The organism is Actinoplanes sp. M2I2 (assembly GCF_023544445.1).
Lineage (GTDB): Bacteria > Actinomycetota > Actinomycetes > Mycobacteriales > Micromonosporaceae > Actinoplanes.
The window spans coordinates 55,982-112,799 of sequence record NZ_JALPVJ010000014.1 but is presented as its reverse complement, the minus strand read 5'-3'; the positions used below and the strand labels follow the sequence as shown (position 1 = coordinate 112,799).

Annotated in this window: 48 protein-coding genes (1 of these 48 only partly in view); 24 read left to right on the top strand and 24 right to left on the bottom strand. The window is 73.0% G+C overall.

Annotated elements, in window-relative coordinates; genetic code table 11:
• Window positions 1-562, top strand: the 3' portion of a protein-coding gene (locus HJC40_RS27875) for an SDR family NAD(P)-dependent oxidoreductase (RefSeq protein ID WP_250005386.1). Its footprint begins 221 nt before the window's first position; the window shows 562 of its 783 coding nt (coding positions 222-783); its start codon lies beyond the left edge, outside the window; the stop codon is at window positions 560-562.
• Window positions 563-618: 56 nt separating this feature from the next.
• On the opposite strand, the gene HJC40_RS27870 is transcribed toward HJC40_RS27875, so the two are convergent.
• Entirely contained in the window at window positions 619-1,224 is a 606-nt protein-coding gene (locus HJC40_RS27870; protein ID WP_250005385.1) for a GTP pyrophosphokinase family protein, read from the bottom strand.
• A gap of 237 nt (window positions 1,225-1,461) precedes the next feature.
• On the opposite strand from HJC40_RS27870, the gene HJC40_RS27865 reads away from it, so the two are divergent.
• Complete coding sequence (locus tag HJC40_RS27865) at window positions 1,462-1,839, top strand: hypothetical protein (RefSeq protein ID WP_250005384.1); 378 nt, start codon at window positions 1,462-1,464, stop codon at window positions 1,837-1,839.
• Between the two features lie 38 nt (window positions 1,840-1,877).
• Here HJC40_RS27865 and HJC40_RS27860 read toward each other — a convergent pair whose 3' ends face one another.
• Entirely contained in the window at window positions 1,878-4,742 is a 2,865-nt protein-coding gene (locus HJC40_RS27860) for a M36 family metallopeptidase (protein WP_250005382.1), read from the bottom strand.
• Between the two features lie 194 nt (window positions 4,743-4,936).
• Between HJC40_RS27860 and HJC40_RS27855 the strand changes: the two genes are divergently transcribed.
• Together HJC40_RS27855 and HJC40_RS27850 are read left to right on the top strand one after the other, a co-directional pair.
• Window positions 4,937-5,965, top strand: a complete 1,029-nt coding sequence (locus tag HJC40_RS27855) for an alpha/beta fold hydrolase (protein WP_250005380.1) — start codon at window positions 4,937-4,939, stop codon at window positions 5,963-5,965.
• Between the two features lie 99 nt (window positions 5,966-6,064).
• Window positions 6,065-6,478 carry a hypothetical protein gene (locus HJC40_RS27850; protein WP_250005378.1) on the top strand — a complete coding sequence of 138 codons (414 nt, stop codon included), beginning with the start codon at window positions 6,065-6,067 and terminating at the stop codon, window positions 6,476-6,478.
• 15 nt (window positions 6,479-6,493) lie between these two features.
• On the opposite strand, the gene HJC40_RS27845 is transcribed toward HJC40_RS27850, so the two are convergent.
• Both HJC40_RS27845 and HJC40_RS27840 read right to left on the bottom strand, forming a co-directional pair.
• The gene (locus HJC40_RS27845; protein WP_250005377.1) at window positions 6,494-8,068 is read right to left on the bottom strand and encodes a serine/threonine-protein kinase; all 1,575 of its coding nucleotides are present in this window, start codon (window positions 8,066-8,068) and stop codon (window positions 6,494-6,496) included.
• A gap of 38 nt (window positions 8,069-8,106) precedes the next feature.
• Complete coding sequence (locus HJC40_RS27840) at window positions 8,107-8,577, bottom strand: MarR family winged helix-turn-helix transcriptional regulator (protein WP_250005375.1); 471 nt, start codon at window positions 8,575-8,577, stop codon at window positions 8,107-8,109.
• 80 nt (window positions 8,578-8,657) lie between these two features.
• Here HJC40_RS27840 and HJC40_RS27835 point away from each other — a divergent pair, with 80 nt between their 5' ends.
• Complete coding sequence (locus HJC40_RS27835) at window positions 8,658-10,274, top strand: FAD-binding oxidoreductase (RefSeq protein WP_250005372.1); 1,617 nt, start codon at window positions 8,658-8,660, stop codon at window positions 10,272-10,274.
• Window positions 10,271-11,143, top strand: a complete 873-nt coding sequence (locus tag HJC40_RS27830; protein ID WP_250005369.1) for an LLM class flavin-dependent oxidoreductase — start codon at window positions 10,271-10,273, stop codon at window positions 11,141-11,143. Before HJC40_RS27835 ends, HJC40_RS27830 begins: the two co-directional genes overlap by 4 nt.
• On the opposite strand, the gene HJC40_RS27825 is transcribed toward HJC40_RS27830, so the two are convergent.
• The 5 genes from HJC40_RS27825 to HJC40_RS27805 form a co-directional block, all read right to left on the bottom strand.
• Window positions 11,109-11,933 carry an arginase family protein gene (locus HJC40_RS27825; RefSeq protein ID WP_250005366.1) on the bottom strand — a complete coding sequence of 275 codons (825 nt, stop codon included), beginning with the start codon at window positions 11,931-11,933 and terminating at the stop codon, window positions 11,109-11,111. The genes HJC40_RS27830 and HJC40_RS27825 overlap by 35 nt on opposite strands.
• 46 nt (window positions 11,934-11,979) lie before the next feature.
• Entirely contained in the window at window positions 11,980-12,198 is a 219-nt protein-coding gene (locus HJC40_RS27820) for a hypothetical protein (RefSeq protein WP_250005363.1), read from the bottom strand.
• Between the two features lie 263 nt (window positions 12,199-12,461).
• The gene (locus tag HJC40_RS27815; protein WP_250005360.1) at window positions 12,462-14,171 is read right to left on the bottom strand and encodes a glycerol-3-phosphate dehydrogenase/oxidase; all 1,710 of its coding nucleotides are present in this window, start codon (window positions 14,169-14,171) and stop codon (window positions 12,462-12,464) included.
• A gap of 3 nt (window positions 14,172-14,174) precedes the next feature.
• A complete protein-coding gene (gene glpK / locus HJC40_RS27810; RefSeq protein ID WP_250005357.1) occupies window positions 14,175-15,692 on the bottom strand; it encodes a glycerol kinase GlpK in 1,518 nt (505 codons plus the stop codon).
• A complete protein-coding gene (locus HJC40_RS27805) occupies window positions 15,685-16,530 on the bottom strand; it encodes an MIP/aquaporin family protein (protein ID WP_250005354.1) in 846 nt (281 codons plus the stop codon). Before HJC40_RS27805 ends, glpK (HJC40_RS27810) begins: the two co-directional genes overlap by 8 nt.
• 126 nt (window positions 16,531-16,656) lie before the next feature.
• Between HJC40_RS27805 and HJC40_RS27800 the strand changes: the two genes are divergently transcribed.
• Both HJC40_RS27800 and glpK (HJC40_RS27795) read left to right on the top strand, forming a co-directional pair.
• Entirely contained in the window at window positions 16,657-17,409 is a 753-nt protein-coding gene (locus HJC40_RS27800; protein ID WP_250005351.1) for an IclR family transcriptional regulator, read from the top strand.
• 12 nt (window positions 17,410-17,421) lie between these two features.
• Window positions 17,422-18,912 (top strand): glycerol kinase GlpK, encoded by a 1,491-nt coding sequence (gene glpK, locus HJC40_RS27795; RefSeq protein ID WP_250005348.1) that lies wholly within the window; start codon window positions 17,422-17,424, stop codon window positions 18,910-18,912.
• A gap of 13 nt (window positions 18,913-18,925) precedes the next feature.
• On the opposite strand, the gene HJC40_RS27790 is transcribed toward glpK (HJC40_RS27795), so the two are convergent.
• Together HJC40_RS27790 and HJC40_RS27785 are read right to left on the bottom strand one after the other, a co-directional pair.
• Entirely contained in the window at window positions 18,926-20,122 is a 1,197-nt protein-coding gene (locus tag HJC40_RS27790; protein WP_250005345.1) for an amidohydrolase, read from the bottom strand.
• A gap of 73 nt (window positions 20,123-20,195) precedes the next feature.
• Window positions 20,196-24,011 (bottom strand): AAA family ATPase, encoded by a 3,816-nt coding sequence (locus tag HJC40_RS27785; RefSeq protein ID WP_250005343.1) that lies wholly within the window; start codon window positions 24,009-24,011, stop codon window positions 20,196-20,198.
• A 110-nt stretch (window positions 24,012-24,121) separates the two neighbouring features.
• Here HJC40_RS27785 and HJC40_RS27780 point away from each other — a divergent pair, with 110 nt between their 5' ends.
• A complete protein-coding gene (locus HJC40_RS27780) occupies window positions 24,122-25,183 on the top strand; it encodes a trans-aconitate 2-methyltransferase (RefSeq protein ID WP_250005341.1) in 1,062 nt (353 codons plus the stop codon).
• Here HJC40_RS27780 and HJC40_RS27775 read toward each other — a convergent pair.
• Window positions 25,155-25,856 carry a PRC and DUF2382 domain-containing protein gene (locus HJC40_RS27775; protein ID WP_250005339.1) on the bottom strand — a complete coding sequence of 234 codons (702 nt, stop codon included), beginning with the start codon at window positions 25,854-25,856 and terminating at the stop codon, window positions 25,155-25,157. The genes HJC40_RS27780 and HJC40_RS27775 overlap by 29 nt on opposite strands.
• Window positions 25,857-26,011: 155 nt before the next feature.
• Here HJC40_RS27775 and HJC40_RS27770 point away from each other — a divergent pair, with 155 nt between their 5' ends.
• Genes HJC40_RS27770 through HJC40_RS27755 form a run of 4 tightly spaced genes read left to right on the top strand, consistent with a single transcriptional unit; the run spans window position 26,012 to window position 27,445 of the window.
• Window positions 26,012-26,446 (top strand): SRPBCC domain-containing protein, encoded by a 435-nt coding sequence (locus HJC40_RS27770; RefSeq protein WP_250005337.1) that lies wholly within the window; start codon window positions 26,012-26,014, stop codon window positions 26,444-26,446.
• Window positions 26,433-26,762 carry a helix-turn-helix transcriptional regulator gene (locus HJC40_RS27765; protein ID WP_250005335.1) on the top strand — a complete coding sequence of 110 codons (330 nt, stop codon included), beginning with the start codon at window positions 26,433-26,435 and terminating at the stop codon, window positions 26,760-26,762. Before HJC40_RS27770 ends, HJC40_RS27765 begins: the two co-directional genes overlap by 14 nt.
• 59 nt (window positions 26,763-26,821) lie before the next feature.
• On the top strand, window positions 26,822-27,028 hold the full coding sequence (locus HJC40_RS27760) for a hypothetical protein (protein WP_250005333.1): 207 nt from the start codon (window positions 26,822-26,824) through the stop codon (window positions 27,026-27,028).
• A gap of 9 nt (window positions 27,029-27,037) precedes the next feature.
• Window positions 27,038-27,445, top strand: a complete 408-nt coding sequence (locus HJC40_RS27755) for a hypothetical protein (RefSeq protein ID WP_250005331.1) — start codon at window positions 27,038-27,040, stop codon at window positions 27,443-27,445.
• A gap of 7 nt (window positions 27,446-27,452) precedes the next feature.
• On the opposite strand, the gene HJC40_RS27750 is transcribed toward HJC40_RS27755, so the two are convergent.
• Window positions 27,453-28,472, bottom strand: coding sequence for a LacI family DNA-binding transcriptional regulator (locus tag HJC40_RS27750; protein ID WP_250005329.1), 1,020 nt, complete (start codon window positions 28,470-28,472; stop codon window positions 27,453-27,455).
• Window positions 28,473-28,771: 299 nt separating this feature from the next.
• On the opposite strand from HJC40_RS27750, the gene HJC40_RS27745 reads away from it, so the two are divergent.
• Window positions 28,772-30,184 carry an ATP-binding protein gene (locus tag HJC40_RS27745; RefSeq protein WP_250005326.1) on the top strand — a complete coding sequence of 471 codons (1,413 nt, stop codon included), beginning with the start codon at window positions 28,772-28,774 and terminating at the stop codon, window positions 30,182-30,184.
• Window positions 30,185-30,276: 92 nt separating this feature from the next.
• Here HJC40_RS27745 and HJC40_RS27740 read toward each other — a convergent pair whose 3' ends face one another.
• Window positions 30,277-30,525, bottom strand: coding sequence for a DUF5999 family protein (locus HJC40_RS27740; protein WP_250005324.1), 249 nt, complete (start codon window positions 30,523-30,525; stop codon window positions 30,277-30,279).
• A gap of 90 nt (window positions 30,526-30,615) precedes the next feature.
• Between HJC40_RS27740 and HJC40_RS27735 the strand changes: the two genes are divergently transcribed.
• On the top strand, window positions 30,616-31,269 hold the full coding sequence (locus HJC40_RS27735; protein WP_250005321.1) for a response regulator transcription factor: 654 nt from the start codon (window positions 30,616-30,618) through the stop codon (window positions 31,267-31,269).
• A gap of 46 nt (window positions 31,270-31,315) precedes the next feature.
• On the opposite strand, the gene HJC40_RS27730 is transcribed toward HJC40_RS27735, so the two are convergent.
• Window positions 31,316-31,660 carry a response regulator gene (locus tag HJC40_RS27730; protein WP_250005319.1) on the bottom strand — a complete coding sequence of 115 codons (345 nt, stop codon included), beginning with the start codon at window positions 31,658-31,660 and terminating at the stop codon, window positions 31,316-31,318.
• Between the two features lie 179 nt (window positions 31,661-31,839).
• Between HJC40_RS27730 and HJC40_RS27725 the strand changes: the two genes are divergently transcribed.
• Window positions 31,840-37,236, top strand: a complete 5,397-nt coding sequence (locus tag HJC40_RS27725) for a carboxyl transferase domain-containing protein (RefSeq protein ID WP_374272882.1) — start codon at window positions 31,840-31,842, stop codon at window positions 37,234-37,236.
• Window positions 37,237-37,383: 147 nt separating this feature from the next.
• Here HJC40_RS27725 and HJC40_RS27720 read toward each other — a convergent pair whose 3' ends face one another.
• Window positions 37,384-38,763: a serine hydrolase gene (locus tag HJC40_RS27720; RefSeq protein ID WP_250005315.1), complete on the bottom strand. Its 1,380-nt coding sequence runs from the start codon at window positions 38,761-38,763 to the stop codon at window positions 37,384-37,386.
• A 9-nt stretch (window positions 38,764-38,772) separates the two neighbouring features.
• Window positions 38,773-40,437 carry a D-alanyl-D-alanine carboxypeptidase/D-alanyl-D-alanine-endopeptidase gene (gene dacB / locus HJC40_RS27715; RefSeq protein ID WP_250005313.1) on the bottom strand — a complete coding sequence of 555 codons (1,665 nt, stop codon included), beginning with the start codon at window positions 40,435-40,437 and terminating at the stop codon, window positions 38,773-38,775.
• A 116-nt stretch (window positions 40,438-40,553) separates the two neighbouring features.
• Here dacB and HJC40_RS27710 point away from each other — a divergent pair, with 116 nt between their 5' ends.
• Window positions 40,554-41,699, top strand: coding sequence for a sorbosone dehydrogenase family protein (locus HJC40_RS27710; RefSeq protein ID WP_374272961.1), 1,146 nt, complete (start codon window positions 40,554-40,556; stop codon window positions 41,697-41,699).
• Window positions 41,700-41,750: 51 nt separating this feature from the next.
• On the opposite strand, the gene HJC40_RS27705 is transcribed toward HJC40_RS27710, so the two are convergent.
• On the bottom strand, window positions 41,751-42,410 hold the full coding sequence (locus HJC40_RS27705; RefSeq protein ID WP_250005718.1) for an HAD family phosphatase: 660 nt from the start codon (window positions 42,408-42,410) through the stop codon (window positions 41,751-41,753).
• A gap of 82 nt (window positions 42,411-42,492) precedes the next feature.
• Here HJC40_RS27705 and HJC40_RS27700 point away from each other — a divergent pair, with 82 nt between their 5' ends.
• Window positions 42,493-43,662 carry an RtcB family protein gene (locus HJC40_RS27700; protein ID WP_250005308.1) on the top strand — a complete coding sequence of 390 codons (1,170 nt, stop codon included), beginning with the start codon at window positions 42,493-42,495 and terminating at the stop codon, window positions 43,660-43,662.
• Between the two features lie 11 nt (window positions 43,663-43,673).
• Here HJC40_RS27700 and HJC40_RS27695 read toward each other — a convergent pair whose 3' ends face one another.
• Entirely contained in the window at window positions 43,674-44,255 is a 582-nt protein-coding gene (locus HJC40_RS27695) for a phosphoesterase PA-phosphatase (RefSeq protein ID WP_374272878.1), read from the bottom strand.
• A gap of 66 nt (window positions 44,256-44,321) precedes the next feature.
• Here HJC40_RS27695 and HJC40_RS27690 point away from each other — a divergent pair, with 66 nt between their 5' ends.
• The 3 genes from HJC40_RS27690 to HJC40_RS27680 all read left to right on the top strand — a co-directional run bounded on the left by HJC40_RS27690 (window position 44,322) and on the right by HJC40_RS27680 (window position 47,331).
• Entirely contained in the window at window positions 44,322-45,410 is a 1,089-nt protein-coding gene (locus HJC40_RS27690) for a phosphatidylserine/phosphatidylglycerophosphate/cardiolipin synthase family protein (RefSeq protein WP_250005305.1), read from the top strand.
• Window positions 45,411-45,610: 200 nt separating this feature from the next.
• Window positions 45,611-46,150: a GNAT family N-acetyltransferase gene (locus HJC40_RS27685; RefSeq protein ID WP_250005302.1), complete on the top strand. Its 540-nt coding sequence runs from the start codon at window positions 45,611-45,613 to the stop codon at window positions 46,148-46,150.
• Window positions 46,151-46,236: 86 nt separating this feature from the next.
• Window positions 46,237-47,331 carry an endo-1,4-beta-xylanase gene (locus HJC40_RS27680; protein ID WP_250005299.1) on the top strand — a complete coding sequence of 365 codons (1,095 nt, stop codon included), beginning with the start codon at window positions 46,237-46,239 and terminating at the stop codon, window positions 47,329-47,331.
• A gap of 115 nt (window positions 47,332-47,446) precedes the next feature.
• On the opposite strand, the gene HJC40_RS27675 is transcribed toward HJC40_RS27680, so the two are convergent.
• Window positions 47,447-48,301 (bottom strand): alpha/beta fold hydrolase, encoded by an 855-nt coding sequence (locus HJC40_RS27675; protein ID WP_250005297.1) that lies wholly within the window; start codon window positions 48,299-48,301, stop codon window positions 47,447-47,449.
• A 234-nt stretch (window positions 48,302-48,535) separates the two neighbouring features.
• On the opposite strand from HJC40_RS27675, the gene HJC40_RS27670 reads away from it, so the two are divergent.
• Complete coding sequence (locus HJC40_RS27670) at window positions 48,536-49,588, top strand: M48 family metallopeptidase (RefSeq protein WP_250005296.1); 1,053 nt, start codon at window positions 48,536-48,538, stop codon at window positions 49,586-49,588.
• A gap of 45 nt (window positions 49,589-49,633) precedes the next feature.
• Here HJC40_RS27670 and HJC40_RS27665 read toward each other — a convergent pair whose 3' ends face one another.
• From HJC40_RS27665 to HJC40_RS27650, 4 genes are all read right to left on the bottom strand, one after another.
• Entirely contained in the window at window positions 49,634-51,583 is a 1,950-nt protein-coding gene (locus HJC40_RS27665) for an acyl-CoA dehydrogenase (protein WP_250005295.1), read from the bottom strand.
• Between the two features lie 68 nt (window positions 51,584-51,651).
• Complete coding sequence (locus tag HJC40_RS27660; protein ID WP_250005294.1) at window positions 51,652-53,334, bottom strand: multicopper oxidase family protein; 1,683 nt, start codon at window positions 53,332-53,334, stop codon at window positions 51,652-51,654.
• Window positions 53,331-53,756, bottom strand: a complete 426-nt coding sequence (locus HJC40_RS27655) for a DUF6220 domain-containing protein (RefSeq protein WP_250005293.1) — start codon at window positions 53,754-53,756, stop codon at window positions 53,331-53,333. Before HJC40_RS27655 ends, HJC40_RS27660 begins: the two co-directional genes overlap by 4 nt.
• Window positions 53,757-53,765: 9 nt before the next feature.
• Complete coding sequence (locus tag HJC40_RS27650) at window positions 53,766-54,755, bottom strand: carboxymuconolactone decarboxylase family protein (RefSeq protein ID WP_250005292.1); 990 nt, start codon at window positions 54,753-54,755, stop codon at window positions 53,766-53,768.
• Between the two features lie 145 nt (window positions 54,756-54,900).
• On the opposite strand from HJC40_RS27650, the gene HJC40_RS27645 reads away from it, so the two are divergent.
• Together HJC40_RS27645 and HJC40_RS27640 are read left to right on the top strand one after the other, a co-directional pair.
• Window positions 54,901-56,031: a sensor histidine kinase gene (locus HJC40_RS27645; RefSeq protein ID WP_250005290.1), complete on the top strand. Its 1,131-nt coding sequence runs from the start codon at window positions 54,901-54,903 to the stop codon at window positions 56,029-56,031.
• Between the two features lie 46 nt (window positions 56,032-56,077).
• On the top strand, window positions 56,078-56,740 hold the full coding sequence (locus HJC40_RS27640; protein ID WP_250005288.1) for a response regulator transcription factor: 663 nt from the start codon (window positions 56,078-56,080) through the stop codon (window positions 56,738-56,740).
• The last annotated feature ends 78 nt before the right edge of the window (window positions 56,741-56,818 follow it).

Here is a 56,818-nt window from a genome sequence, read left to right as displayed (position 1 = left end):
GGCCACCGGGCCGGTCGACATCCTGGTCAACAACCTGGGCATCTTCGGCGCGCAGCCGGCCCTGGAGATCACCGACGACGACTGGCGTCGCTACTTCGAGGTCAACGTCCTCACCGCGGTGCGGCTCACCCGCGAGGTGCTGCCGGGCATGCGCGAGCGTGGCTGGGGCCGGGTGCTCTACATCGCCAGCGACTCGGCGGTCGTCATCCCGGCCGAGATGATCCATTACGGCATGTCCAAGACCGCTCTGCTGGCCGTCTCGCGCGGCTTCGCCAAGGAGGCGGCCGGCTCGGGCGTGACCGTGAACAGCGTCATCGCCGGGCCGACCCACACCGGGGGCGTCGAGGACTTCGTCTATTCGCTGGTCGACCGGGACCTGCCGTGGGACGAGGCGCAGCGCGAGTTCATGCGCCGGCACCGGCCCCAGTCGCTGATCCAGCGGCTCATCGAGCCCGAGGAGATCGCCAACCTGGTCGTCTACCTGTCGTCGCCGCTGGCCTCGGCGACCACGGGCGGGGCGGTCCGCGTCGACGGCGGCTACGTCGACGCGATCCTGCCCTGAAGCCCGTTCGCCGGGCGTGCTCGAGCCCTGGGCGGTCCAGCCTGAGCAGCCCGGTTTCAGCGGCGGGGGCCGTGGATCTCGCGGTGCAGGCGTTCCATCCGGCGGTCCAGGCGGGCGGCGTCCTCGGCGGCCGCGGCCAGCTCGTCGCGCAGGGACTCGGGCACGCGGGGGTCGTACTTGTAGTGGATCTTGTGTTCGAGGCTGGCCCAGAAGTCCATGGCCGCGGTGCGCAATTGGATCTCCACCGGCACCTGCACCACCCGCTCGGAGAGGAACACCGGGATCTCCACGATCAGGTGCAGGCTGCGGTAGCCGTTCACCTTGGGCTGCGCGATGTAGTCCTTGGTCTGCAGCAGCGTGATGTCGGGCTGGCGGATCAGCATGTCGGCGACGGTGTAGACGTCGGAGACGAAGCTGCACACGATGCGGATGCCGGCGATGTCGCGGATCCGGGCGCGCAGGTCGTCGAAGGCCAGCGCGCAGCCGATACGCTGCGCCTTGGCGCTGATGCTGGCCGGGGTCTTGAGCCGGGGGAGCACGTGCTCGATCGGGTTGCCCCGGCCACGGTGGGCCAGCTCCTCGGCCAGAATGTTGATCTTCGTGCCGATCTCGGCCAGCCCGAACTTGTAGACGAGCATGAAGTGGGTGAGCTCGTCGGTCATGCTCCGGAAGGGGTCCATCTCCCCGGTCGGAGCCGTCGGAGTGGTCGGAGCCGTCGAGCCCGGCGCTGGACGGCCTGAACCGGCCCAGCGCGCGATCTGCTGATCGCCGTCCTCGGTCGTCAAGGTTCCCGTTCTCCGGTGTCGAGCTTCGCAGGCGTCGTTGAACACCGTAAACGCCCCGTGCCACCGGCATCCCGGGAGGGGTTGAGATCGCCCGCGAGTGGAGAACAGCACCGTATGATTCGTGAGATCGGCCAGGCCGCCCTGGGCGCCGTCCTGCTCACCGCCGGCACCGGGCACCTGACCAAGCAGCGCCGGGAGTTCCAGGCGCAGGTGCCGAGCTGGATCCCGCTCGACCCGGACACGGTCGTCGTCTGGTCGGGCGTCGCCGAGCTGGCGCTGGGGGCGGCGTTGCTGACCACCTGGCGGCAGCCCGCCCGGGGCTACCTCGGCCGGGCCGCGGCCGCCTTCTTCGTCGGGGTCTTCCCCGGCAACATCGCGCAGTTCGTCGAGCGCAAGGACGGTTTCGGCCTCGACACCGACCGCAAGCGCGCGCTGCGCCTGCTGGGCCAGCCGGTCCTGGTCGCCTGGGCCCTGGCGGCGACCCGCGAATAGCGCGGGCCGCCGCCAGGATCCGATCTGCCGGGCCTGACCTACTTGGTGTACGCCTGGAACTCGGCGACGCGGACGTTGAGCGCCTGCGGGCTGGCCGTGGCGCAGTCCGTGGCCGCCCGCGGGTCCGCATCCTGCTCACCGGCGTAGTCGGGCGCGCCGGTGCACTGGTTGGTCACGACCTCGAGGCGCAGGTGCGTGGCCGTCGTGTCCCGGATGTCGAACGACTTCACGACGAAGTCCTTCACCCGCGGCCGCGGTGCGACCGACGGGAAGGCGTCCGGCTTGCTGGTGTAGACCGTCCGGAACTGCGACGCGTCGGAACAGGTCACCGTGGCCGTCGCGGTGCACGCCTGCACCTTGAACTGCCGCAGCGCGGTGTACCTGTTCTGCGTGCCGGCGTCCGGGTCCCCGGTGACCGGCGGGCGCAGCTGAGCGCTGACCTGCACGCGCCGGACGGTCTGGGACCCGCCGGCCAGGTCGACGGTGACCTGCTTGCCGGCGACCTCGCTGCCCAGCGACGCCCAGTTGGTGGCCTCGTCGTCGTCGGTGATCCGGGCCAGGTTGACGCCGTCGCCGGTGGCCACCGCGCCGGCCGCCGTGGAGGCCAGGTTGGTCGGCATCCGGGTGATCAGCGGCAGGGTGAGCCCGGGCAGCACCAGGGTCTTGCCGATCCGGGTGTGGCCGTGGCCGGGAGCCTGGGCGATGAACTGATACGTCCCCGGCACCAGCTTGACCTCGTCGGTCAGCGGGGTGGCCGGGTCGGTGTCGGCGACCGGCACCGCGCGGGCCTGGTAGTCGCCGACGAACAGCTTGGCCCCGGCGACCGCCTTGCCCTTCTCGTCGACCGGGCGGAACCGGTAGGTCCCCTCGGTCGTGTTCGGCGAGGAGAAGCTCGGCGTCGGGTCGGCGTCGCCGGCCCCGTTGCTGACCGCGCCCTCACCGAGGCCGCGCTTGGCGAACGCGTTCCACATCAGGCCCTGGTTGGCGCCGTTGAAACGGACCAGGTCGGCCCCGAGCATCGCGTCGCGCGCGTCGACCTGGCTGTTGGCGCTGTTGGCCATCAGCAGGAACGAGTCGAAGACGAGCTGGATCCAGCGCCGGTTGCCCGGGCACTTGGTCACCGGCGTCTTGCCGTTGGCGCACGACTTGTTCAGCGCCGGCGTGCCCGCGCCGTACTTGCGGATGAACGCCTGCCGGATGTCGTAGTTGGTGGCGCTCCACACCTCGCCCGAGGCGTGCACCTGCAGGCCGACGAAGTCGTAGTCGACGCTCGAGTAGTTGAGCGGGCTGTTGCTCATGTTGTAGTTGCGGATGCCGGCGACGGGGTCACCGGTGACGTACTCGCCGATGGTGAACGCCCGCTCACCCCGGGGGGCGTAGCCGTGCTCGTTCAGGTACTCGACGGCCAGCTGGTCCGACCAGCTCTCGCTCATGCCCTGCGGCGTGCTGACGCCCGCGTCCGGTCCGGCGACCATGCGGTTGGTGATGGCGTGGGTGTACTCGTGCCCGATCACGGACATGTCGTAGTCGCCGTCGACGCACGGGGAGTAGAAGGCGCCCGCGATCGGCTGCCACAGGTACATGTTGGTGATCGGCGCCTCGCCGTCCGGCGGGGTGATCTGGTTGGCGTTGTTGCGGGCCGCGAAGGCGGGCGGTCCGCCGCTGATGCCACCGGCCTGCGCGTTGCCCTGCTCGTAGTCGTCGCCCAGGCCGCCCGGCCGCAGGTTGTCGTCCTGCATGTTCCAGGTCGCCTCGGTGAAGCCCAGGTGGTACGACCAGTCGTGCATGCGGTTGTGCATGCCGAACAGGTTGGCCCGGGCCGCGTCGATGTCGTTCTCCTGCGGCGTGGTGAAGACGTCCGGCGAGCAGCGCTCCCGGTGCCACTGGTTGGTCCACGCGTAGTTGTAGTCACGGTCCGGCTTGGGCGTGGCCGTCTCGGTGCCCACGCTGAACGCGTCGTTGGAGTTCCAGTTCTCGACCGCGATCGCGTTGTTGCCGCGGGTCGTGAAGCTGGGCTCGTTCGTGCCTGGCACCACGTCCCAGGCCAGCGGCGACGCGCTGGTGGCGACGACCTCGTCGCAGCCGCGCTGCGGGGCCCAGCACCACGTCTTGCGGGTGTCGCGCGAGGAGTAGTCGGTCGGCGGCGAGTTGGGGAACACGTCCCACGACGGGTTGTCGCTGTCCTGGTCGACGATGCTCTCGCGCACCAGGACGCCACCGTCGCGGGCGTCGACGTACGAGGTGTACGCGACCGGGTTCGCGCCGGTCAGGTCGGCGCCGAAGGTCACCTGCCAGGCCGCGCGGGCGCCCTCGGCCGGGGTCGGCACGGCGACGAGCTTGCTGGCCAGCACGGTCGGGGCGGTGACGCCGGCCTCGCGTGCGGCGATGGTCGCGGCGTCGGCGCCCGAGAGCGTGGCCGGTTCCGGCGCCACGGCGTCCTTGGCCAGCGACGAGCTCACGAACCAGACCTTGCCGTCCCGGACACCGACGGACAGCAGGCCGTCCCGCCCGGCGATCAGGTCACCGAACTTCTGCCGGAACACGACCGCCGCGCCCTCGCCGATCGGCGCGGTGGTCAGGTGCTCCAGGGCCTGCGCGCCCCGGGCGGTGAGCCCGAGCACGTCCAGGTTCTTGTCCACGTACGCCCGGGCCGCCGCGACCGGGTCACTCGGCAGCCCGGTCTCGAGGGCCGCTCCGGTGGCGGTCAGCGTGGCCGGCGTGCCCAGGGCGTTCCAGCGGGCCTGGGTGCCCACCGCGGCCGCGCGCTGGCTGCTGGACGGGGCGACGCGCCCGGCCCGATTGTCGATCACATGGTCGTGGTGGTCGTCGCCCTGCACTTTTTCGGCTTGGGCCTGGGCCGGGGCCGCGGGCGCCGCGTTGCCGCCCGATGAGGCGGTCAACACGATCGCGGCGGCTAAGAACCCGGCAGTGGTTCCCGCCAACGCACGGGGTGGGGTGCGCACGGTACCTCCTCATTGGATCTGTCCGTTTCCACCCGTCATCCGATCGCACCCCCGACCTGCACAACATGGGCCAAACATCTAAATACATCTATAAGCATGTGATGATTGGTCCGGCGTCCGGCCATACTGGCGACGTGGACGAGCTTCCCGATCTGCGTTTCGCCCGGGCCGAGGACGGCGTGACGCTGGGCTACCAGGTCTTCGGGCGGGGGCCGGTGCTGGTCTGGATGCCCTCGCTGAGCAACATCGTGGCCCAGTGGCGCATCCCGGCCGTCCGGGCCGCGTACGCCGCCCTGGCCCGCGATCTGACGGTGGTGCTCTACGACGGCCGGGGGACGGGTAGCTCCGACCGGCGGATCGACCTCGGCGATCTCGGCGTCGAGGCCCACCTGCGCGATCTGCGGGCCGTTCTCGATCACGCGGGCATCCGGCGCGCGTCGCTGCTCGGCTACTACCACTCGGTCGCCACGGCCATCGCGTTCGCGGCCCGCGAGCCGGGCCGCGTCGATCGGCTCGTCCTGTTCGGCGGCGCCCCGCGGCTGCGCGACGCCATGAGCCCGGCGCAGACCCAGGCCCTGCTCTCCCTGGTCGACCAGGACTGGGGGCTGTTCGCCGACGCCGCCGCGACGGCCTGGCTGGGCTGGGACGCGGCGCCGTCCGGTCGCTGGGTGGCCGAGTCGTTCCGCGGCGCCACCACGGCGCCGGTGGCCAAGGCGTGGTTCGACGCGGCGCGCGCGATCGACGTCACGGCCGAGCTCGGGCAGGTGCGGGCGCCCACCCTGGTCCTGCACCGCCAGGGTGCTGAGCAGATCCCGGTCGAGGTGGGCCGGCGGCTGGCCGCCCGGCTGCCCGACGCCCGGCTGGTGGAGCTGCCCGGCTCGACGCCCACCCTGTTCGTCGAGGACGCGGCGAGCGATGTGCGGCTGGTCAGCGGATTCGTGACCGACGGCCGGGTGACGCGCTCGACGGCCCGGGGCCTGACCGCGCGGGAGCGGGAGGTGCTGGGCCTGCTCACCGCCGGTCACTCCAACGCCGGCATCGCGGCCCGGCTGGGCATCGCCGTGCACACGGTCGAGCGGCACCTGGCCAACGTGTACCGCAAGCTCGGCGTCAGCGGACGGACGGCCGCGGTGGCCCATGCCCTGCGAGGGCCGGGCGGATGACCTGCCCTGCTCGGGCCGGGCGGATGACGGAAAACCGCCACGCCGGCTGACGGTTTCCCGGGAAGCGCCGGCGCCCGGCGCGAGCCGACACTGGACGGCATGACGACTTCAGCCGCCCCGAACGACACCTCCTGGCGTTTCGCCCGGGCCACCGCGCCCGTCGTCCGCCGGCTGGCCGGCCGGCGCGCCTTCCCGCTGTGGGCCGTGGTCCACCACCGGGGCCGGGTCACCGGCCGCGCGCTGGCCGTGCCGGTCACCGTCGTCACGACACCGGCCGGCTTCATCATCAACCTGCCGTGGGGCGCCGGCACGAACTGGGTCCGCAACGTCGTCGCGGCCGGCGGGTGCACCATCCGCTGGAAGGGCGCCGACCACCGGATGGCCGACCCGGTGATCGTCGGCGAGGCGGCGGCCCGCCCGTACTATTCGCGGCCGGCCTGGGCCGTGGCCCGCCGGCTCTTCCCGGCCGACGCGTGGTTGCTGCTGAGCCGCCCGGACGTCACCGGGGAGTGAGGCCGGCGCCGGCGGTCACTCCTCTTCGTCGTGCTCGTCCTCGTCGCCTTCGTCCTCGTCGCCGCCGTCCTGCTTCGGCTTCGGCTCGTCCTTGGCCTTGTCCTTGTCCTTGGTCTTCGGGGGCTCCGGTTGCGGCGCCGCGCCGGCCGGGCGGGCCGGGTTCGCGACCGGCGCGGTGCGGACGGACATCTCGGCCTGGCAGGTCGTGCCGTTGAGCCGGAAGGTGACCGGCAGGGCCGCGACCTCGCCGTAGGTGGTGGAGAAGCTGGTCGCCGCCGTGCCGCCGGCCGGAAGCCGGCCACCCGCGGCCTCGACCGTGCGGCCCTTCTGCCGCCAGGTCGCCGACCAGCCCTTGAGCAGGCGCTGATCGGACGGCAGGGCGAACGACAGCCGCCACGCGGGGACCGCGACCTCGCCGGTGTTCAGGATCGTCACCTTGGCCGAGGCCCGGCCGGCCGCGGTGCCCCGCAGCGCGTAGCGGACGGTGCAGGTCTGCGGCTGGGCGGCCGCCGTGGCCTTGGTGACAGCAGTGGTGGCCGAGGGTGGCGGCGTGGCGGCCACGGCCGCCGCCGGTGCTGCCGGTTCGTCGGCGCCGGCCGCCCGCACGCCCAGCCCGCCGGCGAGCAGGCCGGCCGCCGCGACGGCCCCGACCACGGCCCGGCGGCGGCGCACGGGCAGCGAGGTGATCAGCTGCCGGGCCGAGGCGATCGGCGCGGTCGTCAACCCGGCGACCGACGAGCTCAGGCCGGAGCCGGCCCGGCCGGCGACGTTCAGGACCGGGGCGGGCGGGAGGCCGGCGATCCGGCCGAGCCGATCGGCCACCTCGGCCGCGCCGGGACGGTCGGACGGCTGCTTGGACAGGCAGCGGCGCACCAGCCGGGACACCGCGGCGGGCAGCCCGGCGATCGGGGGCAGCGGGTCCGGCTCGGCGTACACGTGGGCGCGCAGCATCTGCGTCACGGTGGACGCCTTCCAAGGCCGGCGTCCCGCGAGGGTCAAATGGAGCAGCAGCCCCACCGCGTACACATCGGTGGCCGCCACGATCGGGCCGCCGGCGATCCGCTCGGGCGCCAGGTAGGCCGGGGTGCCCAGCACCTCGGCGGCCGGGTCCTCGACCGCGCCGACCGCGGCCGCTATGCCGAAGTCGACCAGCTTGACGCCGGTGCCGGTGACCATCACGTTGGCCGGCTTGACGTCGCAGTGCACGACACCCTGGGCGTGCGCCGCGGCCAGGGCGGCGGCCACCTGCGAGCCGATCGCCACGGCGGTCCGCCACGGCAGCGCGCCGCCGCGGATCAGGTCGGCCAGCGTCCGGCCGTCGACGAGCTCCATGACGACGTACGGAAGCGCGTCCTCGCCGTAGTCGTAGACCGCGACGATGTTGGGGTGCCGCAGGGCCGCCGCGGCCCGGGCCTCGTCGCGCAGCCGGCGCAGGACGGCCGGGTCGTCGGCGAGCTGCGGGGCCAGCACCTTGACCGCGACATCGCGGCCCAGCACTTCGTCGGTGGCCCGCCAGACGACCGACATGCCACCGTGCCCGAGCCGCTCGCGCAGCCGATAACGCCCGCCGGCGAGGTACCCGATCTCCACGAGCATCTCCGGTGCCCGCGCCGGGCCGGGCCAAACCCTCAGACCTCGAGCGCCTCGGTAACGATCGCGCACGCCTCGGCGGTGTGCAGCGCTCCGAGGCCGGAGGCCTTGTCGAGCAGCCGGCGGAACATCACCCTCTCGTGGTCGTCGAGCATGCCCAGGGCGGCCGCCTCGGCCTCGGCGACCTGGACGCACAGCGTCGCGATGGCCGCGCGCCCCCGTTCGGTGGCGACGATCCGGCGCTGCCGGCGGTCGTCCGGGTTGGGCCGGCGCTCGACCAGCCCGGCCTCGACCAGGTCGTCGATCAGGTAGGTCATCATCGTGCGGTCGATGCCGAGCTTGGCCGCCAGCGCCGCCTGGCTCGGCGGCCGGCCCTCCACCACCTCGCAGAGCGTCTGGTAACCGCGCGCGCCCTGGGGGAAGCCGTCGAGTCGCGGCCCGACCATCTCGGTGTACGACCGCAGCAGGCTGCCCAGGGCCGCCCCGAGGTCGAGTGCCGTGTCGCTCACCCGTTCATCCTATCTGTTGGCCAGATCGTCTTCTAGCAATACTATATGCTCAGACGACAATCGAAAAAGCGGAGGATCGTATGACCGAGGGGACCGCACTGGACCTCGCGACGGCGCGGGTCGGATCCGGGGAGTTCACGGCCGTGGTCGAGCAGACCGGGGGAGACGTGCGCCTCACGGATGCCGACGGGACCGGGCTGGACCCCTGGACGACCGCCGTCTGGCTGGCCGGCCGCAACGACAGCATCCGGATCGGCCTGCCCGCGCCGGTGGCCGCGGTGTCACCGGAGATGCGCGAGAAGGCGTACGAGAGCTTCGAGATCCTGGCCGGCTCGCGACTGATGACCGGCGCCCAGCGCCGCGAGGGCATCGACTACGACGGCATTCCGGCGTCGCTGGCGGACACGGCCGTCGCGCCGGGCGATCCCGGCTACCGGGCCCGCAAGTCGACCTACATGCGCGGCGGCTCACCCGGGCTGGTGCTCCGCCCGCGTACGCCGGCGGAGGTCGCCGACGCCCTGGCCTTCGCGCGCGATCACCGCCACCTGCCGCTCGGCCTGCGCAGCGGCGGCCACGGCTTCAGCGGCCGCTCCACCAACGACGGCGGCCTGGTCATCGACCTCGGCGCGATGAACGACGTCGAGGTGCTCGACGAGGACCGGCGCCTGGTCCGGGTCGGTCCCGGCGCGACGTGGAAGCAGGTCAGCGCCGTTCTCGACAAGTACGACTGGGCGATCGGCTCCGGTGACTACGGCGGCGTGGGTGTCGGCGGGCTGGCCACCGCCGGCGGCATCGGCCTGCTCTCCCGCGAGCACGGCCTCACCATCGACCGTCTGCGCGCCGTCGAGCTGGTCCTGGCCGACGGCACCCCGGTCCGGGCCGGCGCCGAGGAGAATCAGGAGCTGTTCTGGGGCGTCCGCGGAGCCGGCGCCAACCTCGGCGTGGTCACCGCCTTCGAGTTCGAGGCGGCGCCCACGGGCGACGTCGGCTGGGCCCAGCTCGTCCTGGTCAGCCCCGACTTCGAGCAGGCGCTGAAGCAGTACGGCGAGGTGGCCCGCAATGCGCCCCGCGACACGACGATCTTCCTGATGGCCGGTCCGCCGCGGGAGGGACAGTCGGTGATCCAGCTGTACGGGATGGTCGACTCCGGGGACGCGGACACCGTCGTCGAGCGGCTCACCCCGTTCGCCTCGATCGGCCAGCTGGCCCAGCAGCAGGTGGTGATCACCCGCTACGCCGACGTGATGGGCCAGGCCGCCGACGTCGGCGCCGGAGGGCATCACGGGCGCGGTGAGCCGATCTCCCGGTCGGGTCTCCTGCCGGTGCTCACCGACGCGTTCGCGCGCGACGCCGCCCGGCTGCTGCGCTCGGGCCAGGTCTTCGTCTTCGCGCTGCGGCACATGGGCGGCGCGATCGCCGACACCCCGCCGGACGCGACCGCGTGGGCCCACCGCACCCCCGAGTTCCAGGTCACCGCCCTGGGCAGCGACCGCGCCGGGCTCGACCGGGTCTGGGATCGGCTGGCCCACCACTTCGACGGCCTCTACCTCAGCTTCGAGACCGATCAGCGGCCCGAGCGCCTGCGGGACGCCTTCCCGCCGGCGACGCTGAGCCGGCTGCGCGCCCTGAAACGACGTCACGACCCGACGAACCTGCTCCGCGACAACTTCAACATCGACCCCGAGGTGGAGAAATGACCGACTACGGACGCGACCTCCTCTTCGGCCTCTTCGTGACGCCGAACGCCGCCGCCGTCGACCTGACCGTCACCGCCGACCGCGCGGGACTCGACCTGGTCAGCTTCCAGGACCACCCGTACCAGCCGGCCTTCCTGGACACCTGGACGCTGATGGCCTACGCCGCGGCCAGGACGTCCCGGATCCGGTTGCTCGGCAACGTGCTCAACCTGCCGCTGCGCCCGCCGGCCGTGCTGGCCCGGGCGGCGGCCTCGCTCGACCTGCTCAGCGGCGGCCGCATCGAGCTCGGGCTGGGCGCGGGCGGCTTTCCCGACGGCATCGCGGCCATGGGCGGCCCCCGGCTGACGGTCGGTCAGCGGATCGACGCGCTCGCCGAGGCCATCCCGATCATCCGCGACCTGTGGGACACCGGCACCCGGGAACGGGTCGACCACCGGGGTGAGCACTACACCGTCGTCGGGGCCAAGCGTGGACCGCGCCCGGCCCACGACATGGGCATCTGGATCGGCGCCTACAAGCCCAGGATGCTGGCGCTGACCGGCCGCCTCGGCGACGGCTGGCTCCCGTCGATGCCCTACCTGCCCCGCGGCGCCGACTCGTTGCCCGAGATGAACGCCCGGATCGACGAGGCGGCCCTGTCCGCCGGCCGGGATCCCGCCCGGGTCCGGCGCCTGATGACCTTCACCGAGCTGGACGGCCCGCCGGCCCGGCGGGTCGACCACCTCGCCGACCTCGCCCTCCACCACGGCATCAGCGGGTTCATCGTGGCCAGCGACGACCCTCGGACCGCCGATATCCTGGCCGCCGAGGTCGCCCCCGCGGTCCGCGACCTGGTCAAGCGGGAGCGAGGAGCCGTCCCAGCAGCCTGACCAGCGCTGCGGCGTGCACGCCGTCCGGGTCGAGGTCCGGGCGGTAGTCGGCGATGCTCACGCCGATCAGGTCGGGCGCGGCCGCCAACGGCCGGAGCCGGGCCTCGAGCTGCTCGAAGCCGGGGCCGCCGGGCTGCGGGTAGGTCACCGCCGGCATGACCGACGGGTCGAGGACGTCCACATCGAGGTGCAGCCACATCGGCCGGCCCGGGTCGGCGTCGAGCGTGAGCATGCCGGCGGGGACGCGGGCCAGCTCCGCCGCCGAGGCGGGGTCGAGCCCGGTCGTGCGGTGCCCGATCAGCGAGACCCGGCCGGCGTCCACCATGGGGGTCGTCCCGGCCAGGCCGGTGAGGGCGGCCGGGCCGAGGCCGGTGAGAACGGCCAGTTCGGAGTCCGCGGTCTCCCCGGTGTCGGAGTCGGCCGGGTCGACGTAGTCGGGGTGCCCGTCGGCCATCCACAGCCCCACGTCGCCGACGGCCGCCCGTAGATGGGCGAAGACGCCGAGCAGCAGGCTGCAGTCCCCACCGACGACGAGCGGCCGGTGACGCGGCCGGTCGGCCCGGCCCGTGCCCAGGGCCGCCGCCAGTGCCCGGGCCGCCGCCATGGTCTGCGGCAGGGCCCGTACGCCGGTGGCCGGGTCGCGCTCGGTGCTGGTGATCGCGGTCGCCGCGTCACCCAGGTCGGCGTCGACGAGCCGGGACAGTCCCGCCTCCCGCAGGGCGTCGGGCGCTCGCTCCTCGCCGCGGCCGGTCCCCGAGCAGTCCCACGGCGCGCCCAGCAGAAACCACATAGTCGCTCAGTGTGTCGCACGGCCGGGGCGACCGGAACCCGTCGCCTCAGTTCCAGCGGTACGCCAGCGGCTCCTGTTCGGGCACCGTGACGACGATGCGCCCGGAACGCAGGAAGTTGTCGACCTCGAAATCGGTCAGCTTCTCCCCGTTGGTCGCCCGCCAGGGGAACAGGCCGGCGGGCCGCTTGACGTACCAGCGGTCGAGGGTCTGGTCGTGCGCGGTCGTGCCGTCGGGCAGGTCGGCGGACTTCACGGTGGTGCTCACAGTCTCGGCTCCTCAGGGCGAACGGGGGCGTCCAGCCGCGCCGGACCGGTCCGGCGCCGTCGGCCGAACCCTCGTGCTGACGGTAACGAGCACCGCCGGGCCTGGGACGCGTACCGGTTTTCATCACCCCCTCGGCGGACCCGGCGGGGCGGACCCGGCGGGGCGGACCCGGCGGGGCGGACCCGGCGGGAGTGGACTCAGCGCAGCGGGACCGGCCGCACCCCGAAGCCTCGGGGTGCGGCCGGCGAACGGCGGTGTCCCGGTCAGGCCGCGTCCGTGGCGGTCACCGGCACCACGTCGGGCGCGCCCAGGCGGGTCGCGTCGGCGGTCTCGTCGTCCGGCTGTTCCTGCGACCCGCGTTCGGCCTCGACCCGGACGCGGTAGTTCTCCACCTCGCGCGCGGTCTGCTCGGGCGTCCAGCCCAGCACCCCGGCCATCAGCTCGGCGGTCTCCCGCGCGCAGGTCACACCGCGGTCGAACGTCTCGATCGAGATGCGGGTACGCCGGGTCAGCACGTCCTCCAGGTGCCGGGCCCCCTCGTTGCCGGCCGCATAGACGATCTCGGCCCGCAGATAGTCGTCGGCGCCGCCCAGGGGGTGGCCCAGCGACGGCGTGGACGCGATCAGGTCGAGGACCTCGTCGACGAGCGAGCCGTACCGGCCGAGCAGGTGCTCGACCCGCGCGACGTGCAGGCCCGAGCGGGCGGCCAGCAGGCGGCGCTGGTTCCACAACGCCCGGAAGCCCTCGGCCCCCACCAGCGGCACCTCCTCCGTGCAGGACTTCGGGACCGAACGGCCCAGACCGTGCACGCAGGCGTCCACGGCGTCGCGGGCCATCACCCGGTACGTCGTGTACTTGCCGCCGGCCACCACGACCAGGCCGGGGACGGGACTGCCGACCATGTGCTCACGCGACAGCTGGGAGGTGGCCTCCGACTCGCCCGACAACAGCGGGCGCAGGCCGGCGTAGACACCCGTCACGTCCGTACGGGCGAGGGGTCTGGCCAGGACGGTGTTGACGTGCTCCAGCAGGTAGTCGATGTCGGTGCTGGACGCGGCCGGGTGGGCCTTGTCGAGCGACCAGTCGGTGTCGGTCGTCCCGACGATCCAGTGGCGGCCCCACGGGATCACGAACAGCACGCTCTTCTCGGTGCGCAGGATCAGGCCGGTCGTCGACTGGATGCGGTCGCGCGGCACGACCAGGTGGATGCCCTTGGAGGCGCGCACGTGGAACTGGCCGCGCTCACCCACCAGGGCCTGCGTGTCGTCCGTCCACACGCCAGTCGCGTTGATCACCTGCTGGGCCCGCACCTCGAAGATCCGGTCGAATTCCAGATCCTTCACCCGTACGCCGGTGACCCGTTCCCCCTCGCGCAGGAAGCCCACCACCTCGGTCCGGGAGGCGACGTGGGCCCCGTAGGCGGCCGCCGTCCGGGCCAGGTACATAGTGTGCCGGGCGTCGTCGACCTGCGCGTCGTAGTACTGGATCGCGCCGACCAGCGCGTCCTTGCGCAGCGCGGGACACGCCCGCAGCGCCGCCGTCCGGGTGAGCTGGCGGTGCCGCGGCATGCCGCCGCCCATCGCCATCGTGTCGTACAGGGTGACGCCCGCCCCCGCGTAGGCCCGTTCCCAGGCCCGGTGCTTGAGCGGGTAGAGGAACTTGAGCGGCCGGGCGAGGTGCGGGGCGAGGCGCGACACGATCAGGTCGCGCTCGTGCAGGGCCTCCTTGACCAGGGCGAAGTCGAGCATCTCGAGGTAGCGCAGGCCGCCGTGCAGCAGCTTGCTGGATCGGCTGGACGTGCCCGAGGCGAGGTCGCGGGCCTCGACCAGGCCGGTGGTGAGGCCGCGGGTGACGGCGTCCAGCGCCGCCCCCGCTCCCACCACTCCGCCGCCGATCACGAGGACGTCGAGCTCGGCGCCGGCCAGGGCGGCCAGGGCCGAGTCGCGGTAATCCGGGGAGAGTGCGATGGCCATGACTCAGTCCACGTCCACCCAGTCGAGAGTGCGTTCGACGGCTTTCTTCCACTTGCCGTAGCCCTCGGCCCGCTGCTCCTCGGACCACTGCGGCTCCCAGCGCTTGGCCTCGTTCCAGTTCTCCCGCAGCTCGTCGGTGTTCTTCCAGAACCCGACAGCCAGCCCGGCGGCGTAGGCCGCGCCGAGCGCCGTCGTCTCGGCCACGACCGGCCGGCTGACCGGCACGCCGAGCACGTCGGCCTGGATCTGCATGGCCAGGTTGTTGGCCGTGATGCCGCCGTCCACCTTGAGCACGTCCAGCGTGACCCCGGAGTCCTGGGCCATCGCGTCGACCACGTCCCGGCTCTGGTAGCAGATCGACTCGAGGGTGGCCCGGGCGATGTGCGCGCTGGTGTTGAAGCGGGACAGGCCGACGATGGCCCCGCGCGCGTCGGACCGCCAGTACGGCGCGAACAGCCCGGAGAACGCCGGCACGAAGTAGACACCGCCGTTGTCGGGCACCTGCGCCGCGAGCCGTTCGCTCTCGGACGCGTCGTTGATGATGTGCAACTGGTCGCGCAGCCACTGGACGGCCGAGCCGGTGACCGCGATCGACCCCTCGAGGGCGTAGATCGGGGCGGCGTCGCCGAACTTGTAGCAGACGGTCGTGAGCAGGCCGTTCTCCGACCGGACGAGCTCGGGGCCGGTGTTGAGCAGCATGAAGTTGCCGGTGCCGTAGGTGTTCTTGGCCTCGCCGGGGGCGAAGCAGACCTGCCCGACCGTGGCCGCCTGCTGGTCGCCGAGGTCACCGGTCAGCGGCACCTCGCCGCCCAGCGTCCCGGGCCAGCGGGCCACGCCGTACGTGTTCGGGTCGGACGACGGCCGGATCTCGGGCAGCATCGAGCGCGGGATGTTGAAGAACCCGAGCAGCTCGTCGTCCCAGTCGAGGGTCTCGAGGTTCATCAGCATCGTGCGGCTGGCGTTGGTCACGTCGGTGAGGTGGTTGCCCCCGTCGACGCCGCCGGTCATGTTCCACAACACCCAGCTGTCGGTGTTGCCGAAGATCGCGTCGCCCCGCTCGGCCGCCTCGCGCACCCCGTCGACGTTCTCCAGGATCCACTGGATCTTGCCGCCGCTGAAGTAGGTGGCCGGCGGCAGCCCGGCCTTGCGCCGGATCACGTCGCCCCGGCCGTCCCGGTCGAGCGCCGAGGCGATCCGGTCGGTGCGGGTGTCCTGCCAGACGATCGCGTTGTAGTAGGGCCGTCCGCTCCGGCGGTCCCACACCACCGCGGTCTCGCGCTGGTTGGTGATGCCGAGCGCGGCCAGGTCCTTGGCGCCCAGGTTGGCCTTCTGCATCGCGGTGCGGACGACGGTGACCGTACGCTCCCAGATCTCGGCCGGGTTGTGCTCGACCCACCCGGCCTGGGGCAGGATCTGCTCGTGCTCCAGCTGGTGGCGGGCCACCTCGTTACCGCCGTGATCGAAGATCATGAAGCGGGTACTGGTCGTGCCCTGGTCCACGGCGCCGACGAAGTCAGCCATTGCGTGCCTCCACGTTCTCTCGGGTGGGCTCCTCGGGCAGCTGCCCGGGCTCCGGCTGGCCCAGCTTGGGCAGGTACCGGCCGACCAGCCCCTGATACAGACCGGCGCCGAGCACCCCGCCGATGAGGGGCGCCACGATCGGGATCCAGAAATAGAGATACCCCGTCTGGTCGCGGAACGCCCCGCCGTAGCCGGTGAGGAAGCTGGCGAGTCGCGGACCGAAGTCGCGCGCGGGGTTGATCGCGTAGCCGGCGTTGGTGCCCCAGGCCATGCCGATGGCCACCACGATCAGGCCGACGATGAACGGGGCCAGGTTGGCCTGCGGGGGAGTCCCCATCACGTCGGTGACCGCGAGGATCAGGAACAGCAGGATCGCGGTGCCGATGATCTGGTCGCGGAAGGCGCCCCACTCGCCGACGGGCAGGGTCCCGTTGCCCGGCAGGGTGGAGAAGACGCCCTGGGTCTTGATGGTCAGGCCGGGGTCCGCGGCGTGCAGCACCTCGGTGTAGTTCCACCGCACGATCAGCGCGGCGACGAACGCGCCCAGGAACTGCGCGATGCTGTAGGGGAGGACCTTGCGCCACTCGAAGCCCTTGAAGACCGCGAGCGCCAGGGTGACAGCGGGGTTCAGGTGCGCCCCGCTGATGCGCCCGGCGACGTAGACGCCGAGCACCACGCCCAGGCCCCAGGCCCAGGCGATGCTGTCGTGATCGCCGATGCCGGCGCCGGCCACCTGGGCCACCACCCCGACACCGAACAAGATGAGGATCATGGTCCCGGCGAACTCGGCGGCCAGCTCGGCCACTATTCCGCCCGGGATCTTCAGTCGTGCGGCCATCTGCCCCTCCTGAAGTCAACTCTCGAAGGGACGCTAGGTAGCTGAGCGGCCACGAACAATGAACGCCATTCGACAATGTCGAACGGTGGTCTCGGCAGAGGCCCCTGATCGTCATAGGGTCGTGACGTGCCGGGAACAGTGCAGTCCATCGAGCGCGCCGCGGCCGTGCTGCGCCTGCTCGCCGGGGGCAACGGCCGGCTCTCCCTGGGTGAGATCGCGCGTTCGCTCGACCTGGCCAAGGGCACCACCCACGGCATCCTGCGGACGCTGCGCAAGGTCGGCTTCGTCGAACAGGACCGCCTGTCGGGGCACTACCAGCTCGGCGCGGCGATGCTCCGCCTGGGCACCGGTTACCTCGACGTCAACGAGCTGCGCTCCCGGTCGATCAACTGGGCCGACCCGCTCGCGTCCCGCAGCGGGGAAGCCGTCCGCATCGGCACCGTCCTGGACGGACAGGTGCTGGTGGTCCACCACGTCTTCCGGCCCGACGACACCTTCCAGACCCTCGACGTCGGCAGCCTCCTGCCGATGCACGCCACCGCGCTCGGCAAGTCCCTGCTGGCCTACGGCGCCGCGCCGCCGGCCTCGCTCGACCGCTTCACCAGCCGCACCATCGGCACCCAGCGGGAACTCGCCCAGGCCCTGCGGCTGGTGCGGGAGAACGGGTGGAGCTGCGACATCGAGGAGCTCACCCCGGGTGAGGCGTCCGTGGCCGCGCCGATCCGGGCGTACGGGGGCCTGGTGGTCGGGGCCATCGGCATCTCCGGCCACGTCGAACGGCTCTGCGACAGCCGCTACCACCCACTGCCCCACCTCGTGGCCACCGTTCGCGACGCCGCCCGTGCGGTGTCCCGCGACCTCGGAGCCGCCCGGCGATAAGGAGGGACAACCATGACCGAGCGCTACGTGGTCGCCATCGACCAGGGCACCACCTCGACGAGGTGCATCGTCTTCGACCGGCGCGGCCAGCTCGTGTCCCTCGCCCAGCAGGAACACAAGCAGTACTACCCCCGCCCGGGCTGGGTCGAGCACGACGCGGCCGAGATCTGGCGCAACGTGGAACGGCTCGGTCCCGAGGCGCTGCGCCGCGCCGGCGCCACCATCGACCAGGTCGCCGCGGTCGGCATCGCCAACCAGCGGGAGACGACCGTGCTGTGGGACCGCGCGACCGGCAACCCGGTCGGCCACGCCGTGGTCTGGCAGGACACCCGGACCGACACGATGGTGGGTCAGCTCGACGCGGCGCCCGGGGCCGAGGGTGTCCGGCACCGGTCGGCCCTGCCGCTGGCCACGTACTTCTCCGGGCCCCGGATCCGGTGGATGCTCGACCACCACCCCGGGCTGCGCGAGCGGGCCGAACGCGGCGAGGTCCTCTTCGGCACGATGGAGACCTGGCTGATCTGGAACCTGACCGGCGGCCTGCACGTCACCGACGTCACCAACGCCAGCCGGACACTGCTGCTCGACGTGCACACCCTCGACTGGTCGGCCGAGTCGCTCGCGTTCTTCGGCATCCCGCGGGCCATGCTGCCCGAGGTACGCCCGTCCATCGGCGTGTTCGGCACGGCCACCGCGGCCTTCCCGGGTGTCCGCATCGGCGCGGCGCTCGGCGACCAGCAGGCGGCCCTGTTCGGGCAGACCTGCTTCGCGCCCGGCGAGGCCAAATGCACCTACGGCACCGGGAGCTTCCTGCTGCTCAACACCGGGGCGGAACTGGTGCGCTCGACCCACGGCCTGCTCAGCACGGTGGCCTACCAGATCGAGGGCGAGCCCGCGGCGTACGCGCTGGAGGGCTCGATCGCCATCACCGGCTCGCTGGTGCAGTGGTTCCGCGACCAGCTCGAGCTGATCGCCAGCGCACCGGAGATCGAGACGCTGGCCCGCACGGTCACCGACAACGGCGGCTGCTACATCGTGCCGGCCTTCTCGGGCCTCTACGCGCCCTACTGGCGCAGCGAGGCCCGCGGCGTCATTGTCGGCCTGACCTCGTACATCACCAAGGGTCACCTGGCCCGGGCCGTACTCGAGGCCAGCGCCTGGCAGACCCGCGAGGTCGTCGACGCGATGAACGCCGACTCCGGGCTGGCGCTGAAGACCCTGCGGGTGGACGGCGGCATGACGTCGGACAACCTGCTCATGCAGTTCGTCGCCGACGTCCTCGACGTGCCGGTGGTGCGTCCGCTCGCCGCCGAGACGGTGTCGCTGGGCGCGGCCTACGGCGCCGGGCTGGCCGTGGGCTACTGGCCCGACCTGGAGGGCCTGCGGCAGAACTGGCACCGGGCCGGGCAGTGGCTGCCCACGATGGAGCCGGCCAAGCGCGAGTCCGAGTACGCCAACTGGCAGCGCGCCGTCTCCCGCACGTTCGACTGGATCCAGGCCTGAGACCCGGCCTCCCTCAGCCGAGCCACTCCCTTGCCGCGGCGGACAGGGCGGCCACCCCGGCGCCGATCGTCGGCTCCGGGACCGGGGCGTAGTGCGGCGAATGGTTGGACGGCAGCACGGCGGCGACCTCGAGGAACTGCCCGACGGTCGTGGCCCCGGCGTAGTGGGCGGGGTCGGCCCCGCCGACGAGCCAGTAGGTGATCGGCGCGCCCGCGGCGGTGGCCAGCACCTGCACGTCCTCGCTGCTGGGCAGCGGGCCGGGATCCACGACCCGGCCCGGCCCGGCCACCGACTCCAGCGCCGGACGGGTCCGCTCGGCCGCCGCCACGTCGTTGACCAGCGTCGGCGTGGACTCCTCGAGCACCACCGCCGGCTCGCGGGTCGCGCCGGCCGCGGCCGCCTCGGCCGACACGATGCGCCGGATCGCCGCCAGCACCCGGTCGCGCACCCCGGGGTCGTACGTCCGCACGTTGAGCAGCAGCGTCGCCGTGTCGGGGATGATGTTGTGCTTGGTGCCGGCCTGGATCGCGCCGACCGAGACCACGGCCGTCTCGGCGGTGGACACCTCGCGCGAGACGATCGTCTGCAGCCGCAGCACGGTCGCGGCCGCGATGACCACCGGGTCGACGGTGGTCTCGGGCCGGGAGCCGTGGCCGCCCCGGCCGTGGACGGTGACCCGCAGCGAGTCGGAGGCCGCCCACATCGGTCCGGGGGTCAGAGCGATGCTGCCCGCCGGCAGCGGGGCGACGTGCTGGCCGAGCACGACGACCGGCCGGGGCACGCGGTCGGTCAGACCGTCGTCCACCATCGCCTGCGCGCCCCGGGCGAGCTCCTCGGCCGGCTGGAACACGGCGACCACGGTGCCGCGCCAGTCACCGGCCGCGGCCAGGCCGGCGGCCGCGCCCATGAGCCAGGTGACGTGCATGTCGTGCCCGCAGGCGTGTGACACCCCGTCGACGGTGCTGGCGTACGGGAGCCCGGTCTCCTCGGCGACGGGCAGCGCGTCCATGTCGGCCCGCAACCACACCGCCGGCCCGTCACCGCGGCGCAGCACCCCGGCCACCCCGGTGCCACCGAGGCCCTCGGTGACCTCGTACCCGTGCTCGCGCAGCCAGGCCGCCGCGATGCCGGCCGTCCGGTGCTCGTGGAAGGACAACTCCGGGTGACGATGCAGGTCCTCGTAGACGTCGCGCAGAGTCGCCGGATCCATGGCTGGACGCTACGCGCCCGCGACCCGTCCGTTGCCCCCGAGCGGGTGCCGCATTTGCCGCTGGGCGAACGGCTCAGCCCAGGGCCGCGCCGTCCGGCTCGCCGAGCTGCCGCAAACCCTCGGCGTGGTCGCAGGCCGCCGTGAGCAGGGCCAGATATCTCGCGGCGGCGCGGGCCCGCGGCAGGAAGCGGCGCAGCGCCTCCTCGTCACCGGCCGCCTCCAACGCCCGGAGCAGGGCGAGGGACTCGTGCGGGATCTCCTCGGGGCCGGGACGGCGGCCCAGCGCGACCAGCCGTTCGGCCAGCGCGCGGCCGCCCATGACGTCGCCCCGGCCCAGCGCCAGCCGCGCGTGCAGAACCTCGGCGTTGCCGGGATGAGCGTGGTCGGGCTCGACCGTGGCGGCGACTCTCGCGGACTCCCGCCGGTCGCCGCGCCTCTGCAGGACGAGCGCGCCGACCAGCGGACCACTGCGGATGTACGGGCAGCTCATCGCCGCCATCGGGCCCTGGCGCAGCCGCAGGTGCTCGTCCAGGTAGGGATCGATCTCGGTGTCGCGGCCCAGCTGTTCGAGGCAGATGAGCACGGCCGCGGTGCCGTGGAGCCGGTCGTGCGGCGAGAGGTCACCGGCCCATGCGTACGAGCGGTGCGCGTGCCGCAGAGCCAGCCGGTAGTCGCCGCGGACGGCCCCGACGACCAGGCTGGCGATGGTGTGCCCGAGCGCACGGTCCCGGTCGCGACCCTCCTGCTCGACTAGCGACACCTCGTCGAGCACCGCGGTGACCGCATCCTCGTACCGGCCCTCCAGGAAGCACACGGCGGCCCGGCCGAGCATCGCCGGCGCCCGCAGCGTGGCCGAGCCGAGCCGGTCGGCCAGGGCCTCGGCGTCGGTCGCGGCCCGGCGGCGACCGGTCACCGGGACGGGGTCGGTCCGGCCGGTCCACGCCCAACGGCCACCGCACAGCGCCCGCAGCGCCAGCAGGTGCGCCCGCGTGGGCTGATCGGTGACGACGGCGAGGCCCTCGTCGATCACCCGGTCGCCCAGGGCCGGGTCGGCCGGCGCCCGGAAGCCACCCCAGCGGGCCACCAGCATCTGAGCCGCTTTCAGGCACAGCCGGGCCCGCCGGTCGCCGTGCTCGGGCGTGTCGCGCAGCATGGAGATCGCGTCGCGCCAGGCCCGCACGGCCTGGTCACCGTCGTAGGCGGTCTCGTGGTCGTCGCCCACAGCCTCCAGCGCACCGGCCCGTTCGGCCGGGTGTGAAGCGTGCCGCAGCGCCGCCCGGTGCAGGGCCAGGGCGCGGGGCACGGCGTAGCGGCGCCGTGCCCCGGCGCCCGCGGTCATCATCGACCGGAACGCCTTGCCGCGGATCCACTCGTCGGCCCCGGGGCCGTCGGCGGCGGCGGCATAGTGGACGGCGACCAGCTCGATCACCTCGTCGATGCGTTCCCGGGAGACCTCTTCCAGCCAGGCGGCGACCTCGGCGTGCCCGGTCGCGCGCTCGGCGTCGGGCAGGCTCGCGTAGGCGACGTCGCGGAGCAGGGCGTGCTGGAAGGCGTACTCGTCCTGGCCGGTGACCAGCGCACCCGGCCGGGCCCGGACGAGCCCGCGGTTCTCCAGCCCGGCCAGCAGGGCGGGCAGGCCGGGACCCAGCCGCTCGCGCAGGGGCGCCGCCCAGAACACCCGGCCCATCACGGCCGCGACCTGCAAGAGGCGCTTCTCCGCGGCCGGCAGCGCGTCGACCCGGGCAGCGAGCAGAGCGTGCAGCGTGTCCGGCAGGGCGCCGCCGGCGTTCTCGGCCAGGTGGGCCGCGAGCTGGCCCAGGAAGTACGGGTTGCCCTCGGCGCGCCCGAGGATCTCGGTGCGGCGGCGCGCGTCGAGCCGGGCCGCGTGCGGCAGCGCGTCGAGCAGGGCGCGACTGTCGCCGGCCGGCAGGGAGCGCAACGAGACGATCGACAGGTCCGGGAGACCGGGGTGGCTCTCGAGAAACTCGGGGCGGGCGGTCGTCAGCAGGATCACCGGACCGATCGAGCGGGTCACCAGGCGCGCCAGCAGGCCGACCAGCGAGGCGCCGGCCCAGTGCAGGTCCTCGACCACGAGCAGCAGCGGGCCGCCGGCGGCGAGCGCTGTGGCCAGCCGCGGCCAGGCCCGGCCCAGCTCCTCGGCGACGTCTCGCGGGTCGGCGTGGTCGAGCGGGTTGCCCGGCAGGCGGATCGCGGCCGTGGTGGCCAGCGCGAAAATCGTCCTGTCCCGCTCGCCCGGCGTGAGGCTCTGCCCGTTCAAGCTCTGCCCGTCCAAGCTCTGCCCGTTCAAGCTCTGCCCATTCAGGCCCTGCCCACTCAGGATCTGCCCGAGCCGGGACCGCAGGCGTTGCGGCGCCCGGTTGCCCGCGTCGCCCAGCGGAATGCCGCACGCCTCCCGCAGGATCTCGCCGAGTGCCCAGAAGGTGATGCCGTCGCCGGCCGCCAGGCACCGGCCGTGCAGCACGCGGAGGCCGGTCTGCCGGGCGACGATCTCGCGGACCAGGCGGGTCTTGCCGATCCCGGCCGTACCGGTGACCGTGATCAGGCACGGCCGCCGGGCGCTGACCGCCTCCCGGATCAGGCCCGACACGGCGCTCAGCTCGCCGGCCCGGCCGATCATCGGTGCCTCGTGCCGGCTCGGGGCGCCCGTCGCCGCGTCCGGTCCGGCCGCGAGCAGGCGGCACGCGCCGACCGGCGGGTCACCGGCCGGAGCCGGTTCGCCGAAGCGGAACCCGGCCTCGCCGGCCGCGCGGCGCGTCCGCTCGGTGACCAGGAAGGTTCCCGGCGCCGCGGCGGTGCGCAGACGCGCGGCGGTGTCCAGGACGGCGCCGCCCATCCGCGACAACCCGGCCGCCGCGATGATCGGACCGGAGTCGGCCCCGAGGCGGATCGGCGCCGGTGACCGCCGCAGAATCTCGGCGCCGGCCCGCAGCGCCCGGCCGGCATGGTCCTCGTGGGCCCGCGGATAGCCGAAGATCCCGATCACGCCCCCGCCGACCAGCGGTTGCACCGCGCCGCCCCACCGGGCGACGACCTCGCCGAGCAGCTCGGTCCACTCGGCGGCGGCCCGGCGCGACCGCTCGGGATCGGTGCCGGCGACCTCGCCCCGGACACCGCGGAGGTCCGCGTCCAGAACCGTGACGAGTTTGCGCTCCTCGGGAACGCCCGCGGTGGTCCCGGCCGGCCCGCTGGCGAGCAGGGTGCGGCGCACCTGCTGGAGGTCGGCGCGGGGCTCGACCCCCAGATCTTCGCGCAGCCGGACGGCCAGCCGGTCGTACCAGCGCAGGGCCAGATGACGTCGCCCGCGCGCCGACTCGAGGCGGATCAGACCGGCGTACGCGTCCTCGTGCAGCGGATCGAGCGCGATCAGCCGGACCAGGTCGGCCTCGGCCTGGGGCGGCTCCGCGCGGGTGGACCGTTCGAGCAGCAGCGGGACGACGGTGGCGCGCAGCTGGGCGCGACGATCCTCGGTCCAGTCGTCGAACCTGTTCTCGGGGAGCAGATCGCCGGTGTAGAGGGCGAGGGCGCCTTCGAGGTCGCCGGCGCGGGCCGCGGACTCGAACGCGTCGACGTCGACCCAGAGATCCGCCGGGGCGAGACCGACCATGCCGTCGCGCAGCGGCAGACGGTCGGCGCCCAGGACCCGACGGGCGAAGTGCAGCGCCTTGTCGAGCCGGCGGCCGCCCAGCGCCGCGTCCGCCTCGGGCCAGAGCAGGTCGACGACCTGGTCGCGATGCAGGCGCCCGCGCAGGGCGAGCACCTTGACGAGAGCGGTCGCGCCGCTGCGCCGCCACTCGTTGCCGGGCACGACCCGGCCGGCGACCTCCACCTCGAAGCCGCCCAGCAGACGAAGGCGCAGCCCGGCCGGCATCCGGTGATTGTGCGCCACCGGCGCCGCCGGTAGGGACAGCAAGCGGACAGAGATGGGAAAACGTCCTCGCTACGGTGCCGTCGCCATCTGTTGAACGGAAAGGATCGGTCATGACGACGACGACGGTGAACGAGCAGAAACTCATGGATTTCGTCTTCAAGTCGGTGGGCGACTTCGGCGCGATGCTGGCCGGGGCGCTGGCGGTGATCGGCGACAAGCTCGGGCTGTACCGGGCGATGGCCGGCGCCGGACCGCTGACCCCGGCCGAGCTGGCCGGGCGTACGGAGACCACCGAACGGTACGTACGGGAATGGTTGAGCGCCCAGGCGGCCGCGGGCTATGTGGACTACGTGGGCGACGACCGGTTCGAGCTGCCGGCCGAGCACGCGATCGCGCTCACCGACGAAAGCAGCCCGGCCTGTGTGATCGGCGGGTTCGAGCTTGTGCTGGCGGCTGCCCGCTCGACCGACCGGCTGGTCACGGCGTTCCGTACGGGGGAGGGGGTCGGCTGGCACGAACATCACCCCGACCTGTTCGAGGGGTGCGAGCGGTTCTTCCGCCCCGGCTACCACGCGCACCTGGTGGGGGAGTGGATCCCCGCGATGGACGGCGTCGAGCACCGTCTGCGGACCGGCGGCCGGGTCGCCGACGTCGGTTGCGGTCACGGCGCCTCGACGATCTTGCTGGCCTCGGCCTACCCGTCGTCGACCTTCGTGGGCAGCGACTATCACGACGCCTCGATCGCCTCGGCCCAGCAGCGGGCGGCCGCGGCCGGCGTCGGCAACCGGACCCGGTTCGAAGCCGGGCGGGCCGGGGAGCTCGACGGGGAGTACGACCTGATCTGCCTGTTCGACTGCCTGCACGACATGGGCGACCCGGTCGGCGTGCTGCGCCACCTGCGCGACCGGCTCGACCCGGACGGCAGCATCCTGCTGGTCGAGCCCTATGCCGGTGACACGGTGCCGGAGAACCTCAACCCGGTCGGCGCGGTCTACTACGGAGCGTCGACCCTGCTGTGCACGCCGAACTCGCTGTCGCAGGAGGTCGGCGCCGCGCTGGGCGCGCAGGCCGGCGAGGCCCGTCTGCGGGAGGTCGCCGCCGAGGCCGGCCTCACCCGCTTCCGCCGGGTCGCCGAGACCCCGTTCAACCTGGTCTTCCAGGTTCGTCCGTAGCCTCGGTCTCCAACGTGATCTGTTCCCGGCGGACCGGGGCCGTGACCACCTGCTCCTCGCGGACCGTCTCCTTGGTGAGCGTCACCCGCTCGACGGGCACCGTCTCGGTGGTGACGACCGGCCGCTGGGCGTGCAGGATCACCCCGGGCGCGGCCCCGGAGGCGTCCTCGCCCGGGTCGTCGCCGGGCTCGTCGCCGGTGACCGGGACCTCCTCGAGGCGTACCTCCTCGCGGGTGACCGGCACGGTGATCTGCCGTTCCTCGGTGACCAGGTACTTGCGCAACCGGACCTTGGTGGTCGGCTCGCGGCGCGTGCCGGCCACCAGGCGTTCCTCGGAGCGGGTCATCGCGTCGTCGCCGGCTCGGCCGAGGCCGTAGTAGGCGGTCAGCCGGTCGGCGTCGTCGTGGCCCAGGGGAGCGTCGGTCTGCCGGATCGGGGCGTGCGCTATCCGGTCCCGGTCGACCGCCACGATCAGCCGGCCCTCGGCCAGGCGGGCGCCGGTCAGCGGGACGAACGACTCCTGGAAGCTGAGTGTTCCGGTGCGGACGGTCACCCACAGCGGATCGCCGCTGTCCGGGTCGACATAGATCTGATCGACGGGACCGACGTGCACCCCCGCGTTGTCGACCACTTCGATGCCGCTCAGGCCGCCCAGGTCGTCCTTTGTGATCACCGCTGCCTCCTTCGCCGGCGCCGCCCCTTCCCCCTACCCCCCGGCGGCGGTCATCTCACCTGCCCACCGCCCCCGGCTGCCGGCAATCGTTGACGCAACCGAATGATTGCTATAGCTTGAGTGGCAACCAAGTGGTTGCTACTGAGGGAGTGGACATGAGCTTTCCCGATCGGATCGAGCGGACCATGGAGCTGCGCCAGCCGGTGGAGACGGTGTGGGCGGCCATCACCACCGCCGAGGGGCTGGGCACCTGGTTCGGCAACACGGCCGAGGTCGACCTGCGGGTCGGCGGCGAGGCCAAGCTCGCGTGGACCAGCGGCGACACGGCCACGCTGGTCATCGAGCGGGTCGAGCCGCCGACGGTGTTCGCCTACACCTGGCCCATCCACGGCCTGCCCGACGGCGACCCGCGGCGCACCTACGTGGAGTTCACGCTGGTGCCGACCGGCACCGGCACCACGCTGACCGTGGTCGAGTCCGGGTTCGCGCAGACCAGCGGTGAGACGCACAAGACGGCGTTCTCGGGCAACGTCGAGGGCTGGCAGAGTGAGCTCGGTGAGCTGGTCGCGTATCTCGATGGACGACTCTGACCTGGAGTCGGTGGCGCAGGAAGTCTTCGCCGCCCTGGCCGACCCGAGCCGCCGGGCGATCCTCGCCGCCCTGGCCGCCCGGGGCCCGGCCACCGCGACCGACCTGGCCGCCCGGTTGCCGATCACCCGGCAGGCCGTCGCCAAGCACCTGCAGCTGCTGACCGACGCCGGCCTGGTCATCCCCGAGCCGGGGGAGCGCCGCCGGGTGCGCTACCGCCTCGACTCCGGCCCCATGAAGGTGGCCCAGCAGTTCCTGGGCGTCCTCGCCCGCGACTGGGACGGTCCGCTGGCCGCCCTCCGCGACCGCCTGCAGTAGAGCGGACGCGCCCTTCTCCTTCTTCTTCGTCCCCGTCTGGCGAGTGTCAGGAGTCCGAGATGTTGTACCCGACCGCGATGATCTTGGCCGACAAGGCCACCAGGCGTCACGTCCTGTCCGCCCGCCCCGACGCTCCGGTGTCGCCCGACCGCCCGCCCGAACGGCACAGCGGGGCGGCCCGGCGCCTGGCCGTGGCCGCCCTGCGGCGGCTGGCCGACACCCTGGAGCCTGCGCCCCGAGGCTCCTGGTCCCGTCCCGCGGCCTAACATTCCCCCATGCCGGATCTCTCCGCGTTCCGCCGCGCCTGCTACGAGGTCGCGCGCCGGACCGGCGGCGAAGTGATCGAGTTCCGCCTCGGTGACGGGGTGACGCCGAACTTCTCCCAGGGGGTCATCGGCTACCGGGACAGGTCGGTGGCCGTGGTGCTGACCCGCGACACCGGCGTCGCCGCGCTGGCCGTTCCGCGCGAGGTCACCGGCCCGGACCAGGAGTCCGGGCCGCTGACTTTCGTCGACGACCCCCACCTGCTCGGCGCGCTGGCCGGCGCCGGTCTCACCGTGCTGACCGCGGCCGAGCTGGACGCCCCGTTCCAGGCGGCGCAGTGGCCGGCCGTGAGCCCGGCCGACGTGAAGTACTGGCAGCCGTACTCGGTGGGCGAAGCGCTCTTCAACTACTGGGACTGACCGCGACCTACCGGAAGGGGCCGGACAGGCCGGACCGGGCGGGCTCGTCCGTGCTCTGACGGACCTGGAGCTTGGCCGGGAACACGCAGCGCCAGTGCGGCGCGATCTGGCGGTTGACCAGTGCCCGGGTGGCGGCCGCGGCCATCTGCTCGACCGGCTGATGGACCGAGGACAGGGGCGGGTTGGCGCACTGGGCGATCACACTGTCGTCGAAGCCGACCACGGCGACGTCGTCGGGGATGCGGCGACCGGTGTTGCCGAGCGCCTGCATGGCCCCGGTGGCCAGCAGATCGCAGCCGGCGAAGATCGCGTCGATCTCCGGCTCCTCGGCGAGCAGCCGATGGGTGAGCTCGTAGCCGGCCTCGCGGCGGAACTTCCCGGTGGCCGAGAGGTCGGGCAGGCCCAGGTCGCGGACGGCCCGGCGGTAGCCGTCGCGGCGGCCCTCGGCGCACGAGTTGCCGTCCGGCCCGTGCAGGGCGGCGATGCGCCGTCGGCCGGTGTCGTGGAGGTGCTGCACGGCGGCGTACGCGCCCTCGGCGTTCTCCAGACCGACGAACGGGAGCCCCGGCACGGTCGGCCCGATGGTGACCACCCGCTCGCACTTGCGGTAGAACTCCGCGGCCGGCGCGAGCGGCACGTTGACCAGCAGGACGCCCAGGCTGACCGAGGCGGCGATGCGGTTGAGCAGCGCAGCCGTGCTCAGCTCGTCGACCACGTGCACCCGCAGCTGGGCGTTGCTGCCGGCGATCTCCTGCAGGATGCCGGCCGTGATGCGGCCGTAGTAGGGGCTGTTGGCGAAGACGGACGCGTCGTCGACGATGACCAGCTCGATGACCTCGCCGTGCCCCGAGGCGAGCGCGCGGGCGACCGGGTCGGGCCGGTAGCCCAGCTCGGTGATCACCCGGCGCACGTGCTCGCGGGTCTGCGCCGACACCCCCGGCGCGTCGTTGATGACGCGGGAGACGGCGGCTTTCGACACGCCGGCTTCCGTCGCGACGTCCGCCAGCGTGGGTCTCCTCTGCGCCATCGGACCAGTGTAGGAACCCGGGTCCACGGCGGAAATCGGTTATTCAGGTTCGCGTGGGCGTCCGGTAGGACCGGTCGAGCAGCGCGGCCCTGTTCCGGTGCGGTGCGCTCGAAGCTCCGCCAGGCCGATGCGCCGGCGCCAGGCCAGCCGAGCAGGGCGGTGACGGTCGCGGCGAGGCCCAGAGCCGCGCCGCGCGGCAGCGTGCGGGTGTGCGAACTATAGCGGCCCGGCCCCGGGCCGCCGAGTGACGAGCGCCCCGTCCTGTTGTGCGGCGCCGCCGGGCGGTGGGAGTGTGGCACGTGCTCTCCCGAACGCGAATCCCGCTTCCGCTGCAGGTCCTGCTCGCGACGGTCGCCGGAGCGGTCTCCTTCGCGCTCGCCCGGATGGTCTGCACGCTCGCCCGTGACCACATCCACCCGCTGCCGTTCGCCGCGGTGCTGCTCATCGTGGTGCTGGTCTCCGCGCGGGCGCTGGGCATCCTCTACGCGCTGCCGACCGGCACGGCGGCGATACTGGCCTACGACTGGTTCTATCTGCCGCCGCTGCGCGACATGTCCGAAGCCGCCTACACCGTCCTGGCCACGTTCCTGGGGATGGCCGTCATCGTCGGCACGGTGGCGACGGTGACCAGCCGGCGGGCGATCGCGGCCGAACGCGCGCGCGGCGACATGGCCGACGTGCAGGCCTCGCTGCGCCGGCTCGCGCTGCTCATCGCCAAGGGGGAGGCGCCCGAGCGGGTCTTCGAGGCGGTCACCCACGAGGTCCGGGCCCACCTGGGCAGCGATACGGCCGCCCTCATCCGGTACGAGCTGGACGGCTCGACGACCGAGCTGGCCTGCGCCGGCCTGCCCGCTCCCGAGGTGCCGCCCGAGCTGGTCGCCACCGTACGGGAATCGGGCCGGGCCGCCCGCCGGGACGCCACCGCGGTCGGGGTGCCGATCGTCGTGAACGGCCGGCTCTGGGGCATGTGCTCGGTCGGCGCGGCCGAGTCCCAGCTCCCGCCGGACACCGAGGCCCGGATGAGCGAGTTCACCGAGCTGGTGGCCACGGCGGTCGCCGACGCGCAGAGCCGCGCCGAACTGATCAGCTCCCGCGCCCGCATCGTGGCCGCCGCCGACGAGGCCCGCCGCCGCATCGAACGCGACCTGCACGACGGCGCCCAGCAGCGGCTCGTCGCGCTGGCCCTGCGGCTGCGCACCGCCGCCCACAACTCCGCCGCTGATGGCGCCGCCGCCGACCGGACTGTGAGACCGGACGAGGTGGCCGAGATCGGCGCCGATCTCATGACGGTCATCGACGAGCTTCGCGAACTGTCCCGTGGCATCCACCCGGCCGTGCTGTCCGACTCCGGCCTGCGGCCGGCGCTGCGCGCGCTGGCCCGCCGCTCACCCCTGCCGGTCGAGGTCGACGTACGCCTGGACGCGCGCCTGCCGCAGCCGGTCGAGGTCGGCGCCTACTACGTCGTCTCGGAAGTGCTCACGAACGCGGTCAAGCACGCGGCCGCCACCGTCATCGAGGTGTCCGCGACGAAACAGGACGACTGCCTGCACCTGCGCGTGCACGACGACGGTTCCGGCGGGGCCGACTTCTCGGGCGGCACCGGGCTGGTCGGCCTCAGGGACCGCATCGAGGCGCTCGGCGGCACCCTCGACGTCCTCAGCCCGGTCGGCTCCGGCACCACCGTGACCGCCCGGATCCCGCTGCCCGCGTAGCGCCCCTCAGCTCCCGGTGGCCCGCGGCCCGCTGCTCGCGCGGGGGAGAGCCGCTGTTCGCGCGGGCGAGGCCCGCTGCTCGCGCGGGGAGGTCAGGCGGCGAGCGGCTGGGCGGTGCGGCGGCCGGTCGGGGCGGCCGAGCGGGTCCGCACGCGCGGGCGCCGTGGGCGGGCCGGCATCTCGGCCGGCGCCGGCGCCGGAGCGGGCCGCGCGAGGGCGCCGACGACCACCGCGCCGTTGCACAACATGCTCCAGCCCAGGTCCTCGTGCTGAACGAGTGGTGCTGCGGTGTCCCACCCCGGCTGGTCGATCGCCGGGCACTCGGGAGTGTGGTTGCACATGGGAACAGCCTCGTGAAATCGGCGCCCCCGCACATCGAGGCCAGCCCCACTCCTCGATACCGGCTAGCCGGTACACGCATAATCTCTGCCATGACGGGGCTACGGGTCGTGCTGGCCGAGGATGACGTGCTGCTGCGCGAGGGTATCGCCAGCCTGCTCACACGCGAAGGTCTCGAGGTGCTCGGCCAGGCCGGCGACGCCACCGAGCTGTTGAAGATCGTCCGGGCGACCCGGCCCGACCTGGTCGTGGCCGACGTGCGGATGCCGCCCACCCACACCACCGAGGGGCTGCAGGCCGCGCAGCAGATCCGGGCCGAGCTGCCCGACACCGGCGTGCTGGTGCTGTCCGCCTACGCCGACGTCGACCAGGCGATGGAGCTGCTGGCCGGCGGCCGCCGCATCGGTTACCTGCTCAAGAGCCGGATCACCGACGTGACCGAGTTCCTGGCCGCGGTCGAGCGGATCGCCGGAGGCGGCTCGGTCATCGACCCGGGGCTGGTGTCCGAGCTGGTCACCGCCCGGCGGCGCGACGACCCGCTGGCCGCGCTCAGCTCCCGCGAGCGCGAGGTGCTGGCCCAGATGGCCGAGGGCCAGTCCAACGCCGGCATCGCCCGCCGGCTGTGGATCACCGAGGGCACCGTCGAGAAGCACGTCCGCAGCGTCCTGAGCAAGCTCAAGCTGCCCGAGACGGACGACCACCACCGGCGCGTCCTGGCCGTGCTGACCTTCCTCGAGGCCCGCTGAGCCGGCTCCGGAGCACGCCGGCCGGCTTTCGCGGGGGCCCGGCCCGTCAGCGGGCCAGCAGCTGCCGTACCGCCGAACCGGACAACTCGGTCTTGGGCAGGAAGCCGATCGCGGGGGAGGCCTCGATCAGGTCCTCGTAGTCGTCACCGCTGTGGGTGGAGATCATGATCACAGGGGTCGGGGAGAGCCGCCGTGCCAATTCGAAGCCGCTCTCACCGCCCAGGTTGATGTCGACCAGGGCCACGTCGGGGCCCAGTTCGCCGGCCCGCCCGAGCGCCCCGGCGATGTCGGACGCGATGCCGGCGACGACCACGCCCTCACGCTCCAGCAGGTCACGGGCGGCGGCGAGGAAGTGGTCGTTGTCATCCACGAGCAGGCAACGCAATGTCACGAGAATCAGGCTTCCAGGTCGTTCCGGGGTGCGCATTCCTGCTAGCGGTAGTACCCGCTGCCGAAGGCCGTACCCCCCGCCGCGGCACTTCTGTAGTCTCCTGTCGAAGCTTTAGGCAGAGGTAGGGGCTCGTTCGAGTGTTCAGTCGTATCGCCATCGTCAACCGTGGTGAAGCCGCCATGCGTCTCATCCACGCCGTCCGCGAGCTGGCCGCGGAGACCGGGACCCCGATCGAGACGGTGGCGCTGTTCACCGACGTCGATCGCGGTTCGACCTTCGTCCGCGAGGCCGACATCGCCTACGACCTGGGTGCGGCCGCCTCGCGGCCCTACCTCGATCTCAAGACGCTCGAGCGCGCGCTGATCGACACCGGCGCCGACGCGGCCTGGGTCGGCTGGGGCTTCGTGGCCGAGGATCCGGCGTTCGCCGAGCTGTGCGAGCGGGTCGGCATCACGTTCATCGGCCCCGGCCCCGACGCGATGCGCAAACTCGGCGACAAGATCGGCTCCAAGCTGATCGCCGAGGAGGTCGGCGTGCCGGTCGCGCCGTGGAGCCGCGGACCGGTCGAGACGCTCGACGCCGCGCTCGAGGCGGCCGAGCACATCGGCTACCCGCTGATGCTCAAGGCCACGGCCGGCGGCGGCGGCCGCGGCATCCGGGTCGTCCGCGACCCCGGCCAGCTCGCCGACGCCTACGAGCGCACCAGCCAGGAGGCCGCCCGCGCCTTCGGCAGCGGCATCGTCTTCCTGGAGCGCCTGGTCACCGGCGCCCGCCACGTCGAGGTGCAGGTCATCGCCGACGGCCAGGGCACCGCCTGGGCGCTCGGCGTGCGCGACTGCTCGGTCCAGCGCCGCAACCAGAAGGTGATCGAGGAGTCGGCCTCGCCCGTCCTCCCGCCCGAGCGCGCCCTCGAGCTCAAGGCCTCGGCCGAGCGCCTGGCCGTCGCGGTCGGCTACCGCGGCGCGGCCACCGTCGAGTTCCTCTACCACCCCGGCGACGACCTGCTCGCGTTCCTCGAGGTCAACACCCGCCTGCAGGTGGAACACCCGATCACCGAGTCGACCACCGGGTTCGACCTGGTCAAGGCCCAGCTGCACGTGGCCTCCGGCGGTCGCCTGACCGGGGAGCCGCCACGCGAGCGCGGGCACGCCGTGGAGGCCCGGCTCAACGCCGAGGACCCCGACCGCGACTTCGCCCCGTCGCCGGGCCGCATCGCCCGGCTCGACCTGCCCGCCGGTCCCGGCATCCGCGTCGACACCGGCGTGAGCGAGGGCGACACCATCCCCGGCGACTTCGACTCGATGATCGCCAAGGTCATCGCGTACGGGAAGGACCGTGACGAGGCCCTGGGCCGGCTCCGCCGCGCGATGGCCGACACCACGGTCGTCATCGAGGGCGGCGCGACCAACAAGAGCTTCGTCCTCGACCTGCTCGACCAGCCCGAGGTCATCGACGGCTCAGCCGACACGGGCTGGATCGACCGGGTCCGCGGTGAGGGCCGCCTCGTCTCGCACAAGCACTCGGCCGTCGCGCTGGCCGTGGCCGCCATCGAGGCGTACGAGGAGGAAGAGCTCACCGAGATGCAGCACCTGCTGTCGACGGCGTTCGGCGGCCGTCCCCAGGTGCGCCACGAGAGCGGCCGCCCGCTCGACCTCAAGCTGCGCGGCGCCACCTACCGCGTGCGGGTGGCCCGGGTCGGCGCCCGCCGCTTCCGGGTCGGCATCGAGGCCGGCGCCGAGGTCGGCCTGGCCGACCTCGAGCTCGAGCGTTTCGACAAGCACAGCGGCCGCATCACCGTGAACGGCGAACGCCACAAGATCCTCACCGGCGCGCACGGCCCGATCCACCTGGTCGAGGTCGACGGCGTCACCCACCGCGTCAGCCGCGACGAGGGCGGCGTGCTCCGCTCGCCCATGCCGGCCCTGGTCATCGCCACCCCGCTCGAGGTGGGCGCCGAGGTCGAGGCGGGCGCGCCGGTGCTCGTCCTCGAGGCGATGAAGATGGAGGCCGTCATCCGGGCCCCCTTCAAGGCCCGCCTCAAGGAGTCCCTGGTCACCGTCGGCGCCAAGGTCGACTCCGGGGCGCCGCTGCTGCGCCTGGAGCCGCTCGGCGACGCCGGCGCCGAGGAGGCCGCCGCGGCCGACAGTGTCGAGCTGGACCTGCCCGACGCGCCGGAGGCGTCGGCCGCCAAGCGCGCCGCCCGCGGCCAGGAAGACCTGCGCAGCCTGCTGCTCGGCTTCGACGTCGACCCGCTGGACGAGCGCCGGGTGCTGGCCGGCTATCTGGCCGACGCGGCCGACCTCGGCCACCGGCCGCTGGCCGGCGAGGTCGAGCTGCTCGAGGTCTTCGCCGACCTGGCCGAGCTGAGCCGCAACCGCCCGCCCGGCGAGGAGGTCTCCGGCGACACGCACGTGCGCAGCGCCCGGGAGTACTTCCACACCTACCTGCAGAGCCTCGACGTCGAGCGGGCCGGGCTGCCCGAGTCGTTCCAGGCCCGCCTGTCCAAGGCGCTCGGCCACTACGGCGTCAAGGAGCTCGAGCGCACGCCCCAGCTCGAGGCCGCCGTCTTCCGGATCTTCCTGGCCCAGCAGCGCGCCACGGCCGACGCCAACCTCATCGCCACGCTCCTGCGGGCGTGGCTGCGGGCGGCGCCGCCGGAGGAGACCCTGCGCGAGCCCACCGGCCTGGCGCTGGAGCGGCTCATCGCGGCCACCCAGATCCGCTACCCGGCGCTGGCCGACCTGGCCCGCGGCGTGGTCTTCTCGTGGTTCGGCCAGCCGCTGCTGCTGCGCAACCGGGCCCGGGTCTACGCCGACATCCGCAAGAACCTGCGCCTGCTCGACGCCGACCCGCAGGCGCCCGACCGGGCCGAGCGGATCGCCGAGATGGTCCGCAGCACCGAGCCGCTCGTCCGTCTGCTCGGCCAGCGTCTCGTCCGCCACGACCTCGACAACTCCGTGATGCTCGAGGTGCTGACCCGGCGCTACTACGGCAACAAGGGGCTCACCGGGCTGCGGACCTCCGGGCAGTTCGTCGTGGCCGAACGGGCGGGCTCGTGGATCGTCTCCGCCGCCGTCCCGTTCGACCAGCTGGGCGTGGCGCTCGACGGCCTGGCCGAGCTGACCGGCGCCGCGCCGATCGACGCCGACATCTACCTGTCGTGGGAGGGCCAGCCGGCCGATTCCGACGCGATGGCCGCCGCGCTGCACGAGGTCGTCGGCGCCCACCCGCTGCCCTCGCAGGTGCGCCGGCTCACCACCACGGTGGCCGGCCGCGGCGGCGCGGTCATGCACCACCACTTCACGTGGCGCCCGTCGAGCACCGGGATGGCCGAGGAACGCCTGATCCGCGGCCTGCACCCGTACATCGCGCAGCGCATGCAGCTCGAACGGCTCCGCAAGTTCGACCTGACCCGGCTGCCGTCCTCCGACGAGGAGATCTACCTGTTCCGCTGTGTCGCGCGGGAGAACCCGGGCGACGACCGGCTCGTGGCGTTCGCCCAGGTGCGTGACCTGACCGAGCTGCGCGAGCACGACGGCCGCCTGGTCGCCCTGCCCACGGCCGAGGAGACGATCGCGACCTGCCTCGACTCGATCCGCCGGGCCCAGGCGCAGCGGCCCTCGGACAAGCGGTTCAGCACCAACCGCATCGTCATCTACGTGTGGCCGCCCATCTCCATCACCCGCGAGGAGATGGAGATGATCGCCCGCCGCATCCTGCCGACCAGCGCCGGCGCGGGGCTCGAGGAGATCCTGTTCATCGGCCGTTACCGCGACGCGACGGGCACGCTGGCCAAGGTGGCGGTGCGCATCTCGAACGACGCCACCGGCGCCGCGGTGCTGACCGTGGGCGAGCCGTCCGAGGAGCCGATCGAGCCGCTCGACAACTACCGCCTCAAGGTCCTGCGGGCCGCGGCGCGCAACACCGTCTACCCGTACGAGTTGACCGGGCTGCTCGGCACCTTCGACGAGCACGACCTGGACGAGTCGCACGCGCTCGTGCCGGTCGACCGGCCCAAAGGCCGCAACACCGCGGCGCTGGTCGCCGGTGTGGTGACCACGGTGACGTCGCGTCACCCGGAGGGCATCCAGCGGGTCGTGCTGCTCGGCGACCCGACGAAGGCGCTGGGCGCGCTCTCCGAGGCGGAGTGCCGCCGGGTGATCGCCGCCCTCGACCTGGCCGACCGCATGCGCGTGCCGCTGGAGTGGTACGCGTTGTCGGCCGGCGCCCGGATCTCGATGGACTCCGGCACCGAGAACATGGACTGGGTCGCGGCCGCGCTCAAGCGGATCGTCGAGTTCACCCAGGACGGCAACGAGATCAACATCGTGGTCGCCGGCATCAACGTGGGCGCCCAGCCGTACTGGAACGCCGAGGCGACGATGCTCATGCACACCAAGGGCATCCTGGTCATGACGCCCGACTCGGCGATGGTGCTGACCGGCAAGCAGTCGCTCGACTTCTCCGGCGGCGTGTCGGCCGAGGACAACTTCGGCATCGGCGGGTACGACCGGGTGATGGGCCCCAACGGCCAGGCACAGTACTGGGCGCCCAACCTGGCCGCGGCCCGCGACGTGCTGATGTCGCATTACGACCACACCTATGTGGTGCCCGGCGAGACGTCGCCCCGGCGGGCCCAGACCACCGACCCGGTCGACCGCGACGTCTCCGATTTCCCGCACGACGTGGCCGGCAGCGACTTCACCACGGTCGGGCAGATCTTCTCGTCGGCGGCGAACCCGGACCGCAAGAAGCCGTTCGACATCCGCGTGGTGATGCGCGCCCTCGCCGACCAGGACCACGCGGTGCTGGAACGCTGGGCCGGCATGGCCGACGCCGAGACCGCGGTGGTGCAGGACGTGCACCTCGGCGGCATCCCGGTGTGCCTGCTCGGCATCGAGTCGCAGTCGGTGCCGCGGCGCGGCTTCCCGCCCACCGACGGACCCGACACCTACACGGCCGGCACGCTGTTCCCCCGCTCGTCGAAGAAGGCGGCCCGCGCCATCAACGCCGCGTCGGGCAACCGGCCGCTCGTGGTGCTGGCCAACCTGTCCGGCTTCGACGGCTCGCCCGAGTCGATGCGCAAGCTGCAGCTCGAGTACGGCGCCGAGATCGGCCGGGCCATCGTCAACTTCCGGGGCCCGATCGTCTTCACGGTCATCTCCCGCTATCACGGCGGCGCGTTCGTCGTCTTCTCGAAGATGCTGAACCCGAACATGACCGTGCTCGCGCTCGAGGGCTCCTTCGCCTCGGTGCTCGGCGGCGCCCCCGCCGCGGCGGTCGTCTTCACCGGCGACGTGAACCGCCGCACGGCCGCCGACCCGCGCGTGCGGGACGCCGAGGCCCGGCTGGCCACCGCGGCGGGCGCCGAACGCAGCGCGCTGGCCGCCGAGCTGGAGGACCTGCGCAACGCCGTCCGCACCGAGAAGCTGGGCGAGGTGGCCGCGGAGTTCGACCGCGTCCACAGCATCCAGCGGGCCGTCGAGATGGGCTCGGTCGACGCCGTCATCAAGGCCGCCGAGATGCGTCCCCGCATCATCGAGGCCATCGACACCGCCCTGCGCCGCCAAGGCTGAGGTCGCCGTCCGAGCCGCTCCCGTCCTGGGGGCGGCTCGGACCGTGGCGGGTGGTCGACGACTGGGCCACTGCTCGCCGGTGCCCGCCGCCGGGCAGGCGGCACAGAGACCGGCTGCACGGGTGACGGGACGCCCGGCACAGCGCAGCTAACGGCCGGCCCGCCACCCGCCGGGCTCGACGCCGCCCGGGACCACCCCCGCCGGAGCGTAGGGCTGCCGGGTGAACACGAACGTGCCCAGATCGAGGTGGGTCACCGCGCCGGAGGCGTCGCGGTGGACCTGGAGCCGCTCGCCGGCGAAGTAGCCGTTGCGGCCGACCCAGGTGCCGTCGCCGGACCGATGCAGGTCGGTGCCGCGGTCGCTGCCGGCCAGCGAGCTCAGCTCGAGCCGGCCGTCTGCCCGCGGGTGCAGGGCGAACGGAGCCGGACCCCAATACCAGGGCCCGGCCAGCTCGAGAACGGCCGGCTCGACCTCGGCCAGCGGCTGCCACGGCTCGGGGATGCGGGGCTCGCGATCGGCCACGATCTCGAGCAGGTCGGCGGTGAAGCCACTGATGGGCAGGCCCGCGGTCGTGTTCGCGACGGCCACGGCGCCCACCCCGTCGGTGGGGCTGACCCACACGGTGGCCAGGAAACCGGGAACCGAACCGGTGTGGCCGGACAGCAGGCGGTCACCGCGGCGCAGCAGCTGGGTGCCGAGGCCGTATTCGGCTTTCCACTGGCCGGCCTCGGGCGCGGCGGAGGGGGAGCGCATCTCGGCCAGGCTCTCGGGCCGGAGCACGCGCTCGTCCCCGTCGATCAGGAACGCGGCCAGCCGGGAGAGGTCGTCGACGGTCGACCACAGCTCGCCGGCCGGACCCATCGGGCCGTAACTCTGGGCGGGCTCGGGCAGCAGCACATCGGCCCACGGATGCACGGCCCACCCGCGAGCGTGCGGGGCGGCCGGGCGCAGGCCCGTGCGGGTCAGGCCGAGCGGCTCCAGCACCTCGCTCGCGAGCGCGTCGGCCCACGGCCGGCCCCTCAGCCGCTCGACGAGCGCGCCGAGCAGCGCGAAACCGGGGTTGGAGTAGTGGAAACGCTCGCCCGGCGGGTGCACCCGGGGCTCGTCGTGAAGGACATCGGCCAGCTCGGGGCGAAGCGTGCCGGGACTGCGCTCCCACCACGGCCCGGGTGGCTCGGCGGCCAGACCCGACGTGTGCGCGAGCAGCGAGCCGACGGTGGCGTCGCCGGCCGCGGAGACCGGCAGATGCTCGTCGAGCCGGTCGGTCAGGGCGAGCCGGCCCTCGTCGCGCAGGCGCAGCACCAGCAGGGTCACGAACGTCTTGGTGATCGAGCCGATGCGGTATTGCACCTCGCCGCCCGGGGTCGCACCGTCGACAGCGCCCCAGCCCTCGAGCCACACCGGACGACCGTCACGCACGACGGCGGCCGCCACCGAAGGCGCCCGCGCGGACACCTGAGCCCTGGCCAGGCGGTGGCGCAGCGCTCGGCGGGTCTCGGGCAGAAGGTCGGGCTGGGTCGATGGCATGGGCAGAACCTACCGGGCCGGGCCGACAGTTTCCGGGGCCTGTGGACGACCGGCCAGCGCGATGGCGAGGCGGTCGAGAACGGGCGTGACGGACGGTGACAACTGGTTGTTGACGATCAGGGAAAACACCAGCTGACCGTGATCGGCCATGGTCACGTACCCGGAGAGGGCCGACGCCCCGGTGAGAGTGCCGGTCTTGGCGTGCACCCGGCCGGCGGCGACCGTCCCTCGCATCCGGTTGCGGAGCGTGCCGCCGATCATCGGATCGGGCCGGCCGGCCACCGGCAGCGCGGCCGACCAGATCGGGAACCACGGCTCGGACCGCACCGCGACCAGGAACCGGGCGAACGCCGCGGGCGGGACCAGATTGCGCCGCGACAGGCCCGACCCGTCGACCTGCCGCATCGTCGTCGGGTCGACGCCCAGCCGGCTCAGATAGGCGGCGACCGCGTTCGTCCCGGCCGGCCAGGAACCGACCCCGGCCGCGCGCCGGCCGATCGCCTTGATCAGCAGCTCCGACATCGTGTTGTTGGACAGCTTGAGCAGCGGCGCCATCAGGTCCCGGAGCGGCGGTCCGGCGTGCCGGGCGAGCGTCACCGCCTCCGGTGGCGTCGCCCTCCCGGTCAGGATCCGGCCCCGCACCTGGACGCCGTGGCGGCGCAGCGCGGCGCGGAAGACGTCGGCGGTCAGCGCCGTGGCGTCCCGGACGGCCACCGGCTCGACGACCGGGGGCGCGTTCTTGCTGATCGCGCCGGTGATCCTGAGAACGTCTCGGCCGTGATCGCGCGTCACCGACACCGGGGTCAGTCCCTCCGCGGTGATCGCTCGGTTGACCACTCTCAGTTGATGGCCGGCCGGGCTGACCGTCACCCGGGCCGGTCGTCTGTCCACAGGCGCCGGGGACACCTTGACGCTCACTGTCCCGGCCAGATAGTTGTTGTCGGGCGCCACCGTGAGCGCCGAGACCGGAGCCGCCCCGGAGAAGGCCTCGTCGTCCCAAGCCCATTCCAGCCCGAGCCGTTGCGTGTCGAAGGAGGTGTCGTCGGCCACCAGATCACCGGTGATCTCGCGCAGACCGGACGCGGCGACGTCGCGGGCCAGCGCGTCGAGCCCGGCCGGGGTCAGCGCCGGATCGCCCTCGCCGCGCAGGTAGAGGTCGCCGGTCAGGGAACCGGCCTGCCGTACGCCGGAAGCCTTGGCCTCGGTGGTGAAGCGGTGTCCGGGACCGAGCACGGACAGGGCCGCCGCCGAGGTGAAGAGCTTGATGGTCGAGGCGGGCAGCAGACGGCGTGAGCCGCCGCGGTCGACGAGCGTCGCGCCGGTGCGCGCGTCGGCCACCACGACACCGACCTGGGATCCGGCCAGGGCGGGGTCGGCCAGGATGTCGTCGATGACCTGCCCGAGCCCGACCGGCTCCCGCGCGGACCCCGGCTGAGCGGCGGCAGGCTGAGCGGCGGCAAGTTGAGCTGCGGCGGGCTGAGCGGCGGCAAGTTGAGCTGCGGCGGGCTGAGCTGCGGCGGGCTGAGCTGCGGCGGGCTGTGCGAAGGCCGGCCGGGCACCGGCCTGGGCCGACGCGGAGTGGATGGTGGAGGGGAGGGGGAGGGCCCCCGAAACGACGGCGACGAGACCGAGCGTCAGCGTGGTGGCCCGGGCCGGGACCCGCAGGCGGTTCATACCTTGATCAACGAGCGGGAACCAGAACCGTGGCTCGATGCGTCACCGTAGGCGTGCCGGCCTTTCGGTCACGTTTCGCGGCCGGCGGCAAGTATGGAACTCCCGACGAGGAAGGCATCACCTTGCGAACACTCGCCGCCCTGGCCGCCACATTCTTCGCCCTCGCCGCCTGCGGCACGGCAGATCCGGCCGCCGGCCCCACCCCGGCCCCCGCCGACTCGACCGGCGCCGCCCCCGGCAGCGCCTCCCCGCGGCCCAGTTCGTCCGCCGGCGGTGGGGGCGCCCGCCCCCGGCTCACCGCCGCCGACGAGATCGCCACCGGCATCGACGTACCGTGGGGCCTGGCCTTCCTGTCCGGCGGCGACGCACTGGTCGCCGAGCGCGACAGCGGCCGCATCCTGCGGGTCACCGGCGAGGGCCGCCCCCAGCCGGTGTATCAGGTCCCGGGGGTCGCCGCCGGCGGCGAGGGCGGCCTGCTGGGCATCGCGACCAGGGGCGACTGGGTCTACGCGTACCTCACCGCGGCCGACGACAACCGCATCGTCCGCTTCCGCCTGAACGACAGCGAGAGCCTGAACGACAGCGGGAGCCGGCCCGAGGTGGTGTTCGACGGCATCGCCAAGGCCGGTTTCCACAACGGCGGCCGCATCGCCTTCGGGCCCGACAACCTGCTGTACGTCGGCACCGGTGACGCCGGCGAGACCGGCCGGGCGCAGGACCCGGGCAGCCCCAACGGCAAGATCCTCCGGCTGACCCCCGAGGGCGACCCCGCGCCCGGCAACCCCACCGCCGGTTCCCCGGTCTACAGCCTGGGCCACCGCAACGTGCAGGGTCTGGCCTGGGACGCCCGGGACCGGCTGTTCGCCACCGAGTTCGGCCAGAACGACGTCGACGAGGTCAACCTCATCCAGCCGGGCCGCAACTACGGCTGGCCCGAGGTGGAGGGCGAGGGCGGCACCGACGGCGGCCGCTACACCAACCCGCTGGTCACCTGGCCGACCAGTGACGCCTCCCCGTCCGGCCTGGCCATCGCCGGCGGCACGCTGTACGTGGCGGGGCTGCGCGGCGAGCGGTTGTGGACCGTCCCGATCGAGGGTGACCGCCTGGGCACGCCGGAGGCTCGGTTCACGAACGAGTACGGCCGCCTGCGGACGGTCGCCGTCGCTCCCGACGGCTCGTTGTGGCTCACGACCTCCAACACGGACGGTCGCGGTGATGTCCGTGACGGCGACGACCGCATCCTGCGGTTCCCCGCGGGCTGACCCGGCGTTCCCTCCCCATAAAGTGAGGGGGCCGGGTTCGCCCGGCCCCTCTCACGAGACCTTGTCGAGGACCGTCCGCAGGGTTGCCGAGGCGGCGCTCGGGAGCACCAGGTCGGCCGCGCCGAAGCGTTCCACCGGCAGGTGGGCGTTCGGGATGGCGACACACCGCAGCCCGGCCGCCTGAGCCGCCGCCACGCCGTGCGGGGTGTCCTCGAAGGCGACGGCCCGCTCCGGCCCGACACCCAGCCGCTCGAGCGCCAGCCGGTAGACGGCCGGGTCGGGCTTGTGCGCGCTCACCTCGTTCCCGCAGGCCGTGACGGTGAAGCAGGACAGCAGCCCGGCTCGGCGCAGGTTGTCGTGCACCCAGCTCTCCGGCGAGCTGCTGGCCACGGCCAGCTCTACCGCCGGGCGCAACCCCGCCGCCTCGTCGAGCCAGGCGCGGATGCCCGGCGCCGGTTCCAGCTCGGCGTGCAGACGCTCCCGATAGGCCGTACGCCGGGCATGGCTCGCCGTCCGGTCGTAGCCGGCCCCGACGGCCGCCGCGAGGCTCGCGTACCGCTGCTCGTTGACGTCGCCGCCGTGGTCGGCGAAGAACCCGTCCACCGGCAGCTTTAGTCCGTGCTCCTGCCACTCGTACCGCCAGCTCTCCAGCAGCGTCGATTCGGTGTCCATGAGAAGGCCGTCGAAGTCGAAGATCAGCGCGTCGATCATCACCCCTGGAGAGTAAATCGGAGGCGCCGGGCGATCTTGTGCGGCTAGCGTGACACCACCGCTCACGGGAGGAGTGAACGTCATGGAGAAGGTCAACGAGCGTCTCATCAACTGGGCCAGCATGCTCGAGGAGGAGACCCGCAAGCAGGCCGAGAAGGCCTCCCGCCTGCCGTTCATCTTCCCGCACATCGCCCTCATGCCCGACGCCCACCTGGGCAAGGGGGCCACGGTCGGGTCGGTGATCCCGACGCTGGGGGCGATCGTCCCGGCCGCCGTGGGGGTCGACATCGGCTGTGGCATGGCCGCGGTGCGCACGCAGTACCACCGGGACGAGCTCAAGCCGGGACTGGCGAAGCTGCGGACGGCGATCGAGAACGCCGTACCGCTCAGCGCCGGCTCGTACAACGTCAGCGTGACCGAGGACCGGACCCGGCGCCGGCTGGACGAGCTCTCGGCGAAGGCGGAGAAGGCCGGGTTCGACCCGGCGCGCTACGCCGGCAACTGGGAGCTGCAGCTGGGCACGCTCGGCTCGGGCAACCACTTCATCGAGGTCACCGCGGACGAGACCGGGCAGGTCTGGCTGTTCCTGCACTCGGGTTCGCGCGGTGTCGGCAACAAGATCGCCACGCATCACATCCGGGTGGCGCAGGAGTCGATGAAGCGGTGGTGGATCGACCTGCCCGACCCGGATCTGGCCTACCTGGCCGAGGGCACGGACGAGTTCTGGGCCTACATCCGGCAGCTGCGGTGGGCGCAGGACTTCGCGCTGGCCAACCGAGACGAGATGATGGACCGGGTCGTGGACTGCTTCGCCGAGTACGTGGGCGGGCCGGTGCGCGAGCTCGAGCGGGTGCAGTGCCACCACAACTACACCGAGCAGGAGAAGCACTTCGGCAAGAAGGTCTGGCTGTCGCGCAAGGGGGCGATCAACGCCGAGAAGGGCCGGCCGGGGCTGATCCCGGGGTCGATGGGCGACGCCTCGTACGTCGTGGTCGGCAAGGGCAACCCGGTCTCGCTCAACTCGTCGCCGCACGGCGCGGGCCGGCAGCTGTCGCGGTCCAAGGCGCGCAAGACCTTCACCCGGGACCAGCTGCGGGAGGCGATGAAGGGCATCGAGTACCGCGACACCGACGCGTTCCTCGACGAGATCCCGGGCGCCTACAAGCCCATCGACGTGGTCATGCGGGACGCCGACGACCTGGTCGAGGTGCGGCACACGCTGCGCCAGATCGTCAACGTCAAGGGCGACTGATCGGGTACGCGCTAGCGCAGGGCCGGGAAGACCGTCGCGGCGATCACCGCTCCGACGGCCGTCCCGGCCACCACCTGGGCGAGCGTGTGCGCCGACAGGACCAGCCGGGACCAGCCGACGAGCGGCACCAGCGGCACGCCGAGCAGCGCGATCGGCCCGTACACCGCGACCAGCACCGCGACGGTCCCGGCGGCCACCCCGGCGTGGATCGACATCTTCCAGTACGCCGTGACGAGCGCGAAGACGACCAGGCCGGTGCCGCCGGCCGCCAGCAGCGCGAGCAGCTCGCGGGGTGCGCCCAGCAGCACCAGCGCGGCGGTGCCGACGGCCACCGACGCCAGGCCGAACAGCAGCGGGCCGCGCCGGTGCTCGCGCTCGGGGATGTGGTGGCTGGTCAACCGGCCGCGGCGCACTCCCCGGACGACGTACGCCATGGGAATGCCGGCGGTGAACAACGCGGCCGGCGCACCCCACCACCGGGACACGCCCGGCTCGCTGCCGGCGTGGAAGCCGACCACCACCAGCAGCACGGCGACCAGGACCGCGGGTGCGAACACCTCGGTCAGGACGCGGGCGACCTTGATCTTGGACACCGATGAACTGTACGGCCCGTCGTGCAGGCGACACCGCCGAGCGCCGGCCGGCCGCACACTGAGGCCATGGGGATCGACCTGGGCAGTGTGGAGTTCTACGCGGGACCGGCCGTGCTCGGCGGGCCGGACGACCTGGACGTGGTGATCCGCGACTTCATCGCCGGCGCGACCGACTCGTTGCTGATCGCGGTGCAGGAGCTGGACTCGCGGGCGGTCGCCGAGGCGGTGCTCGCGGCCAAGGCGCGCAAGGTCGCTGTGCAGGTCATCCTTGAGGGTGACTATCTGGTCGAGGACCCGCCGCTGGCCGACCCGTGGAGTCTCGCGGGCGGCAACGAGCACAACCGGGTCATCCACTCGGCGCTGCTGCGCGCGGGGGTCGACCTGGTCACCGACCTCAACCCGAAGCTCTTCCACCAGAAGTTCATCGTGCGGGACCCGGGCGCGCCCACGGCGGCCGTGCTGACCGGGTCGGCCAACTTCACGCTCACCGACACCGGTCGCAACGACAACGGCAACAACCTCAACCACCTGCTGATCCTGCACGGGCAGACGGCGGCGTCGCTCTACCTGCGCGAGTTCGAGCGGCTGCGCAGCGGCACCTTCGGCGAGCTGCGCGAACGCCGCGAGTCCAAGCCGCGCGAGTTCCGGCTCGGCCGCATCCGCGTCAAGCCGATCTTCGCGCCGCACCAGGGCCCGGAGATGGAGATCATGAAGCAGATGCTCAAGGCCGAGCACCGCGTCGACTTCGCGATGTTCACCTTCGCCCAGTCCTCGGGCATCGACGACACGATGTTCTGGCTGCTCAAGGCCGGCATCCCGGTGCGCGGCGTGCTCGACCGGGGCCAGGGCGGCCAGGCCCGGGCGGCCACCGGGCCCCTCAAGGTCCAGGGCGCCCAGCTGTACGAGAACGCGCCCGGCAACGGTGTCCGCAAGGTGCACCACAAGCTGATGGTCGTGGACGAGCGGCTCGTCGTCGTCGGCAGCTTCAACTACACAGCGCCGGCGGCGACGCTGAACGACGAGAACATCGTCGTGCTGGGCGACCTGGAGGAGACCGATCCGGCCGCGGAGAAGGCCCAGCGGGAACTGGCCGCCTACGTCCTCGCCGAGATCGACCGCATCGTCACCACGCTGTGCCGGCCGGTCGCCGACTGATCGCCGGGAGCAGAGATACCGGCTCGGTCAGTCGCCGCGTCGGCGGAAAAGTCCCAGAGCGATCGGTACGCCGATGACTCCGGCCAGCAGGGCGATCGCGATCCCGATCCACATCGCTGCGCTCATGGCTGGTCCTTGCCCCTGGGGGCCGCGCCCGAAACGACTTGCCGCCGGGTGCCGGCGGCCGGAAAGCTCGTCGCATGGAACCGCCTGAGATGATCAATGCCGGTGAGCTGGTGCTCAAGCGCTGGGAGACCGAGTGGGCCGCCGCGGCCACGGAGGCGATCAAGGAGTCGCTGCCCGAACTGCGGCAGTTCCTTCCCTGGGCCACCGACGCGTACGGCCCGGCCGAGTCGCACGAGTACATCGCCCGGTCGCGGGCCGAGTGGGACGCGGGCACGCAGTACAACTACGCCGTCTTCACCACGGTGGGGGAGCTCGCCGGGTCGATCGGGCTGATGACCCGGCTGGGCCCGGGCACGCTCGAGATCGGCTACTGGACGAGAACGCGATTCGCCGGGCGCGGCTACATGACCGCGGCCGTCGGGGCGATCAGCCGGGTCGGCCTGGCGCTGCCGGGGATCGAGCGGATGGTCATCAAGCACGACGAGCGCAACGGGGCCTCGGGCGCGGTGGCCGTCAAAGCCGGCTTCCGGGAGGTCGCGCGCGAGACCGGCGACCCCGAGTCCGACGGGGAGAGTGGCACGACGATCGTCCGGGAGCTGCGCCCCAGAGATTGACGGACCCCGTTGTAACACATAAGTTTCGAGGGACCTCCGGAAGTTACGGGAGCGAAACCCACCGAACGTTCCTCGAAGGAGTCCTTGTGAGAAGAGCAGCCCGGACCGTGGTGGCCGTCCTCGCCACCACGGCCACCCTCAGTTTCGTGGCCCAGCCGGTGCAGGCGCACCCGCAGACCAAGACGCTGCGCTCGGCCGCGCCCCGAGACTTGCGGATCGGCACCGCCGTCGCCGGCGGTGGTCACCACGTCGAGCACTCCTATCCCGACCCGTTCACCTACGACCGGCCCTACCGCAAGGTGCTGGCCAAGGAGTTCAACTCGGTCTCGCCCGAGAACCAGATGAAGTGGGAGTTCATCCACCCCGAGCGCAACAAGTACAACTTCGGGCCGGCCGATGCGATTGTGAAGTTCGCCCGCCAGCACGGTCAGGCCGTGCGTGGCCACACGTTGCTGTGGCACAGCCAGAACCCGGCCTGGCTCAACGAGGGCACGTTCACCAAGGCCGAACTGCGGTCCATCCTCAAGAGCCACATCTTCACGGTGGTCGGCCGCTACCGGGGCCAGATCCAGCAGTGGGACGTGGCCAACGAGATCTTCAACGAGAACGGCGAATACCGCCAGGAGAACATCTGGATCCGGGAGCTCGGCCCGGGCATCGTCGCCGACGCCTTCCGCTGGGCCCACCAGGCCGACCCCCGGGCTCAGCTGTTCCTCAACGACTACGGCGTCGAGTGGCCGGGCGTCAAGGTCGATGCCTACGAGACCCTGGCCAAGGAGTTGCTCGCGCAGCGCGTCCCGCTGCACGGCTTCGCCTCGCAGGCTCACCTGAGCATGCGCTACGGCGCTCCGGACCAGCTGGCGGGCGTGCTGCAGCGCTTCGACGACCTCGGTCTCAAGACCGCGATCACCGAGCTCGACGTGCGGATGGACCTGCCCGAGGGCGGCGTGCCGACGGCCGAGCAGCTGACGACCCAGGCGTCGTACTACAAGACCGCGCTGGACGCGTGCCTCGCGGTCGACGACTGTAATTCGTTCACCATCTGGGGCTTCACCGACAAGTACTCCTGGGTGCCGGTGTTCTTCCCCGCCGAAGGCGCCGCCACCGTGATGTTCGAGGACTTCACCAAGAAGCCCGCGTACTACACGCTCCGCGACACCCTGGCCCGCGCGCGCCGCTGACCTGTCGCTGATCCGGCTGTAGCTGAACTGGTCTGTAGCTGAGCTGGTCTGTAGCTGAGCCGGCTCGCCCGCCCTGGCCCCCCGTTCCGTTCCGGGCCAGGGCGGGCGTACGGCGTCACGCCGGCTCGTCGAGGACCTGGCGCAGCTTGGCGGCGAAGTTGTCCGGGTCGCCGTGCTGGCCGAACTCGCCGCCCAGGAAGCCCGCGTGGTTGCTCGGGAACCACACCGGCCGGCTGCCCAGACCGGCGGCCACGCCCAGCCCGCCCCGATGGGCCAGCTCGTCCTTCGACTCCTCGCCGACGGCGATCACGATGCGGGTCGGGGCCGCGCTCAGGGCCGCGAAGTCGGGCTCGTAGTGCGTACAGGTAACAAGATTCTGGCCCAGCAGGGTGTCGTTGCGGTCGCCGTTGTCGTCGGCGGGCAGCCCGAAGTCGGCCGGGGCGGGCGCGGGCTGATCGAGCCAGCCGGCCGGGATCTCGCCGCGGTGACTGACGATCATGATGAACCGGACCATCGCCGGCCCGGTGCCCTCGCGCTGATAGAGCTCGGCGATGCCCTTCGTCGCGACCGAGGCGTTCTCGCGGTCGGGCAGAACGGTGACCAGCGGCGGCTCGTGCGCGACGAGCGTGCGCACCTGATCGGGGTGGGCGGTGACCAGCGCGAGCGCGTTCACCGCGCCGCCGCTGGAGGCGAAGACGTCGACCGGGCCGCCGACCGCGTCGATGACCCGGCTCAGGTCGTCGGCGTGCTGCTCGGGCGTCGAGGTCGTCTGGCCGCCGGTGAGTTTGCTGCGGCCGCCGCCCCGCGGGTCGTAGGTGACGATCGTGCGGTCGGGGAAGTGCCCGGCCAGCGTGGTGAAGCCGCTCGCGTCCATCGGCGAACCGATGAGCAACAGGGTGGGACCGGTGCCGCGCACGTCGTAGGTGATCTCGGCGCCGGAGGTGGTGATGGTGTGCGTCTCTGCGGTCATGTCCCTCTGACTCCCGTCGGGTCGCGAACTCATCGGCTGTGCCGCATTCGATTCTCGCGGTTCCGCCGGCGGGGCGGCACCGGCTTCGGTACTGGTCGTTTCACCTACCGAAGTACCGGCCCGGCATCGGCCGAAAGTCGCAGTCCGAGAGGCCCCGATCCGGGTCCTCGGCCGGATGTGCCCGGCGGCGCGATCCGGGATTCTCGTCACCGGAACGTCAGACGGGAGATTCAGATGACCATCGAGGATGACAACCGGCCGGCGCGGCAGCGGGTCGCCCTGACCGGCATCAGCTCGCGGGCCTGGGAGCATCCGGCCGACCGGGGCGCCCTCACCGCGCTGCGGGAGCTGCGCGGCTTCGACGATGTGGTGCGGGGCCTGTTCGGCATGTGGAACGAGCGGGGGTTCCGCCTGTCGTACCTGGCCGGAGCGATCCGCGTCGACCACCGGCAGTACCCGCGGGTGCACGGCTTGTTCGCCGAGGCGGCCGACGCGCTCGACGTGGCCGAGCGGCCGGAGCTGTATGTGAGCCAGTCGCCGATGATCACCAGCAAGGCGATCGGCATGGACCGCCCGTTCGTCGTGATCAGCACGGGCGCGGTCGAGAAACTGGACGACGACGAGCTGCGCACGCTGCTCGGCCGCGAGATCGGCCACGTGCGCAGCGGCCACGCCGTGTACCAGACGATCATGACGCTGCTGACCCGCTGGGTCACCAGCGTCAGCTGGCTGCCGGTCGGCGCGATCGCGCTCCGGGCGATCATCGCGGCGATGTACGAGTGGTGGCGCAAGGCCGAGCTGTCGGCCGACCGGGCCGGGCTGCTGGCCGAGCAGGATCCGTCGGCGTCGCTGCGGCTGTTCATGAAGCAGGCCGGCGGAGGCGACCTGTCGCAGATCGACACGGCCGCGTTCCTGGAGCAGGCGGCCGAGTACGAGGGCGGCGGCGACCTGCGCGACAGCATCCACAAGATCGGCATGACCGTGTTCAGCGGCGAGCCGGTGCCGGTGGCGCGCGCCGCCGAGCTGCAGAAATGGGTCGACTCGGGCGAGTACGGCCGGATCCTGGGCGGCGACTATCCGCGCCGGGACGACGACCGGGACGCGTCGGTGACCGCGGACGTGAAGGCGGCGGCGTCCAGCTACCGCGACGCGTTCCGCGACTCGCCCGACCCCCTGGTCACCCTGGCCCGCCGGGCCGCGGGCGGGGCGGCCGACCTGGTCGGCTCGGCCGCGCGCGGGGCCCGCAACTGGGCGAACGGCCGCGGTTCGGGCGGGGACAACACCTGATCCTCCGGCGGCGGCGCGGGTATCGAGGCCGCGCCGCCGCTGGAATCACTCGGCGGCGGTGTCCTCGGCGGCCATCACGTCCTGGCGGCCGGGCTCCTCGCGCAGGATCGCCGCGTTCAGCCACTCGTCCGGGATGGCGAACGCGTCGACCAGCGTCGTCAGGTGCGGGCGCAGCCGCCGGAGCAGGTCGTTGACCCGGGCCGTGACCGCCTTGGACCGGGCCGGCGTCAGGCGCTGGTGCTCGAGATACCAGCCCTTGTGGGCCTCGACCGTGCTCAGGACGTAGAGGTCACAGACCTGCGAGAGCAGCGCCCGGGCCTCGTCGTCGGCGGTGCGGTCGATGCCGGCGACGAAGGCTTCGAGCACGATCCGGTCGATGTGCGCGCGGGCCACCTCGAGCACGTGGTCCTGCACGTCGTTGAAGATGTCGAACTGCCGGCCCTTGCGCCCCGCGCCCCGGCGCAGCCGCCGCACCGCGCCCTCGAGCAGGTGCTTCTCGCGGTCCTCGAAAAGCGCCAGGTGCCAGCCGCGGTCGGTGAGGGCCACCTCCTCGTCCCGGCCGGGCACGGCGTCGATCAGCCGCTGGATCAGGCTCCGGGCCGCCGTCCGCTCGAGGACCATCGCCCGCACCTGCTCGGCGGCGAAGGTGGCGCGGCCCCACCCGTCCAGCGAGCCGAAGGCGTCCCGATAGCCGGTGAGCAGCCCCTTGGCGACCAGTTGGAGCAGCACCGTGTTGTCGCCCTCGAACGTCGTGAAGACGTCGGTGTCGGCCTTCAGCCCGGGCAGCCTGTTCTCGGCCAGATAGCCGGCGCCGCCGCAGGCCTCGCGCGCGGCCTGGATGGCCCGGGTCGCGTGCCAGGTCTGTGCCGCTTTAAGCCCGGCCGCCCGCGACTCCAGCTCGCGCTGCCGGTGCTCGTCGACCGGCCCGTCGGCCGTCTGCACCTCGTGCAGGGTGCTGACCAGCTCGTCCTGGGCGAAGTGCAGGGCGTACGCGTGGGCCAGGTTGATCCCCAGGACGCGCTGGTGGGCGAGGTAGTCGTTGAGTGCGACCTCGCGCGTCTCGCCCGGCGCGGTGAACTGCCGCCGCGACTCGCCGTACCGCACGGCGATGGTGAGCGCGCTCTTGGCCGCGTTGGCGGCCGACCCGCCGACGACCACGCGCCCGCGGACCAGGGTGCCCAGCATGGTGAAGAAGCGGCGGATGTCGTTGTCGATCGAGCTGGTGTACGTGCCGTCCGGCGCGACCTGGCCGTAACGGTCCAGCAGCATCTCGCGCGGCACGGTGACGTGGTCGAACGACAGCCGCCCGTTGTCGACGCCGAGCAGTCCGGCCTTGTGCCCGTCGTCGCCGATCGTCACGCCGGGCAGCGGCTCGCCCCGCTCGTCGCGGATCGGGACCAGCCAGGCGTGCACCCCGTACCGGCGGCCGCCGGTGATGAGCTGCGCGAAGACGACAGCCATCCGCCCATCGCGCGCGGCGTTGCCGATGTAGTCCTTGCGGGCCGCGTCGTGCGGCGTGTGCAGGTCGAAAGTCTGCGTCGCGGGATCGTACGTGCAGGTCGTCCGCAGCTGCTGCACGTCGGAGCCGTGCCCGGTCTCGGTCATCGCGAAGCAGCCGAGCAGGTCGGCGTCGATGATGCTGCGCAGGTAGCGGTCGTGGTGATAGGTGGTGCCCAGCGCGACCACGGCCCCGCCGAACAGGCCCCACTGCACCCCGGCCTTCACCATGAGCGACAGGTCGATCTGTGCGAGCATCTCGGCCGCGACCACCGAGCCGCCCGGGTCGGCCTGACCGCCGTACTCGATCGGGAAACCGGCCGCGACGCCCGGGTCGGCCGGCAGTTCGCGCAGGAGCCGGGTGACCCGCTCCCGGGCCTCGTCGATCGTCTCGCCGGGCACCGCCACGAACTTGTCCCCGGCGAGTTCGGCGCGCGCCGCCTTGCGGACGTGCGCCCAGGGGCCGTCGAGCACTTCCTGCAGCCGCGAGCTGAGCATGTCGCCTCCACCTTTGTTACTGGTGAGTAGCAACTGTACCCGCCGGATCGGCGGTTCAAGGGCGCAGGTCAGATGTAGCTCAGGTGCAGCATCATGCCGGCGTCGGCGTGCGGCAGGTTGTGACAGTGGTTCGCCCACATCCCGGGGTTGTCGGCCCGGAACGCCACCTCCCACACCTCGCCCGGGCGGACGTCGAACGAGTCCACCCACAGCGCCCCGGCCGGCGGCCGGCCGTCGCGGGACAGGACCAGCACGTGATGGCCGTGCAGATGCCACGGGTGCACGACCAGCGAGCGGTTAACGACGGTGAGCCGGACGAGTTCCCCGCGCCGCACGACCTGCGCCGGGATGCCGGGGCCGGCCGCGCCGTTCACCGTGTGGGCATAGCGGGGGAGCAGTCCGCGCAGATCCAGCCCCCGGTCGAGCACCAGCGTCAGCGAACGGTCGAACCCGGTCCGGGGCGCCGGTGCGGCAGCGCCGTAGGTGAGCGGGTCGAGCACCGGCCACGCCCCCGGGACCGGCGGCACCGGCCCGGTCGCGTGGACCAGCCGGCCGTCGACGAACAGGGCGGCCGGCGCGGTGGTCACCACGTCGAACCGTCCGCCGGCGGGCACGAGCAGCGCGGTGCCGGTCAGCATGCCCGGCCCGGCCAGGTCCACCCCGTCGATCGCCACGACCCGGAACGGCGCGCCGGCTACCGCGTACCGGTGCGTCGTGCTGTCGGTGTTGATCAGACGCAGCCGTACGGGCGTGCCCGGCGCGAGCACCTCCGTTCTCGCCGCGGGCAGCGACCGGCCGTTGAGCGTGTGGACCGGCACCGTGACGTCCACGCCGTCCACGCCGTCCACCGGCCCCGGCCGGACCACGAGCACGCCGTACAGGCCCTTGCGCACGCCCAGATCGGAGGCCGAATGCGTGTGGTACCAGTACGTCCCGGTCTGATCGGCCCGGAATCGGTAGACGAACTGCCCGCCCGGCCGCACCACCTCCTGCGTCACGCCCGGGACACCGTCCTGATCGTTCGGGACGTCGTAGCCGTGCCAGTGCAGCGTGACACCCCGCTCGATGTCCCGGTTGCGCAGCGTCACCTCCAGCACGTCACCGACCGTGGCAGCGAGCTCCGGCCCCGGTACCTGTCCGTTGAACGCCCAGGCGTCCCCCGCTGTCCCGGCGGTCAGGGTGAAGCGCTTGGTCGGTTCGCCCACCTTCGGCGCGGCCACCGGCCGGTGCTCGTGCCCGGCCGGTGGCGCCGTGCCCGGAGCGACCGCGAAGCCGGTGCCGGCCACCAGCGCCGCGACAGCGACCACCAAGCCGGTCCGTGACGTCCGCCGGTGAACGAGTCGCCCGGTGACCGCGGTCGCCGCGGCGATCCCGGCCACCGCGAGCAGCGCCGCCCCCACCGACACCGGATAGCCGTGCAGAACGGTCACCAGCAGGCCGCCCGTGGTGGCGTATCCGGCGAAGAGGTAGGCGACCGGCGCCGGCCGCAGCAGCCGTCGCCCGCCCACGACGACCGCGGCCAGCGACAGTGGGGCGGCGACGACGACCTTCTCGGCCGCGAACCACCAACCCGCCCGGGCCAGCGCGATCGTCGTGACCGCCCGGCCCAGGGTGGCCGCCAGCGCGGCCAGGGCCAGCCCGGACGCGAGCCGGCGGCGCCCGGCGACCGCCGCGGCGCCGGCGCCCAGCCACCCGGCGGCGGCCAGGACGGCGAGGACCAGGTCGGCCGCGATGATCGATCCGGTGGTCATCCCGCCACCCCGGCCTCGACGGGCCGGTCCAGCCGGCTCGCCCCGCGGACCACGGCCACGACCACGTGGACGGCGACGATCGCGTTGACGGCGTGCAGCCCGCCGAAGACCAGGCCGAGCGTGGTGCTGCCGCCGGCCGGGTCGGCGAACGCGTCCGGCAGGGCGGCCAGCAGAGCCTGCAGCAGGGTCAGGCCGAGCGGCAGGATCGCCAGGCCGATGAGCCGCCCCGGCGCCCGGGCGAGCGCGGCGGCCAGCGTGGTGAGCAGCGTGAGGGCGGGGATCACGGCCATGCCGGTGATGCTGTGCCAGGCGTACGCGTCCTCGCTCGCCGGTTCGGTGAAGGCGCCGACGGCGGCGAGGACGAACTGGAACGCGAAGACGGCGAGCGTGATCGAGCTGAGGACGACGAAGGCTCTGCGCATGAGGCCGGCCTAACGGTGAGCCGGGTCGAGGGCCCGGGCGACGTGGTCGGTGGCCGCGATCGCGCCGTACGCGACCAGCCGTACGAGATCGGCGTCGGACGGATGGGTGAGCCGGCGCAGGGCGACGTCGCCCGGGGTGATCGCGGCCGGGGCGAACGCCGCCAGCAGCGCGATCCGGGCGCCCACGCGGTCGCGGCCCGGCAGATCGCGGACCAGGTCGGTCGCCCACTCGGCGGGCCGCTCCGGATGCCGCCCGTCCGCCCAGCTCACCGTGGCGGCCACGGTGTGGCGGGCGGCCTCGCTGAGCAGCTCGCCGCCGTCCGTGGCGGCCTCGCGCAACGCCGCATAGGCCACGCCGACCGGGCTGTCCCCGGCCCACGCCGGTGGTGTCGCGGCGCCGCCGTCGAGAAGCGCCAGGCTGCGACCGGGTTCTTTGGGTTCCCGTACGGTCCGGGCGTAGAACCGGCCGCCGGCGGTGCGCACCGCCGGGAACCGCTGCAGGCCGCCCGGCAGCAGATCCGGGGCGAGCAGCGCCGAGACGACCCGGTTGATGAAGTGGAACGCCAGCAGCGTGCCGGTGATCTCGGGACAGTAGGGGCTCGACCATCGCGAGGCACGCGGGCTGCGGCTGCCCGCCGCCCACGCGGCGAGCGTCGCGTGCCGGGGCCGCGGCGGCGGATCACCCCGGGCGATGACCTCGGCCAGCCCGTGCTCCCCGAGGGCGTGCAGCAGCGTCACGTGCGCGTCGACGCAGAACCGGCACCGGTTGGCCCGCGAGACCACCGAGGCCACGAGTTCGCGCTCGACCCGCGAGGCGCCGCCCGCGAGCAGCGCCTCCCGCATCAGCGCCCAGGCCGGGGCCAGGATCTCGGGCGCGGCGGAGAGCGCCTGGAAGGTCGGCAGCGGTCCGAGGAAGTCCTCGCGCAGCTGGCGGTAGACCTCCGCCGTCGAGCCGGTGGCCGCCCGGGCGAGCGAGGGGGTGAAGAAACGGTATGTCATGGGAATCGATGCTCGGCCCGGCGGCCCGGGAAAGCGTCCCGCCACCGCAGGCACTTCGCGGGGACCGGATACCGCGGCCGCAGTACGCCCGATCTACCGCGCCGGCGGGACGATACCGGCGGGCCGGCCGTCCTACAGTGCCAAGGTGCGCCCGGATCTGCCTTACCTCCTCGGCGGCGTCGTCCTCGGCGGTTTCCTGCTGGGCAACGCGGCCCTCGCGCCGGACGCCGGTCCGGTGCGGACCCTCGACGTCGCCCTCGTCGTGCTGATGGCGGCGGCGCTCGGGGTGTGCCGCCGCGTCCCGGTGCCCGCGCTGCTCGTCGTGGCCGCGTCCATGCTGGCCCTGCACGTGCGGGTGCATGCCGGGGTGTCGGCCGCGTTCGCCGTCCTCGCGACCGTCTACATCGCCGCGTGGCGGGGCCACCGGGCGGCCGCCGCGGTCACCAGCCTGGCCTTCCTGGGCGGCTTCCTCGCGTACGACGTCTCGGCCGCACCGGCCGGCCGGCCCGGCCACCAGGTCGTCGAACGCACGACGCTGCTGCTCGGCTGGTTCGTCGCGGCCAACGTGGCGGGGCTGGTCGCGCGGCAGCGCCGGGCCTACCTGAAGCAGGTCGAGCAGCGGGCGGCCGACGCCGAACAGACCCGTGAGGAGGTGGCGTTGCGGCGCGCGGGGGAGGAGCGCCTGCGCATCGCCCGCGACCTGCACGACTCGCTCACCCACAGCATCTCGGTGATCAAGGTGCAGGCCGGGATCGCCGTCCACCTGGCCCGCAAGCACGGCGAGGAGCCGTCGGCCGCGCTGCTGGCCATCCAGGAGGCCGGTGGGGCGGCCATGCGCGAGCTCCGGGAGACGCTGGAGGTCCTGCGCACACCGTCTGATCCGGACCGGGCCGGGCTGGAACGCGTGGCCGAACTGGCCGAACGGACCCGGGCGGCGGGGGTTCCGGTGCGGCTGACGGTCACCGGCGCCCCCGCGGACCTGCCGGCCGAGGTCGACCGGGCCGGCTACCGCGTGGTGCAGGAGGCCCTCACCAACATCGCCCGGCACGCCGGGGCGGCCACCGCCGAGGTGCACGTGGACTACGCGCCGGCCCGGCTGACCGTGTCGGTGACCGACGACGGGCAGGCGACGGCGGCCCGGCCGGTGACGCCGGGCGTGGGGCTCAACGGCATGCGGGAACGGGTCACCGGGCTGGGCGGCACCCTGCGGGCAGCCCACCGCGACGGCGGCGGTTTCGCCGTACGGGCCACCTTCCCGCTGGACGGCATCGCGTGATCCCCTTCGGACCGGCCCACGGCGGCCGAATGGCTTGCGGTGCCGCATGATCCGGGTGGTGCTGGCCGACGATCAGGCGCTGATGCGGGCCGGGTTCCGGGCCCTGCTGGAGGCCGAGGACGATCTCGAGGTCGTCGGCGAGGCGGGCGACGGCGGAGGCGCGGTCGAGCTCGCCCGGCGGCTGACGCCGGACGTCGTGCTGATGGACGTGCAGATGCCGGTCCTCGACGGCATCGAGGCCACCCGGCGCATCGCGGCCGACCCCGCCCTCGCGGAGGTCCGCGTCCTCATGCTCACCAACTACGGGCTGGACGCATACGTCTTCGCCGCCTTGCGGGCCGGGGCCAGCGGGTTCCTGCTCAAGGACGCCGACCCGGCCGATCTGCTGCAGGCCATCGCCGTCGTGGCCCGGGGCGACGCGCTGCTCGCCCCCGGCGTCACCCGGACGCTGATCAGCGAGTTCGTCAGCACCCGGCCGCCCACCCACCCGGCGGCCGGCCGCGAGGTGCTGACCGCCCGCGAGCAGGAGATGGTCGAACTGGTCGCCCGCGGGCTGAGCAACGAGGAGATCGCCGGCCGCCTGGTGATCAGCCCGCTGACCGCCAAGACCCACATCAACCGCGCGATGACCAAGCTGCACTGCCGCGACCGCGCCCAGCTCGTCGTCTGGGCCTACGAGTCGGGGCTGGTGACGCCCCGCCGCCGCTGACCATCCGCGCCCGGCCGGTGACTCAGTGCTCGAGTGCCGTCGAGCTGGTCCAGCCGGCCAGGAGATCGAGGGCCTGGC

Excerpts from the sequence above, each read along its gene's own strand:
- HJC40_RS27690 (WP_250005305.1), top strand. The coding sequence starts at position 44,322 with ATGGGGATCGACCTGGGCAGTGTGGAGTTCTACGCGGGACCGGCCGTG.
- HJC40_RS27675 (WP_250005297.1), bottom strand. The coding sequence starts at position 48,301 with ATGACCGCAGAGACGCACACCATCACCACCTCCGGCGCCGAGATCACC.
- HJC40_RS27685 (WP_250005302.1), top strand. The coding sequence starts at position 45,611 with ATGGAACCGCCTGAGATGATCAATGCCGGTGAGCTGGTGCTCAAGCGC.
- HJC40_RS27765 (WP_250005335.1), top strand. The coding sequence starts at position 26,433 with ATGGACGACTCTGACCTGGAGTCGGTGGCGCAGGAAGTCTTCGCCGCC.
- HJC40_RS27870 (WP_250005385.1), bottom strand. The coding sequence starts at position 1,224 with ATGACCGACGAGCTCACCCACTTCATGCTCGTCTACAAGTTCGGGCTG.
- glpK (WP_250005348.1), top strand. The coding sequence starts at position 17,422 with ATGACCGAGCGCTACGTGGTCGCCATCGACCAGGGCACCACCTCGACG.
- HJC40_RS27825 (WP_250005366.1), bottom strand. The coding sequence starts at position 11,933 with ATGTGGTTTCTGCTGGGCGCGCCGTGGGACTGCTCGGGGACCGGCCGC.
- HJC40_RS27780 (WP_250005341.1), top strand. The coding sequence starts at position 24,122 with ATGACGACGACGACGGTGAACGAGCAGAAACTCATGGATTTCGTCTTC.
- dacB (WP_250005313.1), bottom strand. The coding sequence starts at position 40,437 with ATGAACCGCCTGCGGGTCCCGGCCCGGGCCACCACGCTGACGCTCGGT.
- HJC40_RS27705 (WP_250005718.1), bottom strand. The coding sequence starts at position 42,410 with ATGATCGACGCGCTGATCTTCGACTTCGACGGCCTTCTCATGGACACC.
- HJC40_RS27665 (WP_250005295.1), bottom strand. The coding sequence starts at position 51,583 with ATGCTCAGCTCGCGGCTGCAGGAAGTGCTCGACGGCCCCTGGGCGCAC.
- HJC40_RS27700 (WP_250005308.1), top strand. The coding sequence starts at position 42,493 with ATGGAGAAGGTCAACGAGCGTCTCATCAACTGGGCCAGCATGCTCGAG.
- HJC40_RS27850 (WP_250005378.1), top strand. The coding sequence starts at position 6,065 with ATGACGACTTCAGCCGCCCCGAACGACACCTCCTGGCGTTTCGCCCGG.
- HJC40_RS27805 (WP_250005354.1), bottom strand. The coding sequence starts at position 16,530 with ATGGCCGCACGACTGAAGATCCCGGGCGGAATAGTGGCCGAGCTGGCC.
- HJC40_RS27785 (WP_250005343.1), bottom strand. The coding sequence starts at position 24,011 with ATGCCGGCCGGGCTGCGCCTTCGTCTGCTGGGCGGCTTCGAGGTGGAG.
- HJC40_RS27725 (WP_374272882.1), top strand. The coding sequence starts at position 31,840 with ATGCGTCTCATCCACGCCGTCCGCGAGCTGGCCGCGGAGACCGGGACC.
- HJC40_RS27770 (WP_250005337.1), top strand. The coding sequence starts at position 26,012 with ATGAGCTTTCCCGATCGGATCGAGCGGACCATGGAGCTGCGCCAGCCG.
- HJC40_RS27830 (WP_250005369.1), top strand. The coding sequence starts at position 10,271 with ATGACCGACTACGGACGCGACCTCCTCTTCGGCCTCTTCGTGACGCCG.
- HJC40_RS27835 (WP_250005372.1), top strand. The coding sequence starts at position 8,658 with ATGACCGAGGGGACCGCACTGGACCTCGCGACGGCGCGGGTCGGATCC.
- HJC40_RS27815 (WP_250005360.1), bottom strand. The coding sequence starts at position 14,171 with ATGGCCATCGCACTCTCCCCGGATTACCGCGACTCGGCCCTGGCCGCC.
- HJC40_RS27660 (WP_250005294.1), bottom strand. The coding sequence starts at position 53,334 with ATGACCACCGGATCGATCATCGCGGCCGACCTGGTCCTCGCCGTCCTG.
- HJC40_RS27760 (WP_250005333.1), top strand. The coding sequence starts at position 26,822 with ATGTTGTACCCGACCGCGATGATCTTGGCCGACAAGGCCACCAGGCGT.
- HJC40_RS27670 (WP_250005296.1), top strand. The coding sequence starts at position 48,536 with ATGACCATCGAGGATGACAACCGGCCGGCGCGGCAGCGGGTCGCCCTG.
- HJC40_RS27865 (WP_250005384.1), top strand. The coding sequence starts at position 1,462 with ATGATTCGTGAGATCGGCCAGGCCGCCCTGGGCGCCGTCCTGCTCACC.
- HJC40_RS27640 (WP_250005288.1), top strand. The coding sequence starts at position 56,078 with ATGATCCGGGTGGTGCTGGCCGACGATCAGGCGCTGATGCGGGCCGGG.
- HJC40_RS27735 (WP_250005321.1), top strand. The coding sequence starts at position 30,616 with ATGACGGGGCTACGGGTCGTGCTGGCCGAGGATGACGTGCTGCTGCGC.
- glpK (WP_250005357.1), bottom strand. The coding sequence starts at position 15,692 with ATGGCTGACTTCGTCGGCGCCGTGGACCAGGGCACGACCAGTACCCGC.
- HJC40_RS27650 (WP_250005292.1), bottom strand. The coding sequence starts at position 54,755 with ATGACATACCGTTTCTTCACCCCCTCGCTCGCCCGGGCGGCCACCGGC.
- HJC40_RS27655 (WP_250005293.1), bottom strand. The coding sequence starts at position 53,756 with ATGCGCAGAGCCTTCGTCGTCCTCAGCTCGATCACGCTCGCCGTCTTC.
- HJC40_RS27720 (WP_250005315.1), bottom strand. The coding sequence starts at position 38,763 with ATGCCATCGACCCAGCCCGACCTTCTGCCCGAGACCCGCCGAGCGCTG.
- HJC40_RS27750 (WP_250005329.1), bottom strand. The coding sequence starts at position 28,472 with ATGGCGCAGAGGAGACCCACGCTGGCGGACGTCGCGACGGAAGCCGGC.
- HJC40_RS27790 (WP_250005345.1), bottom strand. The coding sequence starts at position 20,122 with ATGGATCCGGCGACTCTGCGCGACGTCTACGAGGACCTGCATCGTCAC.
- HJC40_RS27755 (WP_250005331.1), top strand. The coding sequence starts at position 27,038 with ATGCCGGATCTCTCCGCGTTCCGCCGCGCCTGCTACGAGGTCGCGCGC.
- HJC40_RS27740 (WP_250005324.1), bottom strand. The coding sequence starts at position 30,525 with ATGTGCAACCACACTCCCGAGTGCCCGGCGATCGACCAGCCGGGGTGG.